At 51.3% G+C, this 55,789-nt stretch carries 65 protein-coding genes and 3 tRNA genes (2 of these 68 only partly in view); 35 read left to right on the top strand and 33 right to left on the bottom strand.

The window, feature by feature from the left end:
* Positions 1-356, bottom strand: partial view of a bis(5'-nucleosyl)-tetraphosphatase gene (locus ACYOR7_RS03955; protein ID WP_294804127.1) — the 5' portion only. The gene continues 82 nt to the left of window position 1, outside the view; only the first 356 of its 438 coding nucleotides appear in the window; its start codon is at positions 354-356; its stop codon lies beyond the left edge, outside the window.
* 77 nt (positions 357-433) lie between these two features.
* Here ACYOR7_RS03955 and ACYOR7_RS03960 point away from each other — a divergent pair.
* Positions 434-510, top strand: a tRNA-Ala gene (locus tag ACYOR7_RS03960).
* A gap of 134 nt (positions 511-644) precedes the next feature.
* Positions 645-1,115, top strand: a complete 471-nt coding sequence (locus ACYOR7_RS03965; protein WP_479913169.1) for a hypothetical protein — start codon at positions 645-647, stop codon at positions 1,113-1,115.
* 57 nt (positions 1,116-1,172) lie between these two features.
* Here the strand turns inward: ACYOR7_RS03965 and ACYOR7_RS03970 are convergent, their stop codons facing one another.
* Genes ACYOR7_RS03970 through ACYOR7_RS03980 form a run of 3 tightly spaced genes read right to left on the bottom strand, consistent with a single transcriptional unit; the run spans position 1,173 to position 3,039 of the window.
* Positions 1,173-1,649 (bottom strand): hypothetical protein, encoded by a 477-nt coding sequence (locus ACYOR7_RS03970; protein WP_479913170.1) that lies wholly within the window; start codon positions 1,647-1,649, stop codon positions 1,173-1,175.
* 5 nt (positions 1,650-1,654) lie between these two features.
* Complete coding sequence (locus ACYOR7_RS03975; protein ID WP_479913171.1) at positions 1,655-2,362, bottom strand: hypothetical protein; 708 nt, start codon at positions 2,360-2,362, stop codon at positions 1,655-1,657.
* Positions 2,359-3,039, bottom strand: a complete 681-nt coding sequence (locus ACYOR7_RS03980) for a methyltransferase domain-containing protein (RefSeq protein ID WP_294804123.1) — start codon at positions 3,037-3,039, stop codon at positions 2,359-2,361. Before ACYOR7_RS03980 ends, ACYOR7_RS03975 begins: the two co-directional genes overlap by 4 nt.
* A gap of 80 nt (positions 3,040-3,119) precedes the next feature.
* Here ACYOR7_RS03980 and ACYOR7_RS03985 point away from each other — a divergent pair, with 80 nt between their 5' ends.
* Entirely contained in the window at positions 3,120-3,818 is a 699-nt protein-coding gene (locus ACYOR7_RS03985) for a hypothetical protein (protein ID WP_479913172.1), read from the top strand.
* Here the strand turns inward: ACYOR7_RS03985 and ACYOR7_RS03990 are convergent.
* On the bottom strand, positions 3,815-4,210 hold the full coding sequence (locus tag ACYOR7_RS03990) for a hypothetical protein (protein WP_294804121.1): 396 nt from the start codon (positions 4,208-4,210) through the stop codon (positions 3,815-3,817). The genes ACYOR7_RS03985 and ACYOR7_RS03990 overlap by 4 nt on opposite strands.
* A 156-nt stretch (positions 4,211-4,366) precedes the next feature.
* Here ACYOR7_RS03990 and ACYOR7_RS03995 point away from each other — a divergent pair, with 156 nt between their 5' ends.
* Genes ACYOR7_RS03995 through ACYOR7_RS04015 form a run of 5 tightly spaced genes read left to right on the top strand, consistent with a single transcriptional unit; the run spans position 4,367 to position 7,295 of the window.
* Positions 4,367-5,311: a coiled-coil protein gene (locus tag ACYOR7_RS03995; protein ID WP_294804120.1), complete on the top strand. Its 945-nt coding sequence runs from the start codon at positions 4,367-4,369 to the stop codon at positions 5,309-5,311.
* Between the two features lie 50 nt (positions 5,312-5,361).
* The gene (locus ACYOR7_RS04000; RefSeq protein ID WP_294804119.1) at positions 5,362-5,625 is read left to right on the top strand and encodes a hypothetical protein; all 264 of its coding nucleotides are present in this window, start codon (positions 5,362-5,364) and stop codon (positions 5,623-5,625) included.
* A gap of 54 nt (positions 5,626-5,679) precedes the next feature.
* Positions 5,680-5,892 (top strand): hypothetical protein, encoded by a 213-nt coding sequence (locus ACYOR7_RS04005; protein WP_479913173.1) that lies wholly within the window; start codon positions 5,680-5,682, stop codon positions 5,890-5,892.
* A 27-nt stretch (positions 5,893-5,919) separates the two neighbouring features.
* Positions 5,920-7,089, top strand: a complete 1,170-nt coding sequence (locus ACYOR7_RS04010; RefSeq protein ID WP_294804117.1) for a DUF1512 domain-containing protein — start codon at positions 5,920-5,922, stop codon at positions 7,087-7,089.
* Positions 7,089-7,295, top strand: coding sequence for a hypothetical protein (locus tag ACYOR7_RS04015; RefSeq protein WP_294804116.1), 207 nt, complete (start codon positions 7,089-7,091; stop codon positions 7,293-7,295). Before ACYOR7_RS04010 ends, ACYOR7_RS04015 begins: the two co-directional genes overlap by 1 nt.
* Here the strand turns inward: ACYOR7_RS04015 and map are convergent.
* From map to ACYOR7_RS04030, 3 genes are all read right to left on the bottom strand, one after another.
* The gene (gene map, locus ACYOR7_RS04020; RefSeq protein ID WP_294804115.1) at positions 7,292-8,185 is read right to left on the bottom strand and encodes a type II methionyl aminopeptidase; all 894 of its coding nucleotides are present in this window, start codon (positions 8,183-8,185) and stop codon (positions 7,292-7,294) included. The genes ACYOR7_RS04015 and map overlap by 4 nt on opposite strands.
* Before the next feature lie 29 nt (positions 8,186-8,214).
* Positions 8,215-8,913 carry a matrixin family metalloprotease gene (locus ACYOR7_RS04025; protein ID WP_479913174.1) on the bottom strand — a complete coding sequence of 233 codons (699 nt, stop codon included), beginning with the start codon at positions 8,911-8,913 and terminating at the stop codon, positions 8,215-8,217.
* 63 nt (positions 8,914-8,976) lie between these two features.
* A complete protein-coding gene (locus ACYOR7_RS04030) occupies positions 8,977-9,318 on the bottom strand; it encodes a P-II family nitrogen regulator (protein ID WP_479913175.1) in 342 nt (113 codons plus the stop codon).
* A gap of 117 nt (positions 9,319-9,435) precedes the next feature.
* On the opposite strand from ACYOR7_RS04030, the gene ACYOR7_RS04035 reads away from it, so the two are divergent.
* Positions 9,436-11,256 carry an ATPase, T2SS/T4P/T4SS family gene (locus tag ACYOR7_RS04035; protein ID WP_479913176.1) on the top strand — a complete coding sequence of 607 codons (1,821 nt, stop codon included), beginning with the start codon at positions 9,436-9,438 and terminating at the stop codon, positions 11,254-11,256.
* Between the two features lie 4 nt (positions 11,257-11,260).
* On the opposite strand, the gene mntR is transcribed toward ACYOR7_RS04035, so the two are convergent.
* Positions 11,261-11,647: a transcriptional regulator MntR gene (gene mntR / locus ACYOR7_RS04040; protein WP_366137289.1), complete on the bottom strand. Its 387-nt coding sequence runs from the start codon at positions 11,645-11,647 to the stop codon at positions 11,261-11,263.
* Positions 11,648-11,791: 144 nt separating this feature from the next.
* Here mntR and ACYOR7_RS04045 point away from each other — a divergent pair, with 144 nt between their 5' ends.
* On the top strand, positions 11,792-12,583 hold the full coding sequence (locus tag ACYOR7_RS04045) for a sulfurtransferase (RefSeq protein ID WP_294804110.1): 792 nt from the start codon (positions 11,792-11,794) through the stop codon (positions 12,581-12,583).
* Here ACYOR7_RS04045 and ACYOR7_RS04050 read toward each other — a convergent pair.
* Genes ACYOR7_RS04050 through ACYOR7_RS04070 form a run of 5 tightly spaced genes read right to left on the bottom strand, consistent with a single transcriptional unit; the run spans position 12,577 to position 15,902 of the window.
* The gene (locus ACYOR7_RS04050; protein WP_294804109.1) at positions 12,577-13,479 is read right to left on the bottom strand and encodes an SIS domain-containing protein; all 903 of its coding nucleotides are present in this window, start codon (positions 13,477-13,479) and stop codon (positions 12,577-12,579) included. The two genes, ACYOR7_RS04045 and ACYOR7_RS04050, sit on opposite strands and share 7 nt — an antisense overlap.
* Before the next feature lie 43 nt (positions 13,480-13,522).
* The gene (locus ACYOR7_RS04055; protein ID WP_148700934.1) at positions 13,523-13,774 is read right to left on the bottom strand and encodes an Lrp/AsnC family transcriptional regulator; all 252 of its coding nucleotides are present in this window, start codon (positions 13,772-13,774) and stop codon (positions 13,523-13,525) included.
* Positions 13,775-13,818: 44 nt separating this feature from the next.
* Positions 13,819-14,799, bottom strand: a complete 981-nt coding sequence (locus tag ACYOR7_RS04060; RefSeq protein ID WP_479913177.1) for a class I SAM-dependent methyltransferase — start codon at positions 14,797-14,799, stop codon at positions 13,819-13,821.
* Positions 14,800-14,838: 39 nt separating this feature from the next.
* Positions 14,839-15,321: a hypothetical protein gene (locus ACYOR7_RS04065; protein WP_294804107.1), complete on the bottom strand. Its 483-nt coding sequence runs from the start codon at positions 15,319-15,321 to the stop codon at positions 14,839-14,841.
* Between the two features lie 41 nt (positions 15,322-15,362).
* Positions 15,363-15,902 (bottom strand): hypothetical protein, encoded by a 540-nt coding sequence (locus tag ACYOR7_RS04070; protein WP_479913178.1) that lies wholly within the window; start codon positions 15,900-15,902, stop codon positions 15,363-15,365.
* Between the two features lie 249 nt (positions 15,903-16,151).
* Between ACYOR7_RS04070 and ACYOR7_RS04075 the strand changes: the two genes are divergently transcribed.
* The 8 genes from ACYOR7_RS04075 (at position 16,152) to ACYOR7_RS04110 (ending at position 21,027) form a co-directional block, all read left to right on the top strand.
* Positions 16,152-16,601, top strand: coding sequence for an Lrp/AsnC family transcriptional regulator (locus ACYOR7_RS04075; protein WP_294804105.1), 450 nt, complete (start codon positions 16,152-16,154; stop codon positions 16,599-16,601).
* A 137-nt stretch (positions 16,602-16,738) separates the two neighbouring features.
* On the top strand, positions 16,739-17,236 hold the full coding sequence (locus tag ACYOR7_RS04080) for an Lrp/AsnC family transcriptional regulator (protein WP_294804104.1): 498 nt from the start codon (positions 16,739-16,741) through the stop codon (positions 17,234-17,236).
* A 66-nt stretch (positions 17,237-17,302) separates the two neighbouring features.
* Complete coding sequence (locus ACYOR7_RS04085; protein WP_294804103.1) at positions 17,303-17,635, top strand: AlbA family DNA/RNA-binding protein; 333 nt, start codon at positions 17,303-17,305, stop codon at positions 17,633-17,635.
* 86 nt (positions 17,636-17,721) lie between these two features.
* Entirely contained in the window at positions 17,722-18,333 is a 612-nt protein-coding gene (locus ACYOR7_RS04090; RefSeq protein ID WP_294804102.1) for a hypothetical protein, read from the top strand.
* 36 nt (positions 18,334-18,369) lie between these two features.
* Positions 18,370-19,290 carry a branched-chain amino acid transaminase gene (locus ACYOR7_RS04095; RefSeq protein WP_479913179.1) on the top strand — a complete coding sequence of 307 codons (921 nt, stop codon included), beginning with the start codon at positions 18,370-18,372 and terminating at the stop codon, positions 19,288-19,290.
* Positions 19,284-20,243: a Gfo/Idh/MocA family protein gene (locus tag ACYOR7_RS04100; protein WP_294804098.1), complete on the top strand. Its 960-nt coding sequence runs from the start codon at positions 19,284-19,286 to the stop codon at positions 20,241-20,243. Before ACYOR7_RS04095 ends, ACYOR7_RS04100 begins: the two co-directional genes overlap by 7 nt.
* A 4-nt stretch (positions 20,244-20,247) precedes the next feature.
* Positions 20,248-20,517: a Trm112 family protein gene (locus ACYOR7_RS04105; protein ID WP_479913180.1), complete on the top strand. Its 270-nt coding sequence runs from the start codon at positions 20,248-20,250 to the stop codon at positions 20,515-20,517.
* Positions 20,518-21,027, top strand: coding sequence for an acyltransferase (locus ACYOR7_RS04110; RefSeq protein WP_479913181.1), 510 nt, complete (start codon positions 20,518-20,520; stop codon positions 21,025-21,027).
* A 2-nt stretch (positions 21,028-21,029) separates the two neighbouring features.
* Here ACYOR7_RS04110 and ACYOR7_RS04115 read toward each other — a convergent pair whose 3' ends face one another.
* The 3 genes from ACYOR7_RS04115 to ACYOR7_RS04125 form a co-directional block, all read right to left on the bottom strand.
* Positions 21,030-22,016 (bottom strand): 2-hydroxyacid dehydrogenase, encoded by a 987-nt coding sequence (locus ACYOR7_RS04115; RefSeq protein WP_479913182.1) that lies wholly within the window; start codon positions 22,014-22,016, stop codon positions 21,030-21,032.
* A gap of 50 nt (positions 22,017-22,066) precedes the next feature.
* Positions 22,067-22,165 (bottom strand) — tRNA-Gln (locus tag ACYOR7_RS04120).
* Between the two features lie 31 nt (positions 22,166-22,196).
* Positions 22,197-23,261, bottom strand: a complete 1,065-nt coding sequence (locus ACYOR7_RS04125; RefSeq protein WP_294804086.1) for a DUF354 domain-containing protein — start codon at positions 23,259-23,261, stop codon at positions 22,197-22,199.
* Between the two features lie 94 nt (positions 23,262-23,355).
* Here ACYOR7_RS04125 and ACYOR7_RS04130 point away from each other — a divergent pair, with 94 nt between their 5' ends.
* Positions 23,356-24,528: a hypothetical protein gene (locus tag ACYOR7_RS04130; RefSeq protein WP_479913183.1), complete on the top strand. Its 1,173-nt coding sequence runs from the start codon at positions 23,356-23,358 to the stop codon at positions 24,526-24,528.
* Between the two features lie 41 nt (positions 24,529-24,569).
* Positions 24,570-24,932, top strand: a complete 363-nt coding sequence (cutA, locus tag ACYOR7_RS04135) for a divalent-cation tolerance protein CutA (protein WP_294804080.1) — start codon at positions 24,570-24,572, stop codon at positions 24,930-24,932.
* On the opposite strand, the gene ACYOR7_RS04140 is transcribed toward cutA, so the two are convergent.
* The 4 genes from ACYOR7_RS04140 to ACYOR7_RS04155 all read right to left on the bottom strand — a co-directional run bounded on the left by ACYOR7_RS04140 (position 24,885) and on the right by ACYOR7_RS04155 (position 27,869).
* Entirely contained in the window at positions 24,885-25,955 is a 1,071-nt protein-coding gene (locus tag ACYOR7_RS04140) for an mRNA surveillance protein pelota (protein ID WP_479913184.1), read from the bottom strand. The genes cutA and ACYOR7_RS04140 overlap by 48 nt on opposite strands.
* A complete protein-coding gene (locus ACYOR7_RS04145; protein WP_294804076.1) occupies positions 25,952-26,401 on the bottom strand; it encodes a hypothetical protein in 450 nt (149 codons plus the stop codon). The genes ACYOR7_RS04140 and ACYOR7_RS04145 overlap by 4 nt, the downstream gene beginning before the upstream one ends.
* 175 nt (positions 26,402-26,576) lie before the next feature.
* Positions 26,577-27,041 (bottom strand): metal-dependent transcriptional regulator, encoded by a 465-nt coding sequence (locus ACYOR7_RS04150; RefSeq protein WP_294804074.1) that lies wholly within the window; start codon positions 27,039-27,041, stop codon positions 26,577-26,579.
* Between the two features lie 36 nt (positions 27,042-27,077).
* Positions 27,078-27,869: a TrmB family transcriptional regulator gene (locus ACYOR7_RS04155; protein WP_294804070.1), complete on the bottom strand. Its 792-nt coding sequence runs from the start codon at positions 27,867-27,869 to the stop codon at positions 27,078-27,080.
* 167 nt (positions 27,870-28,036) lie between these two features.
* On the opposite strand from ACYOR7_RS04155, the gene tes reads away from it, so the two are divergent.
* A complete protein-coding gene (gene tes / locus ACYOR7_RS04160) occupies positions 28,037-29,740 on the top strand; it encodes a tetraether lipid synthase Tes (RefSeq protein ID WP_366137267.1) in 1,704 nt (567 codons plus the stop codon).
* 29 nt (positions 29,741-29,769) lie between these two features.
* On the opposite strand, the gene ACYOR7_RS04165 is transcribed toward tes, so the two are convergent.
* Both ACYOR7_RS04165 and ACYOR7_RS04170 read right to left on the bottom strand, forming a co-directional pair.
* On the bottom strand, positions 29,770-30,279 hold the full coding sequence (locus tag ACYOR7_RS04165; RefSeq protein ID WP_479913185.1) for an ArsR family transcriptional regulator: 510 nt from the start codon (positions 30,277-30,279) through the stop codon (positions 29,770-29,772).
* Positions 30,280-30,430: 151 nt separating this feature from the next.
* On the bottom strand, positions 30,431-30,784 hold the full coding sequence (locus ACYOR7_RS04170; RefSeq protein WP_294804062.1) for a PH domain-containing protein: 354 nt from the start codon (positions 30,782-30,784) through the stop codon (positions 30,431-30,433).
* A gap of 73 nt (positions 30,785-30,857) precedes the next feature.
* On the opposite strand from ACYOR7_RS04170, the gene ACYOR7_RS04175 reads away from it, so the two are divergent.
* A complete protein-coding gene (locus tag ACYOR7_RS04175) occupies positions 30,858-32,312 on the top strand; it encodes a gluzincin family metallopeptidase (RefSeq protein ID WP_479913186.1) in 1,455 nt (484 codons plus the stop codon).
* Positions 32,313-32,335: 23 nt separating this feature from the next.
* Here the strand turns inward: ACYOR7_RS04175 and ACYOR7_RS04180 are convergent, their stop codons facing one another.
* Positions 32,336-32,995, bottom strand: coding sequence for a proteasome subunit beta (locus ACYOR7_RS04180; RefSeq protein WP_294804055.1), 660 nt, complete (start codon positions 32,993-32,995; stop codon positions 32,336-32,338).
* 88 nt (positions 32,996-33,083) lie between these two features.
* Here ACYOR7_RS04180 and leuC point away from each other — a divergent pair, with 88 nt between their 5' ends.
* From leuC to ACYOR7_RS04205, 5 genes are all read left to right on the top strand, one after another.
* The gene (gene leuC / locus ACYOR7_RS04185; protein ID WP_294804053.1) at positions 33,084-34,508 is read left to right on the top strand and encodes a 3-isopropylmalate dehydratase large subunit; all 1,425 of its coding nucleotides are present in this window, start codon (positions 33,084-33,086) and stop codon (positions 34,506-34,508) included.
* 2 nt (positions 34,509-34,510) lie between these two features.
* The gene (gene leuD / locus ACYOR7_RS04190) at positions 34,511-35,101 is read left to right on the top strand and encodes a 3-isopropylmalate dehydratase small subunit (RefSeq protein ID WP_479913187.1); all 591 of its coding nucleotides are present in this window, start codon (positions 34,511-34,513) and stop codon (positions 35,099-35,101) included.
* 112 nt (positions 35,102-35,213) lie between these two features.
* Positions 35,214-36,764 (top strand): HNH endonuclease family protein, encoded by a 1,551-nt coding sequence (locus ACYOR7_RS04195; RefSeq protein WP_479913188.1) that lies wholly within the window; start codon positions 35,214-35,216, stop codon positions 36,762-36,764.
* A 127-nt stretch (positions 36,765-36,891) separates the two neighbouring features.
* Entirely contained in the window at positions 36,892-38,268 is a 1,377-nt protein-coding gene (locus ACYOR7_RS04200; RefSeq protein ID WP_479913189.1) for an amidophosphoribosyltransferase, read from the top strand.
* Positions 38,265-38,594 (top strand): hypothetical protein, encoded by a 330-nt coding sequence (locus ACYOR7_RS04205; RefSeq protein WP_479913190.1) that lies wholly within the window; start codon positions 38,265-38,267, stop codon positions 38,592-38,594. Before ACYOR7_RS04200 ends, ACYOR7_RS04205 begins: the two co-directional genes overlap by 4 nt.
* Here ACYOR7_RS04205 and ACYOR7_RS04210 read toward each other — a convergent pair.
* The gene (locus ACYOR7_RS04210; RefSeq protein ID WP_479913191.1) at positions 38,586-39,140 is read right to left on the bottom strand and encodes a 5' nucleotidase, NT5C type; all 555 of its coding nucleotides are present in this window, start codon (positions 39,138-39,140) and stop codon (positions 38,586-38,588) included. The genes ACYOR7_RS04205 and ACYOR7_RS04210 overlap by 9 nt on opposite strands.
* A 97-nt stretch (positions 39,141-39,237) precedes the next feature.
* Between ACYOR7_RS04210 and ACYOR7_RS04215 the strand changes: the two genes are divergently transcribed.
* Both ACYOR7_RS04215 and ACYOR7_RS04220 read left to right on the top strand, forming a co-directional pair.
* Positions 39,238-39,546: a hypothetical protein gene (locus ACYOR7_RS04215; protein ID WP_479913192.1), complete on the top strand. Its 309-nt coding sequence runs from the start codon at positions 39,238-39,240 to the stop codon at positions 39,544-39,546.
* Positions 39,547-40,371: a hypothetical protein gene (locus tag ACYOR7_RS04220; protein ID WP_479913193.1), complete on the top strand. Its 825-nt coding sequence runs from the start codon at positions 39,547-39,549 to the stop codon at positions 40,369-40,371.
* A 22-nt stretch (positions 40,372-40,393) separates the two neighbouring features.
* Here ACYOR7_RS04220 and ACYOR7_RS04225 read toward each other — a convergent pair whose 3' ends face one another.
* From ACYOR7_RS04225 to ACYOR7_RS04235, 3 genes are all read right to left on the bottom strand, one after another.
* A complete protein-coding gene (locus tag ACYOR7_RS04225; protein ID WP_479913194.1) occupies positions 40,394-40,753 on the bottom strand; it encodes a response regulator in 360 nt (119 codons plus the stop codon).
* Between the two features lie 114 nt (positions 40,754-40,867).
* Entirely contained in the window at positions 40,868-42,592 is a 1,725-nt protein-coding gene (locus ACYOR7_RS04230; RefSeq protein ID WP_479913195.1) for a sensor histidine kinase, read from the bottom strand.
* Between the two features lie 349 nt (positions 42,593-42,941).
* On the bottom strand, positions 42,942-43,997 hold the full coding sequence (locus tag ACYOR7_RS04235) for a BMP family protein (RefSeq protein ID WP_479913196.1): 1,056 nt from the start codon (positions 43,995-43,997) through the stop codon (positions 42,942-42,944).
* A 287-nt stretch (positions 43,998-44,284) separates the two neighbouring features.
* Between ACYOR7_RS04235 and ACYOR7_RS04240 the strand changes: the two genes are divergently transcribed.
* From ACYOR7_RS04240 to ACYOR7_RS04250, 3 genes are all read left to right on the top strand, one after another.
* Positions 44,285-45,628 carry a hypothetical protein gene (locus tag ACYOR7_RS04240; protein WP_479913197.1) on the top strand — a complete coding sequence of 448 codons (1,344 nt, stop codon included), beginning with the start codon at positions 44,285-44,287 and terminating at the stop codon, positions 45,626-45,628.
* 189 nt (positions 45,629-45,817) lie between these two features.
* Positions 45,818-46,768, top strand: a complete 951-nt coding sequence (locus tag ACYOR7_RS04245) for a hypothetical protein (RefSeq protein WP_479913198.1) — start codon at positions 45,818-45,820, stop codon at positions 46,766-46,768.
* Positions 46,769-46,792: 24 nt separating this feature from the next.
* The gene (locus ACYOR7_RS04250) at positions 46,793-47,488 is read left to right on the top strand and encodes a hypothetical protein (protein ID WP_479913199.1); all 696 of its coding nucleotides are present in this window, start codon (positions 46,793-46,795) and stop codon (positions 47,486-47,488) included.
* A 2-nt stretch (positions 47,489-47,490) separates the two neighbouring features.
* Here the strand turns inward: ACYOR7_RS04250 and ACYOR7_RS04255 are convergent, their stop codons facing one another.
* From ACYOR7_RS04255 to ACYOR7_RS04265, 3 genes are read right to left on the bottom strand one after another with little or no spacing between them, the layout of a single operon-like run.
* Entirely contained in the window at positions 47,491-50,301 is a 2,811-nt protein-coding gene (locus ACYOR7_RS04255; protein ID WP_479913200.1) for a DNA polymerase domain-containing protein, read from the bottom strand.
* Between the two features lie 6 nt (positions 50,302-50,307).
* The gene (locus ACYOR7_RS04260; RefSeq protein WP_479913201.1) at positions 50,308-50,691 is read right to left on the bottom strand and encodes a hypothetical protein; all 384 of its coding nucleotides are present in this window, start codon (positions 50,689-50,691) and stop codon (positions 50,308-50,310) included.
* 30 nt (positions 50,692-50,721) lie between these two features.
* Positions 50,722-51,252: a helix-turn-helix transcriptional regulator gene (locus ACYOR7_RS04265; protein WP_479913202.1), complete on the bottom strand. Its 531-nt coding sequence runs from the start codon at positions 51,250-51,252 to the stop codon at positions 50,722-50,724.
* Positions 51,253-51,498: 246 nt separating this feature from the next.
* On the opposite strand from ACYOR7_RS04265, the gene ACYOR7_RS04270 reads away from it, so the two are divergent.
* The 3 genes from ACYOR7_RS04270 (at position 51,499) to ACYOR7_RS04280 (ending at position 55,500) form a co-directional block, all read left to right on the top strand.
* Complete coding sequence (locus tag ACYOR7_RS04270; protein ID WP_479913203.1) at positions 51,499-52,308, top strand: hypothetical protein; 810 nt, start codon at positions 51,499-51,501, stop codon at positions 52,306-52,308.
* Between the two features lie 365 nt (positions 52,309-52,673).
* Positions 52,674-53,891, top strand: coding sequence for a CRISPR-associated endonuclease Cas1 (gene cas1 / locus ACYOR7_RS04275; RefSeq protein ID WP_479913204.1), 1,218 nt, complete (start codon positions 52,674-52,676; stop codon positions 53,889-53,891).
* 313 nt (positions 53,892-54,204) lie between these two features.
* Positions 54,205-55,500 carry a hypothetical protein gene (locus tag ACYOR7_RS04280; RefSeq protein WP_479913205.1) on the top strand — a complete coding sequence of 432 codons (1,296 nt, stop codon included), beginning with the start codon at positions 54,205-54,207 and terminating at the stop codon, positions 55,498-55,500.
* An 83-nt stretch (positions 55,501-55,583) separates the two neighbouring features.
* Here ACYOR7_RS04280 and ACYOR7_RS04285 read toward each other — a convergent pair.
* Together ACYOR7_RS04285 and ACYOR7_RS04290 are read right to left on the bottom strand one after the other, a co-directional pair.
* Positions 55,584-55,660: transfer RNA gene (locus tag ACYOR7_RS04285), tRNA-Pro, on the bottom strand.
* A 55-nt stretch (positions 55,661-55,715) separates the two neighbouring features.
* Positions 55,716-55,789: the 3' portion of a C2H2-type zinc finger protein gene (locus ACYOR7_RS04290; protein WP_479913206.1), read on the bottom strand. Its footprint extends 124 nt past the window's final position; 74 of the gene's 198 nt are visible here — the last part of the coding sequence; its start codon lies beyond the right edge, outside the window; the stop codon is at positions 55,716-55,718.

Genomic DNA, 55,789 nt, shown 5'->3' on the forward strand with positions numbered 1-55,789 from the left:
GTCGCCCACCGCGAGTCCGCGTGCTCTTCAGAGATCTTTATCTCTCTCGTGGGCGTGGTGGCGAAATAGAAACTCACCTGCTTTTCAGAGCGCATACCGTCGCCTTTGAAGTACGAGTAGGTTATCTTGCCTATGTACGTATGGACCTTGATCTCGCTTATCCCTGTCTCCTCCTTTACTTCGCGGACAAGCGTCTGGATATCAGTCTCTCCTTTTTCCTTGTGGCCCTGCGGAAAGCCCCAGAACCCGCGCCTGTTTCTAAGCAGCAGAAACTCTGCGGCAGTATCTTCCGGCATGAATTTTACCACAGCGCCAACTGACTGCTCAAGTGCCACTTTGCGTACGTCTGTTTTCAAGGCTGCTGCCAATAATAATAGTTTGTTTTTATTGTTTAAACATATTAATATCGACTGACGGACTGAACAACAAGGTTGGGCCGGTCGTCTAGTCCGGTAGGATACGGCATTGGCATTGCTGAGGTCGTGGGTTCAAATCCCACCCGGTCCACCATGTTTCTAATCCTGTAGTATGTGCAGTTGGCTTGAGCGCGTATGTACGTATATGCATCTTTATCAAATTTCGCGAAAGAATAGTAGCTGCGGAGACATCGACAATCCTATAAGAACGATCAAAGATACTTTCTCATGAAAGGTACAAAACAAGGCATTGTTGTTCTGTCTTTTGCCATCCTTGTAACGGGACTTGCCGCAATAGGCTCCGGATTCTCTCCTGCACTGGCTGCAACAACAACGACTCCTTCCGCTCCACCCGTAAATTTAAAGACCGACAACGGATCGGTAGGCATCGTCGTAGACTGGTCGCCAAAAGAGATACAGCAGGGCAAGGACACTGAATTTAGCATCAACTTTCAGGACCCTTCTTCGGGTGCTTTGTTGGAGCATGTGAACTATAATCTCGAAGTAAAGGATGCTAGCGGCAACACGGTCACATCGCTAACGGATCAACACGTGCACATGGGAAAAGCCGTCCAAAAGGTAACGTTTGACAACTCCGGCGATTTTCAGCTAGTGATAACGGTCCTTGGAACCGGCCTGACCAAGCCGTTTGATACAGCCAAGAGCGGCACTGCCGAGACATCCATAACCGTAGCATGATCCCTATGTAATGCTGCGGGACATGTGGTCCAAAGTGAAAGAGCCCGCAAGCCCTGCCTAGATCAAGATGTCCTCCCTTATCTCAAACGCCGTTTTTCCACGGTGCACTATACTGTACACGCGGTAGGGATGCCCGTCACGGCCAAGGCCGAACCGGACCAGCCTGCGGCATGTTTCAAGCCCTGCGTTGTGTATGATTGTGCCAATCCCTCCCTTTCCCTGCATTAACTTGCGCACGATTTGCGCCGGCAGGAACTTGCAGTAGATTTTGGACCTAGCGCGCACGAGTGTCCTGCCGTTTGCAGAAGAAATTACGACTTCGCGCCTAATGACGCCGTCATAAATGGCCTGCCTGACTACCTTTACCTCCACCGCCGATCCCGTGAGTATGCTGAGCACCTGCTCCACCGTGCCCGTCTCGGCAAGCAGGATCTTTTGCTCCGTGCTCAGGGTTGCACCCCTGCGCTCTAGCGCGGCCATCATTTTCAGGACCCTGCTCCCAAAGTTGCCCATCTCTTCTTTTTTCATCATCATCGTCGTCATCCTGCGACCGCCCTTGCGGCAACAAGTGCCAGAGAAAACGCGATTGTGGCAAGGCTCAAAAACTTTAGTCTACCTTCAAGCCTCTTTGCAATGGCGGGGTTGCCGCCTTCTTTCTTTAGCTGTTTGTAGGGCCGTGACATCCTTATCTCCGCCATGCTTGCGAGGCCCGCGCCTGTGGCGGCTGCAACCGGCGCCAAAGAAACGATGTTGTCGCCAGTCTGGATGACATAGCCTGCCATGACTGGAAGGGCGCCCCAGGACACTGCGAACCAAAAGTTGGTGTGGAACCTCCCTCCCAAGATCTCAAAGTTGTACGCAAAGAGCAGGAATCCTTCAAGGATTGCTATTACTGCAAGCGCAGGCACATACAAGATGATGTAATAGATGCCGATGGTGTATGCGCCGGCAAGCGAAAGGACCAGCAGCACAATCATCTGCCTGCGCGTAAAGTACGCGCCCCATGGCTTTTCCTTTTTCGACCCGATGGCATCGGCTGTGTGCGCACCTACTCCGAGCGCCAGCGCGTAGATGAGGGCGATTGCGCCTGCCCTGTCCCACTGCACGTCGGGGGCAAGCATGGCGCCGACCAGCGTAAAGGCGACGCACATGCCGGTGTAAGGAAGGAAAAGCAGGCCCACGAACGCTCGGAACCTCGGCGGACCGAATCTCGGCACGAACCACTCGTTCATGCGGCTCTCTGTCACGGCTTTTTCGCCACCACTATGCCTGCCGTGCCAAGCGTGTAGCGCCTGCACCTGATGCCTTCAAAGCCGCGCCCCTCTAGCGCCTGCACAAGCGCATCGGTCCAGCGCGACTCGCATATCACCCTGTCAAGGTCGCAGAACACGCTCTTCCACGAAAGCGCAAACACACCTGCGGCCCTCAATACCGTAAAATACAGTTCCCATAGCCCGTACATGGCAGAGTTTTCTGGACAGGTGAAATCGTGAAAGACTGCAATCCCGCCCGGCGCAAGCACGCGCCAGCACTCGCCTGCCAGCGCCTGCAAGTCGACATACTTGGCAAGGTACGACGACACTACCGCGTCAAACGCCCCATTTTTGTAGGGGATGGCCTCTGCAGTCGCCTGCACGGAGGCAAGCGGAATCTTCTTGCGCGCCATCTGGAGGTATTCAAACGTGAGGTCCAGGCCGACAACAGACCTGTCTCTGTCCTCCGCGCCTGCCATGGAGGAGAGAATGCCCGTCCCGCAGGCAAGGTCCAGGATCTTCTTGCTTGTGCTTATCTCTGACAGGATGTGGCGCTTCCATGCTTTATCGCGGCCAAAAGTCGTCGTCCTGACCACAAGGTCGTAGCTTGGCGCGGTGTACGAATTAAAGAATTTCCTTGCGATTGCGTGGCCTTTGTGTTGGACCAGCACTGTGCTATATATCTCGCATACCTTGCTATTTTGAATAGCGGCTGCGACAAGTAATTATGCAGTGCGCACAAACGTGAAGTGTGTATTTTGTCAACTGGCAGCGCGACATATCGGTGCAAGAGCGCGACGGCCGCAGGGTGGTGGTCAAGCGCAACAAGCCCACAAAGGGCTTCCACGAATACATCCTGCTCTGCACCTACACGTTCATCTCGATTTTCCTTGCCCATCCGTCGGCACCCCCTGCCGCCGGCGACATTTCAAGAAACGAAGGCCAAGGGATGCGCAGCGCGCTTGAAAGAGCCGGCATACCTACCCCCCGCCTCGTTTCAACGAACAAAGACGAGCTGGTCGAAGAGTACGTGGACGGGGGCGACCTGTACAGGGCAATTGCGACGGGTGCCCGCCCCGGCCTTGCGCAGGAGGCAGGCCGGCTCACCGCCCTTGCCCACGCGGCCGGCCTTGCGTTTACCGATAACAAGGCACAGAACTTTCTCGTGCGGGGCGAGTCCCTCCTGCGCACTGACCTTGCGTTCATACAAAAGAGCCGTTCTGCGTTTGCAAGGAGCATGGACGCCGGCTCGTTCCTTGCAAGCGTCATAGACCTCCCAAATTACTGCGAAATAGAGCAGGCATTCTACAGGGGCTATCGCCTGCAGTCAGGAAAGAGCCTCCCCTACCTGTCGCTTGTCATAAGGAACATACTCACCTTCGGCTTTTCCGCCGACGGCAGGACCGCCCTGCGGAACATGATACTCGACTCGTCGGGTGTTATCGGCTAGATGGGCGGAAGCTCTGTCTTTTTGTCAAAGCCGCCAGAACCGAACTTGCAGTAAAAGCACTGGTCCGACTGCATATAGGTCAGCTTTTGTATCGTAATTGCGCCCAGTTTCAGCGCGACTTTGGTCATGAAGCGGTACTTGAAAGGCATCGCCGGTATGACCTCGTTGAAATAGACGTCATAGTGGTCGGGGCAGAACTTGAGCGTGATTTTGCCCTGCTGGCGCTGCTCCGGAGGCACGTCCTTATTGCTCTCGCTCACCGTCTGGGCGACTCTCATCTGCTCCCTTATGTACTCGTGCTTGGGGCAGGGGCAGTCCTTGCCGCCTGGGTGCTTGTACGCCGGCGTGTTTTTCCAGTCAAAGCCGGGGTACTCCTTCTCAAAATCATCCATCGCTAAGGTTTTTTACGGCCTCATGCAATATAAAGATGTGGTGCGTACCCTCTGGCGTGCAGAGAAATAACAAAAAATATATTTTTGGTGTTAATACAACCCCTTACTTGACGTGGGTAACTCCCTCATGATAATAATGATGGTGCAATCTCTACATTGAGCACAGCAACAACAGCAAACAACAATCCCGAATCGGATCCGAACATGAAGACACTGCTAGAGTTCAAGAAGACGGTGGTCGACGAGCAAAAGCAGGGCGACAAGAAGATAGAGGAAATAAATACGCGGCTTGAAGCCGTCAAGAAGCAGATAGACGAGGAGAGGATGCAGCTTGACGAGCTGCGTACCAAGCTCAAGGGCGTCAACGAGGAGAAGGATGCCGATTATCCCAAGTTTGTCGAAATGCGCAACAGCCTGATCGAGGCCAAGAACCAGATGAAGTCGCTGGACGACAAGGTCGGACAGGCCAAGTCTCGTAAGGACAGAAACGAAATCCACGGCCTCACAAAGGCGCTTGAGCAGATAGAGCGCGACATACAAACCAAAAAGCTCTCGAAGGACGAGGAGCGCAAGCTGGTCGCACGTTCAAAAGAGATCGCAACGAAACTTCACACTCTAAAGATGATGCACAAAAAGGAGGACCAGTACCGCGAGATGTCTACCCACTACGACGAGCTGAAGGGCCGGATAAACAAGATCTTCCGCCAGAAGGAGGAGTTCGGCAACAAGATAGGCAAGCTCAAGGAGAGCATCGAGGGCCTGGTGAACACGCGCGAGGCGCTCTATGAGGAGCGCAGGCAGGTCATCCACGGCGTGCGCGAGGCGGCGGCAAAACTCGAAATGATAGAGACGCAACTTAACGCCATTGCGTTCAAGAAGAACCGTATGGCGCAGAGCGAAACCCGCCAAAAGAAGACAAAGGAAATGGAAGAGCGCAGGGTCGCACGCCAAGAGGCCATGCAGGAACGCGTAAGGCGCGACAAGGAATACCAGGAACGCTGGAACGCGCTAAAGGAGGCGGCGATGAAAAAGATGTCTTCGGGTGAGAAACTGACGTTTGACGAAATGAAGCTGATATTCGGCGATTCCGCGCAGGAATAGGCAAAAACAAACAAACATTTTTGTGCCAGCCTCATCAAACAAACACACGAATGTCAGAAGACAAACTGGAATACACGGGCAAGGTCTACCTGTATAGCTCGGGTATGCCCGACGACCTCATTGCGATTTCAAAGGAAAAGCTGGTCGAGCGGGGCGTGAGCGAGGGCGACATCGTGGTGCTCCTTGACCCAGTCGGCGTGCCTGAAGGAAGCATCATGGCGACCATCTGGCCGCACTACTTGTCAGTTGCGAGGGTAAAGCGCGTGCGGAAAGGCTCGATATACGCTCCGCAGCTGTTCAACATTCAGTTCTGAGCCAAGCAAAAACATTAAATCGGCTTTTGGGCAACAGCACGTGGACACAACATAATGCTGACGTTTTTTTGCAAGCGCGACAGGCACGTAGACTGCCCAGGCGAGTGGCCGGTAGGCGAATCGTGCGGCCCAGACCACGACTGCTCCTTTGACATGCGTATGATGAAGTGCGCGTGCGAGTGCCATGTCGCCAAGAAAGAAAAAGAAAGAGCGGTTCCGGCGCAGCCGTCTGTAAAGCGCGCTCCTGCCTCCAAGAGTCGCAAGTAACCTTTAATTGCTCTTTGCAGCCCTCCCGTGGTTGCCGACGATAATATGCTTGACTTTTCCGCACTGTTCCGGCAGCTTGGAGGGCTGACAGACCCCAAAGACTTTGACCCCACAAACCCGCTTGTCTGGGTGTACATCATCTCGCTTGCGATAATCCCGGTTTTCATGATGTACGGCCAAAAGATGCAGTCAAAGGTGATACTGGGCGAGGTGTCCAAGTCGCTGGTAAAGCTGAAGAACATGAAGGATGGGGCCCGGCTTGATGCAATTGACTATGTCAAAAGCGTGGTTCAGGACAAGGCTGCCGACCCGTCGGCAAGGATAGACAAGTTCCTCGAATATTTCACGATAATGCCAGTCGACATGGACCCAAGCGGAGTCGTGCGCAAGGTGGAGCATGTGCTTCGGACAAAGGACGAGCGTATGCGCGCAGAGGTCCGCAAGATATGCCCCGGAGTCGACGATTACGAGCTGTCCAAGATAGAGAACATACTTGAAGCCGCCACAGCGCTCAACATGATATACAAGGTGGTCCGGCACTATTTCCTGATGGGCAAGCGCACGACCAGCATGTTCGTGCTCGTGCAGCTGCAGATGGTGATGCCCCTCCTTATCGAAGAGGCCACCGCGATGAAAAAGGCGGTGGGCGCCTTCCAGAAGGGCCAGCCCATAGGTGACGGCATCGGGCCGATGGTGGTCGGAAGGATGATGCTCGGCAAGGAAAAGATGCCCGCCGCCAAGGAGACCGTCTACGCGCAAAGCGAGCACGCAGGCAGGAAACTGTGCCTGCTAAAGGCGGAGGGACCGTCGGGAACGGTCGGAAGGCCGGGCGAGGCCATAAGGCGCCTCGTCGGCGACCTTGGGATAAAGATAGATGCCATAGTCATGATAGACGCCGCGCTCAAACTGGAAGGGGAAAAGACAGGCGACGTGGCGGAAGGGATTGGAGCTGCAATAGGTGGCATCGGCGTGGAAAAGTACCAGATAGAGGAAGTCGCCACACAGTTTGGGATACCACTGTACGCCGTAATAGTGAAGCAGTCGGTGCAGGACGCCATAACCGTCATGCGGAAAGAGATAGCCGATTCTTTTGAAAAAGTGACAGACACCGTGTACGGGATAATCGAGGACAAGACCGAGGAGGGCCAGTCCGTGCTCGTGATAGGCGTAGGCAACACTATGGGGGTCGCGCAATAATGATATTGTTTGGCAAGAAAAAAGAAGTCCCTCCCGTGATATACACGGAGGAGACCTGCGGCTCGTGCAGAGAAAAGGTGCGCCGGCCCTTTGAGGACGGCGACTATGTATTCCACTCTGGTTCTCCGTGCAAGAAATGCGGCTCGCAGTCGACTATGGCAAGCGCCATCTATGGCGAGTACCCGCCTGACAAAAATAATTCCTAGATTGTTATCACTGTCGAGCCGGTTTCGTTTGGTATGAGCGTGTGCTCTGCCTGCGTGACCATCCTGCCATGACCTTCGACAAGTATCGGGTATGCGTGGACGTTCTTTTTCTTTACCAGCACATCCATCGCCTTGCGAAGTTTTGCTTCCTCGTAAGCGTCTGTCAGCCACCGGAGAGCAAAGGGGAGCGTCTTGTAGCGGTTCCATATGGTTTCCAGCAGTTCATCAGCGTCTTTGTCCTTGCTTGGCTTTCTTGAGGTTATCCCAAAGATGTTTCGGACCTTTCCTTCTCGGACCACTCCCATGCCGTCCTTCGTGGTCGCAAACGGCTCTATGGCATACGCCTCAGTCGGTTGGAGCGCAAACGACGAGCCTATCGTCCAGACGTTTGGGATGGACTTGCCTGCGTGTATCGTGTACTGTTGAAGCGAGTGTCCAGACAGGTTCTGGATGGGCCTAAACCCCATCCTGCTTATCATTGTCTCGATGGTCCGGCCAATGTCGCTTGCCTTGGTGTTAGCCCTTGCCATGCGCACCGCCTCTGCTAGGGCAGTCTCGGCCGCCTTGACAAGCGAGTCGAATTTCGGGTCGTAACACACCGTGACGGCCGTATCAGCAATGTAGCCGTCAATATGCACACCGATGTCTATCTTTAGCACGTCGCCTTCCTTTACCATGGTCTGGTCGCCAGGCTCCGCCGTGTAATGCGCGGCAATTTCGTTGAGGCTAGCGTTTACGGGAAACGCCGGTTGGGCTCCCATCGCACGTATCTGCGCCTCGACCTTTTCGCAGACCTCAAAAAGGGTCGAGCCGACATGGTACTTGCGTCTTGCCTCCTCCCTTACCTGCGACGCTATCTTGCCTGCCTTTAGATAGCTCTCGGCGTTCATATTTCTCTCTCGACTCTTAAACCGGCTTGTCATAATATAGAGATTGTGCGATCAAACCCGTCGGTTCCGTACAGCCCTACCAGCGTAGACAGCTCTAGAGTAGTTATCGGAAGCTGATCCTTGTTGTCGAAATAGTCAAACACGGGCGACATCAGGTAGCCTTTTTCCTTTCCCATGTGCCCGAGGCCGAGCACGTGGCCCATCTCATGCACCGCAGAGTTGCGGAACGCATAGTTTGGCAGCTTTATCTCTGTCTTGCCGTCACCGTGGAGCACCACTGGCGCGAGATAGACGTCTGCACCCTCGGCGTCGCCTCCCGTATACTGCACTGCCGTGTAAGCGCCCGTCTGATTTGGGTATTCTGGAAAGTCCTTGTAGGTATCATAGATGTGAACCTTGACGTTGCAGCCTTTCATCTGCGACTCGCTTGGCGAATAGCGTGCAGTCATGGTCCACCCCTGCTCGTTGCCTGTGTACTCGCGCAATGCCTGCCTCCATTCCTGCACAGCAAGCTTGGCCCAGACATAGTACGAGTTTGGGACGCCGGCTTGCTTGAATATGCAGACCTGCAAGCCGTCGCTCCAGGTAAAGCCAGAGGCTGGAACCTTGGTTTCGGTAAAGTCTGTCTGCTCTTCGTAATAGCGGGCGGCAAAGGCGGCAAAAGGGATAAACGAAAACAAGACCGCCGCTGCCACGATAAAGGCGGCCGCGGCAAGGGCACATAGCAATACGCCGGTTCCTTGCCTGCTATTGCTTTTAGCCTTTTTCTCTGTCTCTTTTTTCTATCTCTCTCAGGAAATGCTCTTGTCGCCCTTGTCAAGGGTGGCGATGTTTATCGCCTGCTCAACTGAGGACACGAATATCACGCCGTCGCCGGACTCGCCTGTGCGCGAGGACTCGATTATTGCCTGCACCACCTGGTCCAGCTGCACGTCGGGCACAAGTATCTCGAACTTTATCTTGGGCAAAAGGTCGTAGGCCACCGGCTGTCCCCTCCACTGCAGGTGGAGCTCGCGCTGTTTGCTCCATCCCGACACGTTGTAGATGGTCATGCCGCCTATTCCAAGCTGCCTCAGCTTCTCCTTGACTACTGGCATCTTTTCCGAGCGTATGATTGCCTCGAGCTTTTTCATTCTAGAGGGCTATGCTTGAACATTCTTAAATTCTTTGTTATTATCCCTATGTACAATTTTTATGATACAAAATCCCTGTCGGCAGTCTTTTTAAACCCTAGCTGAGAGAGAACCACGTTGGCAAAATTTGTACTTGACACGAGCATAATAATCGACGGCGAGATAACCAAGATGCTGGAAGCCGGCGACATTGAAGCCGGCAGCGAGATAATAATCCCGCTTGCGGTCCTCGACGAGCTGCAGGCACAGGCGTCCACCAACAAGGAGCACGGCTTTGTGGGCCTTGCCGAGATAAAGAAGATGCGCGAGCTTGCTTCTGCGCGCAGCATAACCGTGAGGTTCTCCGGCGCAAGGCCGGACATCAACGACATCCGGCTTGCCAAGCACGGCAGGATAGACGCGATTATCAAGGATGTGGCAATGAACGAGTCTGCGACGCTTCTCACTGCAGACTATGTGCAGGCCTTGGTAGCAGAGGCGCAGGGCATAAAGTCGCGCCACATACGGGCACCTACAAAAACAGCAGACCTTGCGTTTGAAAAGTTCTTTGACGAAACGACCATGAGCGTGCACCTGAAAGAAAATGTCTTGCCGATGGCAAAGAGAGGCAAGCCGGGTAACTTTCAGTTGGTGCAGGTGGGCCCGGACAAGAGCACGTACGGGCAGCTGAATGAGATGGTGAAAGAGATTTCCGAGGCAAGCAGGGTGAGCGGCGCCGGCACCGTCGAGATAAGCAGGAGCGGCGCAACGGTCATACAGTTTGGCCTCTACAGGATAGCGATAACCAGACCGCCGTTCTCCGACGGCCTTGAGGTTACAATAGTAAGGCCGACCGTCCGGCTCGCCCTTGCCGACTATAATGCAAGCGAGAAACTGATGGAGAGGCTATCCGGCAAGGCCGAGGGAATAATCATCGCCGGCCCGCCCGGCTCTGGCAAGAGCACGCTTGCAAGCAGCCTGGCGGAATTTTACGTGCAAAAGGGCAAGATAGTCAAGACGTTCGAGTCGCCCCGAGACCTGCAAGTACCTGAGGAAGTCACGCAGTACGGACCTCTTGAAGGCAGCTTTGAAAAGGCAGTCGACATACTGCTCCTCGTACGGCCCGACTATACAATCTATGACGAGGTGCGCAGGGCGCAGGACTTTCACGTGTTTGCTGACATGCGTCTTGCCGGCGTGGGGATGGTGGGGGTAGTCCACGCCTCAAGCCCGCTTGACGCCGTCCAGCGCTTCATGGGCAAGGTGGAACTTGGCATGATCCCTCACATACTTGACACCATCATCTTTGTCAAGGAAGGGCGGATAGACAAGGTCTATGAATTGAGCCTGACTGTCAAGGTGCCAAGCGGCATGACCGAGGCCGATCTTGCAAGGCCGCTTGTAGAGGTGCGCGATTTCGAGTCTGGCGCAGTCGAGTACGAGATCTACACGTACGGAGAGGAAAACGTGGTTGTGCCGGTGTCAAAGACAAAGAGCGGCTCTGACGAGTCTGGCATAAAGAAACTTGCGCAGTCAAAGATAATGGATGCGGTGCGCCGGTTCGACCCGCGCGCCGAGGTGAACATCCTTTCTGAAAACAGGGTGCAGGTCAAGGTCAGCAAGGAGGCCGCGCCCAAGATAATCGGCAGGGGTGGTTCCACGATAAACGAGCTTGAAGAGGCACTTGGCGTCCACATCGACGTCGAGGTCAAGACACCGACCCTTGGCAGGGAGGTCCAGTTCGAGGTGAGTGAGTCCGGCTCTGCGATAACGCTCCTAGTAGACGAGGAGGTGATAGGGCGCGCCGTCGACCTCTACATCGACGACGAGTATGTAATTAGCAGCCAGGTGGGCAAAAAGGCGCGGGTAAAGATAGACAAGCGGTCGGACGCCGGCAAGCAGGTGTTCAACGCGGTCGTCTCGGGGCAAGAGATGCGATTGTTTTTGAGCAAGCGCTAGAGTGCTAGCGGGCAAGCCCCTGGCTCTTGGCCAGCTTGACAAACTCTTCCAGTTTCTTGAGGGTCTCGGGGTGCAGGTGGTGCTCGATTCCTTCCGCGTCGCGGTTTGCAGTGTCCTCGTCGACTCCTATCATCATGAGAAACTCTGCAAGCACGCCATGTCTGTCGTGCATACTCTTGGCCACTGAAACGCCGGCTTCAGTCAGCGTTATCCCGCGGTATTTCTCGTAGTTGACGTGGCCGCTTTCGCTCAGGCGCTGGAGCATCTTTGTCACGCTTGGGGAACTGACGTTGAGGTAATTGGAAATGTCGACCGTGGTCGCATAGCCCTTGTGCTGGATGAGCTCGTATATCACTTCGAGGTAGTCCTCCATGCGGGTGGTCCTTGCCATCTTTTCCACGTTATGCGCATCGCGGATGGACTCTAGGCGGTCGCCCTTTTGCACCGTCTTTTTCCTAACCAACGTTATAGAGGCTCCACATGAGGGTCATGCCTACGGAAATAAATATTAACTTTGTAAAAAAACTTTCCAGCGATGCTCGTAATATCTCCAGAGGGACTGGATGCTCGCATTGCAAAAAAGGACGGGAGCCTGCTTGTCGTGGACGCAAGGCCATTTTCCGACTATGCACAGGGCCACGTGCCGGGTGCAGTCAACATTGACCTCATGCAGTTTCACTGGATAGACACGTCCAAGGACGGCATCAGGCAATTCAACAAGCAGACAAGACTGTTGCTGTCAAACATTGGCGTTTCAAAGAGCAAGTTCGTGGTTTTCTATGACGGCGTCTCGGGGCCATCTGCGGCAAGGGGTGTGTGGCTATTGCTCTATTTCTCGCACGCAAAAGTGGCGATGCTTGACGGCGGGCTTGAAGGGTGGAAGACAAAGGGATTGCCCGTAGAGGAAAAGACAAACCCGTTTGTGCACTCTAGATTCGCAGGCAGGCCGGACCCAAAGATCCTCGCCGGCTATGATATGATCAAGTCGGCGATAAAAAAGAACAAGACTATAGTCCTAGATACGCGCTCAAAGCAAGAGTTTGACGGGTCAGCAATCAGGGCGGCGCGCGCTGGCCACATACCCAAGGCGGTCAACATCGACTGGAACGACAACGTCAAGGACGCGGCCTTCAAGGACAAGGCAGAGCTTGCCAAGATGTATGCGAAAATCCCAAAAGACGCGGAAGTGATAACCTACTGCCAGGGAGGCTACAGGGCTGCAAACAGCTTTGTGGTGCTAAAGATGCTCGGCTACAGAAATGTCAGGATGTACCTTGGCTCGTGGGGCGAATGGGGCAACAGGCCAGACCTTCCGGTCGGTCAGTAAATGACTTTCGAGCTTGTCTTTAACAGTCTTTTGTTGCGCATGAAATAGCACTCTTGGAGCCTTTTTTTCTTTGCAACCGCAAGCACAAGGTGTTGGATGAAAAATACCGCATAAAACAGCAATTCGACGGGCACAGATGCGCTGCAGTCGACAGGCAATCCATTGACGCGCCTTGCAAGTGCCACATAGTCGCCTTTTGTACCAAGGACAATGACTTGGTCATTGCATTTGAGCCCGAAAAGTGGCGCATGAAAGAATTCTTCAAGTGGATACGCCTGCGCCCTTGAGCCAAATACTTCGTTGAACTTTAGCGCGCCGTACATAGCCACAGAAAAGAGAAGCGAGTCGCCCAGCATGATTATAGAACCGGTGCGGACCCTGCCTGCAAGCCTTCCAGCCGCTTTTGACGCTCTGGCATAGATTTCGTTCAGGTCTGCTGGGCAGCCCGTCTTGCCCTGCGTAGCAAGGTGCGTGCAGGCAAGCATGCTTGCTGCAAAACTGATCGTACCAGATGTCTTTCCGGCGCTCTTGAAGTCGAGTGCAAAAACGCTGTCGCAGGCACTTGCAAGCGGGCTTTTTCCGTCGGCCGTTATTGCAACAGTCGGCACGCCTGCCTTTCTTGCGGCGCTTGCAGCCTGGATGTTGGAGCGAGTCCTGCCGGATATCGAAACAAAACACGCACTGCGGCCCACAAGCAGCGAGGGGTCTGAAATGACATCTGCCGGGCGCCAGCACGTAGCGCGGCCTGATGAAAGGTAGCATGCCGCAAGAGCTGCAGCGTACGAGTCGCCGGACCCTACAAATGCAACATTTCCGGCAGGTGCAGGCAATACAAGCCGCGGAAGGTCGTCAAGCTGACGCCCGATGTCCTGCGCCATCGCCTCTATAGAGTTCAACAAAACAGAAAAGAAATGGAGAGATAATAAACCTGGCTTGCAGCTACTTTTTCTTCTCTCCCTGGCCCTCTATCACTATCATGGTCAGAGTCGAGCGCACCTTGTCTATCTTGCGTACATGCCAGGTGATGGTTTCCCGCAGCTTTTCCATGCTGTCTGAACTGACCTTGGCAATGATGTCGTATACGCCGTAGACTCCGCTTACCTCTATCGTCCCGGGCATCTTTTTCAGTTCCCTTATTATCTCCTCCTCGGAACCCAGATCGCAGTTGATGAGCACATATGCAGTTGGCATAGTCGCCGTTAAAGAGTGCGTGCTATTAAACAGATCGGGTCAAGTTAGAACTTTTCCTTTGACCTCTTTTGCGCCTTCAAATAATCAACAAAGTAGTAGAGGTACGCCCGCTCGTTCACCTTGAGCACCCATGGTATGTACGACTCGTTCTTGCTGCTCTTCTCGAATGTCTCAAAACCCGAGTCCTCGACCAGCCTGCGGAACGACTGCCCGTCGTACGATTTTTTCGGCGGCGGGTCACGGTTATAGTCGTACGGGTCGGCTATGATGGTGCTTGCGTGCGGCTTTAGCATCTTGTGGATAGACGCAAGCAGTTTTTCCGCGTCGACAAGCTCCAGCAGGTTTATCGCAAGCACGAGGTCGAACTTGTTTGGGTGGAATGGCGGGGCAAGTGAGTCAGCGACGCAAAACTCGACGTTTCCAAGCTTTTTCTCCTGCATCTTTTTGCGTGCTTCTCTGATGAATGAAAATGACAGGTCGATTCCTATTGCAAAGGCGTATTTCTGCGCAAGGAGCAGCGTACTGTAGCCCATGGAGCACGCCATGTCAAGTACTGTGCCGTCCATGTCGTTGTTTATGCCGTGCACCACGCGGTTGTACACCTCGTTTGGACGCAGGTGCCACCTCATGTGCTGTATAAAGCGGTCCTCCTCAGTGTGCTCGTACTGGGTCCACCTGTACGGGACAAACCAGCTTCCTCCCTCCTCGTACCTGTCGTTTGCAGTTTCGGGCGAAAGTTTGCTCCCCTTTTCCCTCAGGAACTCTTTCATCTCCTTGGTGCTGGCGCCAAGGAGCCACCTGCCGTACGTCTGCGACCTTGCGGCAGCGTATAAAGAAAAATCCTTGACTGCGATTGCCACGCCCTGGATGACGGGATAGAGGGCGCCGCACTCGGGGCACTTTAAAAAACCCTCAGTGCACTCGTTCTCGTTCTTGTCGTCGACGGCAAGAGGCTCCAGCACTAGCCTTATCTGCTTGTCGTTGTGCTGCAGGCAAACGAGATGGTGCGCAAACTGGGCCTTCATTAGTATGCACTCTTTCTCTGCCTGTAGACCCTATATAACCTAGAGCAGGCCGTCCTCGTGCAGCCTGTCAAGGAGCGGTGTCAGAAATTCCTTGACCTCCTTTTCGCCAAGCGTGATGTTGCCAGATGCACCGATTGCGACAGACAGCATATTGCGGTCTTCTCTTGCGGTGTAAACCCTTGCGCCGTAGAGCGACAGCTCTTTTGCGTTTTTGACAAGCCAGTCCTTCCAGAATCTCGTCCGGATGAGGTTTGCGTCAAGCGACGCTATGGCATAGTCGATGTCGATTCCCTCCTCGTGGTCCAGGAGGTCGAGTTTGGCCATCGGGACAAGGAGCGTGCCTTGCGCCACCTGCTCGTGGTTCTTGTTCATTTTCTCTATTCGATCGTCGTTTTCTTCCTCCTCCGAATCCTTGCCCCCGTAATGGGGGAAGAAATAGCCGGCAAGGGCTCCCTTGTTGTCGTAGACCTTGTAATACGTATAGTCGTACTCTATCTTCCACTTGATCTTTTCCTTGCCCACGAGCCTGCCGCTTGTTTAAGCTCGGGCGTATTTGTAGTAAGCTATGATCTCTTTGACGCTATCTTTTTGTAGATGATGATGGACACGACTCCTCCTGCAGCCATCACCACGTACAATACTGTAAGAATAGAGTCAGAGTCTTGCGGCCTTTCCGCCGTCACGACCACGACTAGGACATGCGAGTCTGCCTGCACACTCGTCTGGCCGGACGTGGCGGTGACTGTAAAGGGATATTCGGCGTCCTTCTGTATTTGTGCCGGTAGCGTGACTATCAGCGGCACTTCGGCCTTTAGCTTGCCTGTTACAGGGTCCAACGTCGCCTGCACTGGAAGCGCGTTTCCTAGCCGGAAATATCCCTCGCCATTTCCAAAGGTGATGCCTGTTATCTGCATGTTGTCGGCGCCCGTGCCGTATACAACTATGTTCTTGACGGCGCTCTCGCCGGGCTTGACCTTGATTATGGGTGCGTTTGCCTCGATGCTCATCGCGGTCTGGGCAGATGCGGCCAAGGTTGCCGGGACCATGAGCGCGGCTACAAGGATAAGAGCTGCGCACAAAAGCACGACCCTTTCCTGCGCCATGTATATGGTGATGCTTGCACGGCGGGATATTTTAACTGAAAACTTGTCCGGAGCCTGAAATGCGTCGAGCTTGGCGTATGGGCTGTCTGCAAGCGATGCAAAAGGCGTCGGCAGCGGCCGCCTATGACGTTAAAACTCACTTTCTAGTGCATACTTGGGCAAATAAGTATATGTGGATGGGGCAATATACCCTAGGGGTTGAGGAAAAACACCAAAACTATCCTTGCCCGTGACCTAAATAGCAAATCTGTGGTAAGAATAGACGAGCTGGATCTCAAGATAGTCAGCCTGCTTGTTGCCGGACGCGACAACAAGCAAATATCGAAGGACCTCAAGGTGCCGTTGAGCACGGTCCAGCGCAGGACGAGGATGATACTTGCAAAAGACATCGTCAAAAGCAAGATGGAGCCGAACTACAAAAAACTCGGCTACAACAAGGGCATGATCCACGTGACGGTAAAAGGCAGCGACGTGTCTGTGGCCGCGCAAAAACTTGCAGAAATCGACGGAATAGTCTCCGTCGCGGTCCACTTGGGCACCTCTGACATCGTGGCAGAGTTCGTCTATGGCGACAGCACTGACGTCCTAGAGACAATCTCCAAGATATGGAACATCACCGGCACAGACCGTGTCACGTGGTCGCAAGAAGTGTATGCCGTCCCAATCCGCAACAAGAACGTGATTTCCCCGCTGTCCTAGAGTCGTTGCATCCGCTGACCAGTTGCGACTGGCCGGTTGACATATGGTATCAGATACAACAAAGATTTAATACTAAAACATTTAAATGAATTGCTATCTGACATAAAATGTCAAACTTGGGGAAGAATCGCAATTTTGTGTCACAACAATCGGATCAGGTAAACAAACTTGTGCTAGATGACCTCGATATTGGCATAATCAAGGAAATGATAAAGGATGCCGAAGTCAAGAGCACATTTCTTGCGAGCAAGTACGACAGCCCGCTTTCGACCATCCAGCGGAGGAGGGCGAAACTTGAGCACACCATTCTAAAAAAGAAATACTACATAAACATAAGCATGTTCCACTGGCGCAGGGCCGACCTGATGATCTCCGTTGACGGGGATTGCGGAGAGGCAGTAGCCGAACTTTTGCGTAGCTTTGGCAAGAACATCATAAGCACGTCGCTTCGGATTGGCGACCCTCAGGCAAACATCGTGGCCACCGTTTTCTACAAAGACTCCCGGGAGCTGCTCAACCTGATGGACGGCATAAGGGCCATCCAGTCTGTAAAGTGCGTGAAATGGTCCGAAGTCGTAAGGGACTTTGGACCGACCGACGCCGGCATCGAAACCATCCTGTCGCCTCAGGGCTAATGCATTCTGCTCAAAAAATCTGCAAGCGGTCATAGCTTAAATTAGCCCTGCGACCACTCACGTTTCATGTCTGAAGCACAACCGAGCACACCACAGAATTCAAGCGCTCCACAGGGTTCAAGGGATGGACCACATGACACAATCTACATCGGCAAAAAACCGCTCATGGCATACGTCACCTCGACGCTCATCCAGCTGGCAAACCAGCCCAAGGTCACCATAAAGGCAAGGGGGCTGAGCATTGGCAGGGCCGTTGACGTATCGCAGATCACTATCAAGAGGATGGAAAGCGCTGGCTACAAGATAGGCGACGTCAGGATTGGCTCCGAGACTGTCAAGTCGGAGGACGGAAGGACGCGCAACGTCTCGACGATTGAAATCGAGATCAAAAAGGACTGAGCCGCAGGCCGCACACACATACGCATATACGCACGAGTTTTCTTTTTCCACTTTTTATATGGGCATCGGTCTAACGGTAGCGGAGCATGGGAAGAACCGCCGCCCTGTACCTCGCACACCTAAACCCTGTGACAAAAGCGCACGAATCGATAATATCGACCTTAAAGCGCGACTACTCTGTCTATGTTTTTCCTGTGCGCTTTATGAAGGACAACTTGGAGGTGAACACGAGGAGCTTTCCCTTCTCGTTTGAGCAGCGCAAGGAGATGGTCGAGTCGATATTTGGCGACTCTGTCTCTGTCTTGTCAGACTATACATTTTACGCTCCGTTTGCAAAATACATGCCGCCGCTCCTTTCTTCAAAATCGTGGGAGCTTCGAAACCAGATAGTGTCGCACGTAAAGGAGGGCAAGTTCGTGTCGTACACTGGAGACAAGGCCGAGCGCGTTATGCTCAAGATTTACCGCCTGAACCCGCTCAAGGCCGACAGGCTAGAAATATCTGCCACGTCGGTCAAGGACATGCTCTACCGGGAGGCCCTTGACAAAGGCGACCGGGGAACGTGGCGCGAAATGGTGCCGGCGTCGGTGGTAAAAGTCATCGAGCGCAACTGGTCCGCGGTCGAGAGGTTTGCAAGAGAGGAGGACGCGACTGCGCGCGTCATGGGCATGAAGTTTCCCCGGGAAGGATACAAGTAAGTAGGATTTTTATAAGCCACCACAAAGCTTGCCAATATGAAGGAAAAGGGCGCCGAGTACATCTGGTTTGACGGCAAGTTTGTCAAGTGGGAAGACGCCAAGGTCCCGGTCTTTACCCATGCTCTGCACTACGGCACTGCCGTCTTTGAGGGCATACGCGGCTACGGCTCCAAGGACAACAATGTGTTTATCTTTCGCCTGAAGGAGCACATGGAGCGCCTGCACCGCTCGGCAAACGTTTACTCTCTTACACTCACGCATTCAGTAAAGGAACTGGGCGACGCGACCGTGGAACTCTTGAAAAAGAACAAGATGAAAGAATCCGTCTACATACGCCCGCTCACGTTCGTGGGCCTGCACGGAATAGACCTCAACGTCACCAAAGACTCTCCAACTCACACCATCATAGTCGCTTTTCCGTTTGCAAAATACTTCAAGGGCGACGGTCTGAAGGCCCGCGTCTCGTCGTGGAGGCGCATAAGCGACCAGACGACGCCTCCGCTTGCCAAGGCCGCAGGAAACTACCTGAACTCGGTGCTTGCCACGCAGGAATGTAGGCGGGACGGCTACGACGAGTCGATACTGCTTGATGTCGCCGGTAACGTGAGCGAGGCTTCCGGCGAGAACATATTCCTCGTACGAAACGGCAGGATATTCACGCCGTACTCTGCCGATTCCGCTCTTGAAGGCATCACACGCGAGTCTGCCATCACCATAGCCCGAGGGATGGGGTACGCAGTCACCGAGCGCCCGATACCTAGGGCGGAACTGTACATGGCCGACGAGATATTTCTCACGGGGACCGCCGCAGAAATAGTCCCAGTCACGAGCATCGACGGCCACGCGATAGGTACCGGCAAGGAAGGGCCCGTGTCAAAGAGCATAAGACAAACATACGAGAAGGTTGTAACCGGTGGCGTCAAGGAGTACACGGGCTGGTTAACACCTGTATGGTAGTAGATAATAATAGCAATACAAGAATAGCGGTTATAGGGGTAGGGGGCTGGGGCAAGAACCACGCCCGCGTCCTTGGAGAACTCGGAGTCCTCGGCGCGGTGTGCGACTTCGACCCTGCACGGGCCAAAGAGATCGCGACCAAGCACGGCGCGACGCCGTATTCGTCGGTGGACGGGATGCTTGACAAGGAGCGCCTCGACGCCTGCCTGGTCTGTACGCCGACCCGCACACACTCGGCAGTAGCAAAGAAGGTAATGGAAAAGGGCCTACACGCGTTCGTAGAAAAGCCGCTCTCGTTTTCGTCCCAAGAGTGCGACGAGATGGCAGAGCTGGCCCGGAAAAAGCGCGTCATGCTCACCTGTGGCTATATCGAGCGCTTTAATCCCGCGGTGAGCGAGACGAAAAAGATGATAGCCGACAAAAAGTGCGGCGACTTGCTCATGCTAGAGTTCCACCGCGAAAACCGCATGCCGCCAAAGATAAAGGACGTAGGCATAATATTCGACACCGCCGTCCACGACATCGACACGGCGATGTTCCTGTTTGACGCAAGGCCAAACGTGGTGTTTGCGAGGGCCGGCAGACACGTGCACGAATTTGAGGACTTTGCGACCCTCATGCTGGGCTTTGCGAACCAGCGGGTCGCAATCATCTCTGTCAACTGGCTCACGCCAAAGAAGGTGCGCACGTTCAGCGCGGTCTGCACGGATGGGATAATCTCCGGCAACTTTATCTCGCAGGAGGTAAAGATAGACAACGCCGGCGAAACGGTCACGCCCAGGATGCCCTTTGAGGAGCCACTGACGCTGGAACTAAAGAGCTTTATCGCCGCCGTGCAGGGCAAGGAAAACTCGGCCGTGTCTGCGCGGGACGCCACGAACGTCACCAAGGTGGCAGAGGCAGCACTTTTATCAAGCGATACTGGCTCTCCGATATACCTGGACCTGAAATAAGAAAATGAAGCGCTCCATGCTTGACATACTGGCGTGCCCGATAGACAAGCACTATCCTCTGGAGCTTGTCGAGATAGAGGCCGCCGGCGACGAGGTGAAGGAAGGCGTGCTTGCCTGCCCGAAATGCGGGCGGTACTATCCAATAATGGAAGAGATACCCGTCATGCTGCCTGACGAATTGCGCAACAAAGAGCGCGACACGGGCTTTTTGCGCAGGTGGCGGGCCAGGATCCCTGAGAAAATTTTAAGGCAAGGAAACCCGTGGCATCTGTAGATGGCCAAGGGCAAAATCTATAGAAACGCCGCCGGAGTCAGGAACCACGTCGACAAGACAGCAAAGATAGGCAAAAACACTCGGATATGGCACTTTGCCTATGTCGGCTCCAAGACCGTCGTGGGCGACAACGTCAAGATAGGCTCACTCGCTCACGTTGACTATGGGGTAAAGATTGGAAACAACGTCAAGATTGAAGGCATGGTATACATCCCGCCCCTCACCGTTATTGGAAATGATGTCTTTATTGGACCCGGCGCCACTTTCACAAACGACCCCTACCCCATGAGCCCCAAGATGATAGGAGTGGTTGTGGAAGACGGGGCGATAATCGGGGCTCGCGCCGTGGTGAGGCCGGGCGTGCGAATAGGCAAGAACAGCGTGGTGGCGATGGGCTCTGTGGTGACTAGGGACGTGCCTGCCGAAACGGTGGTCATGGGCGTCCCGGCAAGGATAGCGTACACGCGCCAGGATTACGACCGGAAGAAAAAAGAGTGGGACGAGTCGTAGCCCTAGCGCCGGGCCTGCGGGTTCACCAGGAACTTTGGGTCAGGCTCTTTTCCGTCAACAAGGACATCAAGGATGCTCTTTGCGGCAACCTCCGCCATCCTTGATCTCGTCATCCTGTCGGCGCTACCTATGTGCGGGAGGAGCACGACGTTCTTCATGGCTACAAGCGGGCTTTTTCTTTCCAGCGGCTCTTTTTCAAACACGTCTAGGCCGGCGCCGGCTATGGTGCCCTTTTTCAACGCGCTTGCAAGGTCGCGCTCGTTTACCACCGCTCCCCTTGCCGTGTTTATCAGAAACGCCGTCCTCTTCATCCTTTGCAGGCGCTCCTTGTTGATGAGGTGCCTGCTTGCGTCGTTCAGCGTAGTGTGTATCGTGACAAAGTCGCTCTGCGCAAGCAGGTCGTCAAGGCTTGAGTACCTGGCGCCAAGCTCTTGCTCCGCCGCCGAGTTGCCGTTGCGGCTGTGGTACAGTATCTCCATGCCAAAGCCCCTTGCGCGCCTTGCGACAGCAGTGCCTATCTTGCCAAGGCCAATGATGCCGATGGTGGCGCCGTGCACGTTCTGGCCGAGGAGCAGGTCGGGCATCCAGCCAACCTTCCACTTTTTCTGCCTGACTATCCTATCGCCTGCAAGGACGTTGCGGGCGCACGCAAGAATGAGTGCAAAGGTAATGTCGGCAGTGGCTTCTGCAAGTATGTCGGACGTGTACGTGACATAGATGCCCCGCCGCGTCGCCTCTGCGATGTCGATGTGCTCAAAGCCTGTGCTGTACGAGCTGATTATCTTTAGCTGCGATCCTGCCGCGTCCATGACCTCTCTGTCTATCCTATCGGAGAGCATACAGAGGATGGCATCCTTGCCGGCGACGTTTTTCAGGATCTCTTTTTTCGTGGGCGGCTCCTGTCCCTTGTGCAGAGTAATGTCAAACCCATTTAGCATTTGAAGAGCGGGTCCCGGGAGCCTCCTTGTGACGTATACCTTTTTTCCCACGTGGTGCCATCGCGTGCAAGATGTTATGAATTTTTAGGAAAAAGTAAGAGTAGCCCGGCCCAGATTCGAACTGGGGTCAAGGGCTCCAAAGGCCCCTATGCTTGGCCACTACATTCGGCGGGGAGGATGCGCCTCCCCTCCACCGGGCTTCCGGGCGTAGTTCCACTTTATTCTGGGTCCTTATAATTTATGACGATCATCCTGCTGCAGTATAGCCGCAAGCATTCTTTTTGTCGGGTTTTCCATTGACGCAAGAGCGCGCTCTGCCTTTTTCTTTTGCACTTTGCGGAATTTCTCGTCTTTGAGCATCTTGCCTGCAAGCCGTACGAGCGCGCCGGGGTTGCGGGTCCTTGCCACAAGGTCCGACCTGACTAGGTAGTCCTCCACGTAGTACCTGACCGGCGCTATCGATATGGTCGGGACGCCGAGGAGCGCGGCCTCGGCGCTCATGGTCCCTCCTGCTCCTATGAACAGGCCGGCCGACTTTATCAGGGGCACGCCATCGACCACGCTTTCGATTATCCTTGCTTTGCTTCCGTACCTTTTCTTTGCCTCCTCTATCTGGTCGCTGTACCTGCACAGAATGGCGATGTCGGCGCGCTGTGCAAGCTCGTTCACGACGGCATCCACAAGGGCCGTGCTTGCCAGCTTTTTGTCAGCAATGTATGACGCCTTGCTCTCTTCAAGCCTGATGAGCACAGTTTTCTTGTCGCGTCCTGCCTCCTCTTCCTTGTCTGCTTGCGAAGAATCGTGCTTGAGCCAAGCTACAGGGTCTAGGGCGCGATAGCGCGAAATGTTTTTTCTTGAAATGCCATAGCCGGTCCACGAGGAGTACGGTATCACCCAGGGACACAAGAGCCTGCTCATGAGAGGCACGGTGAGCCTCGCCACCGCCTCTGCGTGCGGCGAGTCGTTAAAGCCGATGTGCCTGACGCCAAGGCCGTACGCTACCCTTGCTCCCTCTGGCGACGAAAACGTGACTGCGGCATCCGGCGAAAACCCGCTGACTGCGTCTGCAAGGGCGCCAATCCTCTCCGCGCTTGCTGCCAGCTTGCCGTACCTTTCGGGGCCTCCGTGCCTGCCAACCAGTTTCAGGTCCAGCCCCTTTATCCTCGCAAGCTCGACTGCTTCGCGGTAGTCCCGCGATGTGCAAAGGACCTCGTGCCCCTTTTCCCGCAGGGATGCAACGGCATCCTTGAAGAACATTACCTGTTTTGGAGTCAGGATGTCGAACCAGATCCTCAAGCGCTGCAAGTTGGCCTATGCCGGTGAAAAACCTTTTCTTTAACTGATGACAACGCGTATATGGCACGTTGCTCGGGGGAGCTCAGTCCATAGTTTGAGCGGGGGATCATCATTGCCGCAGGTGGCCGTGTACGGCCTTAGCACAGAGGGCTACAGGATAGCCTCTGCCATGGCGGTAAAAGGCGCCAAGGTCTCGCTCATTGACGAGTCGCTGCGAAACGCCATATCGCTCAAGGCCGACATTGCCCGCACGTACCCAAACGTCAGTTCCCTAGTCGAGGACGAGCCGCTCCTCGGCCTAGAGCCGATGGACGTGGCGATAGGAAACGCATCGTACCTGTTCTTTGCGCCCCGGATACGCAAGATAGGAACGGACGTCAAGGCCGACGTGGCGGCAAAATTCAAGGACGCGGTCAAGGCTCTCAAAAAGGGCTCGTCCGTCGTCTACATGCTGCCTGCAGGGATAGGCGGCAACAACGAAAACATTGCCCTCATCGAGCACGTGACTGGGATGGCCGCAGATCAGGACGTCTCGTACTACTACATGCCTTCTAGTCCTATAGCATCGGGCACTGAAATGCTGGTAGGCTCTGTGAAGTCAAAGCAGGACAACAACCTTGCCAAGATGCTGTATGACACGGACGGCAAAAAGAAGGTGAGTTTTGTAGACATTTACTCTGCCGAGCTTTCACACGTCATCCGCTCGCTTTCGCACTATTCCGGCATGGCAAGCATCCTCGAAGTGTGCAAAAAGGCCACTGACGGCAACCTGCCTGCCAACGAGCTTATGCACGGCACGTTTTCCGATCTGTACATCGACGACGTGACCTCAGGCTTGTACGACCTGCGCATAATCGGCTCGTCGCTAGACGGCGCCGGCCCGCTCATGTACCTGGTCAACGGGAGCATCCGGGGTATAGAGGGCTACACAAAGCACCTGATAGACCAGGTGCGCGGGACTCTGAAAAAGCGCGACCTGAAGGCAAGCAGGACCAAGGTGGCGATAGCCTGGACGCTTGACCCGCATGAAATGAGGGGCGACAAGTTAGACCTGCTGTCGTCGCTAGAGACCAAGGTGCGCGACTACATCGGCGACGTAGAGCGCCACCAGGGGCCTACGTTTGACCTATACCACACCGACAAGACTACCGTCGTCATTACTTGTTCCAAGGCCGACTATGACAAGGTCGTGTCAAAGAACCGGCAGAGCGACGACTTTATCGTGATAAAGGCAAACCCTCTCTGCGAGACTCTACTACAGGAATAAATACTTCAACTCCTATTTCGGAAAAGGATACAGAGAGAGGGATGAGCAAGGCCAAGGCGGTAATAATAGTTTCGACGTTTTCAACGGAAGAGTCGGCTGCCGAGATCGGGAAAAAGCTTGTTGAAAAGGGCCTGTGCGCGTGCGTCAATTTTGCCAAGGTACGTTCCATCTACTCATGGAAAGGCAAGGTGGAGGACCAGCCCGAGTACATCGCCTTTTTCAAGGTGGTCAAGGGTTCTGCAAAGGCGCTCAAGGAGGAGCTTGCCCGTGTGCACCCGTACGACGTGCCGGAGATAGTGGAGATAAAGATGAGCGACGTGTCCAAGCCGTACCTTTCGTGGCTTGTTGACGCCAAGTCATCGCATCGCGTAGCGAAGAAGCGCAACCATCCCGCCAAGAGATGAAACCCGCAGGCCGATGTCGGTCGACGAATCGACCGCGTACGTCTTTGCGCCATAGCTTTCTACAGAGTTGAGCAGTTTCACTACCACATCCTCGTCAGCGGCCTTGAAGACCGAGTCTGAAAATATTATCGCCTCTATCGCTTTGATGCTTGCGGCATCGGTTATGTCCTTGAGGCCGACTGCGTACTTGTTTTCGCCCCTGTTGACCATGAGCATCACCTGGTCCAGCATGGCCGACACCGTGGCAAGCTTGCTTGCGCTCATGGCGTCCTTCATCGCCGGCGACCGGAGGAACACGAAAACGCCATCCTCGCCGGCGACATCAACCCCGTCCACCACCTGCGCCCGCTCTTTTGGCAAGCCATTTCTGTCAAGCGCGTTGTAAAAGCGCCTGCGGGTCTCGCCGGGCCCAAAGATGATTATCCTGTCGCCTTCCGACAAGACAGATGCCACAGTCTTGGCAGTGTCTGCAAAAAACGAGTCGAGGCTTGCGTTCTTTATCGCGTAGCGCTTGCCCTGCTGGCCGGAATATATGTTTGGTATTATCTTGACGTGCGTCCCCGTTACCCTTGCGACTGCAGCCTCTTGCGTGTCGATTGCCACCAGTATGAACGACGACAAAGAGGAGGAGCCGCCGCCCGACCCCCTCAACAGCTTTAGCTCCACGTCCTGCCACTTGCGGCCCTTGTCTATTGTCAAAATGTCGCCGGCCTGAACCGAAAGCGCGTGGTGCACCCCCTTTGACACAAGCTCGTTGCTAGCGTGCGTAATTGTGCCAGAGACGCGCAGCCGGTCCACCGACGAGTCAAGTTCAATCCTATCTACTCTGATTGTTAACCGGACCTTGACGCGCTCGCCCCTGTCCGGCCTGCCATAGTCGCTTTCCTGCTTGACAACCCGCGTCGTGTCTGCTATCGCATAGTCGCCGGGCGCAACCACGCGCCTGAGGGTAAACAGGTCGTCGGCGTCTTCCGGGATTACCAAAAGCGCGTTTGCAGAAGCGTCGCTCTGCTTTACTATCATGCTGGCGGCGCGGTGGTGTTTTCCTGGCCTTCCGCCGGCTTGGCCGCGTCATCGCCGCCGGGCGCCTGGGCGTGGATGTACTGGTCTACCCATTCCTGCGTAAGGACGCCGGCTTCGACCAGGTTGACGAGCGCGTTTGGCGACGCGTTGCCCTGCACCTTGCCCGAGCGCCTGCGCGTCTGCCTCCACTTTAGCTGCGTGTTGCCGGATTTTGAAGAGTATATGATGCCGAGGATCTCTTTGGCATTGACAAAGGTCATCTCGCGGATCTTTTTCAGCGTGACCTTGTCCGCTGCCTCGATGTAGATGGCGCCGGGTCCTTCCTCGCGCTCTGGAAATACTTCAAAGTCGCGCATGTAGCTTTCCGGTATGAACGAACGGCAGGTACTTATTATGATGAATTTCCGGAAACTCTCTAGAGAACACGTAGTTTCTATCTGGACCAATGCAAATATGAAATCTATCTAGTCATTTATCAAGCTTGTGAGAAATTTTAGGTAGGTGGATGGGCATCAGGCTCCTTACTCAAGATCCTCCTCACCAAGTAGTCAGTAGGGCTAGTCCTGTCACCGCCCGCATGTCCATCCGCATAGACGTTGTGGCGGAGGGCATAAAAACGATCTAGGCGGTGGAACAGCAGCGGCCCTTTGGTATGTCGTGGCCGTGGGGGCACTTTCTGGGGTGCTTTAAAAGCGTGCACAGGGCGTCGGTAAAGATGTTCTTCATGTGGTGCTCTATCCCGCAGACCATCTCCTCGTCTATCTCTATCCTCAGCGCGTCCTTCATGAGGACCTCTAAAAGGCGTGTGTTGCGTATCATCTGCTTGCCAATCCTGTCGCCCTCGCTTGTCAATTCGACGCTGCCCTTGGTGTAGTGGACCAAGTCTAGGTCGTTGAGCTTGCGTAGCATCTGGACCACGGAAGGCTGCGTCACGTTGAGCAGTTTTGCGATGGAGCTTACCTTGACTTCTTCGCCCTTTTCCCTGATGTACCATATCGCCTTTAGGTACATCTCGACGTGCTCGCTCTCGGCTGTTCCGATAAAGAGCTCTTCGTCGTCGGATTTGCGGGACTTTAGGGACTCCACGGGTGGAGCTAGCTTGTCTAAAGATAACTATTAACCTTATCTATTATTGCCGGATTTTTTCTGCTGCGCCTTGGCGTCGGCCCAGAGGTAGTGGAAGTAGTCCTTGGCAAAGCCTGCAAGGGCCGCGTGGTCAGCCCATATCGCTATCGGGTCCATCATGCCGTTTTCGCCGACGCCCTCTCCTAAAAGTATCATGACGTGCTTGCTGTCGCCGATGACTCCTCCGCCGAACATGCCGTCCTTCAGCTTTACCTCGGCGACCCTCGAAAGCGCCTTTATTATGTCAGCGCTGGTGTCTTCGGACGCAAGGACACTTATCTTTACCCCGCGCTCGTACAGCGTGCGGAGCACCGGCTGCATCGGCTTGGCGACGTCCTGCGCGACGCTTGGAAGCGCCACGAGCAGTTCGTGCTGGCAGGCTTCGACTATCTCGCTGACCTTGGCGGCGATGTTGTAGATGCCCCTTACCACCCAGATCTCCGGCTTCTCCTTGATGCCGCTTTTCGTGTACATGGGCATGAGCTCGCTTACGATTGCAGCCTGGCTTTCGCGAAAGTTGTTCTCGCTTCTCATCCTCATGGCCTCAAGGGCGGTGGAAGGCGACTTGGGGAAGAACTTTTGCGGGCGCGAGCTGTCAGATTCTAGCCAGCCCTTGTCTTCAAGGCTGTTCAATACCTCGTAAATCTTGGAATACGGCACACCCGACTTTTTGCTAATGTCAGCAGCCGTCATGGCGCCGGCTTCAAGCAATGAAGTATAGACGCGTATTTCATAGCCGGTCATGCCAAGGTCCTCCATCGCCTTGCGCGACCTGTCGGAAATGCTCAAACTCAGAACGCATTATTACGCCGTTATATATTTACGTTCCAGCAGCGGCAACAATCGTTGAGATTGGCACGCAAAAAAGGCAGTTTTGGCCTATACACCAATCACCGTAGTAATCGACACGTTATCTTTATATATTAAATCTGGAGTTTTTTCTCCAAGATAGTAGTATGGAGCTAATTCACATTAGCAATATGTCCAGCAAGAATGTTGCTGCGAAGAAAACGATAAGGTTCACGCAGAGCATCTGCCCGGACTGCAACATGATTCTAGACGCAGAAGTCTTTGAAAGAGAAGGCAAGGTCTTTATGAGCAAGACCTGTCCCACGCACGGCGAGACTGAGGAACTCTATTTCGGCTCTTATGAAATGTACAAGAAATTCAGCACCTACTGGATGGACGGCAAGGGCGCACACGCCCCGAACGTCATGATTGACAAGTGCGCGTGCCCGAACAACTGCGGCCTCTGCACCAACCACCTTTCCCACTCTGGCCTTTCCAACATGATCATCACCAACAGGTGCGACCTCACGTGCTGGTACTGCTTCTTCTACGTGAAGAAGGGTCTCGAAGGCGCCTACCTGTACGAGCCAAACCACGAGCAGGTGAGGGCCATGATGAAGACACTCAAGGCAGAAAAGCCGATTGCTGGCAACTCTATCCAGATTACCGGCGGCGAGCCGATGCTCCGCGACGACATCACTGAACTCATCAAGATAATGAAGGAGGAGGGCGTCGACCACGTGCAGCTAAACACCAACGGCATCAAGCTGGCCATGTCGCCAGAGACGATGCGCCAGGTGAGAAACTCTGGCGTGAGCAACCTCTACCTTTCATTCGACGGAGTGACTCCTAGAACGAACCCCAAGAACCACTGGGAGATCCCATACACACTAGAGTCTGCACGCAAGTGCGGCATGACAGTAGTATTCGTACCGACTGTGATAAAGTCAATCAACGACCACGAACTGGGCGGGATCATCCGCTACGCGCAAAAGCACATGGACGTCGTACACGCGGTGAACTTCCAGCCGGTGTCGCTGACGGGCAGGATGGGCAAAAAAGAGCGCGAGAAATACCGCATCACAATCCCCGACTGCATCGAGAGAATCGAGGAACAGACAAACGGCGAGATAAGCAAGGACGCGTGGTTCCCTGTCCCATCGTGTATGCCCATGACAAACATCATCGAGGCGTTCAGCAAGAAGCCAAAGTATGAGCTCTCGATACACTTTGCGTGCGGAGCAGGCACCTATGTCTTTGAAGACACCCAGACAAGAAAGCTCACACCGCTGACAGCATTCGTCGACATCAAGGGCGTGCTTGAATACTTTGAGGAGAAGGCCGACGAGATAAGGTCAGGCGCAAACCGCTACTGGACAATGCTCGAAGTCGTCCGCAAGCTCAAGACATTCGTCGACAAGGACAAGCAGCCACACGGCCTCGACTTGGCAAAGATGTTCTCCAGCATACTGCTAAAGCGCAACTTTGACTCGGTCGGCAACTGGCACGTAAGGTCGCTCTTCCTTGGCATGATGCACTTCCAGGACAAATACAACGAGGACTTGGAACGCCTCCAGAGGTGCGACATACACTACCTGACGCCAGACCTGAGAATCATCCCGTTCTGCGCCTTCAACGTCATCCCAGAATGGTACAGGGACAGGATACAAAAGAAATACTCCATCCCTGTAGAGGAATGGGAACAGGCACACGGCCAGACGCTCGAAGCGGGTCTTTACCGCGGCCTGATGAGGCGTGGCAAGCCAGAGGCACAGATGGGCTGCGCCCTCTCTGAAATGCACAGGGAAGCCGCGATGGCAAACGACGACCACAAGGGCGTCGAGCTACGCAACAACATGGCCGGCGCCTGAGCGCACCCCTTTTCTCTTTTTCTTTTCTTTTACTCTGTCTGTTCTTTACAACAATCTACGCTAAGTGCGAGCGCGCGGACACCTTTTTCTGTAATCGCGTATATCGTGCATGTGCCTGCGGTGGCGACGACCTGCACAAGGCCGAATTCAAGCATCCGCTCGACGTGCCTGTCAACCGCCTTCCAGTCGATGCCAGACTCGTTTGCAAGCTGGAGCTTGTTCTTTGGCATTTCTGCAAGAAGCGCAAGCAGCTTGGCCCTGGTCGGCCCGCCCTTCATCCTGACGAGCAATTCGTATACGCCGCAGCACAGGCCGCACTCTGTCCACTTTTGCCGCACCTGTCCGCGCCACGAATCCCGCTCAAACGAAAGCAACGACGTCTCGACTCCGAACTTGCGGTTTTGGAGGTACGGCATCTGGGAAAGGGACTTGTCGTTTCCTCCCGTAGAGCGATAGTCCACAAACGCGGCATGGGTGAGGGTGAGGGCGGTGAAAAGAACTATGGTGACGCTTGCGGCCCTTGTGATGTTTGTGGACATCTCTGTGCTAGCGCCTGATGATCTACGTATGGCGTCAGAAGGATAAAAGGATTCACGGGCCCTCGTGGTGGCTCCCCGCATGGCACTGTGGGGCTTGGAAATCGATTTAACGCTTGGTCCAAACGTTCGGACAAAACCTTAAATACAAATATCATCCTGCGACTGCCTTTCTCACCATTTCCGCGACTCTTTCCTTGTCGTCTACCTGTACAATTATCTCGCTGTATTTGGCGCCTTCCAGCCTGAATGTAACGCATTTGTCTCTGTCTGAAAGCGCGTAGAAGATCCTGCCTATTTTAAAGTCGTAAAAGTTGCCGGCGTAGTGTGGCGGTAGCGCTGTGCCGGCCGTCTTCCAGCCCTTTATCTCTGCTCTTTCAACGCTTACCTCTTTAACACAGGCAAGCGGTACCTCGACCTTTCTTGCAAGAGATGCAAATTTTGACAGCCTGCCCGCCGGCTCTATAACCAGCATGCCGCCTTCCACCCTGACGGTTGCAGAAACCAAGTAAATGCGCGCTTTTTCTTGGCTGGACCAAGTTATAACATTTTTAAAATGAAAAGCCGGAATGTCTGGCAGCATGAACCTTGAGCAATGGTGCCAGCTTGACGAGCGCATATACGTAGCCGAATCAGACGAGCGCTACAGGCAGTACGCCGGCCTGAAGCACAGCATACAGGCGATAGAGGGGCTAGCAGAGATGAAGTCGCTTGCCGCAAGGCTGTTCCTGGAGAATTTTCAAGAGCCCCGAGAGCTCTACCTGTCGTCGATTGAAAGCATGGCCGACTCGTCCACCAAAAAGCTCGAGCTGAAACTGTACGACCTGCGCAACGCCAAGGTCGTCTCAAAGAAGCAAAAGTTCAACGGGAGGCCGGTGAACTGGAGCTCGTGGCGCCAGTACAACAGCGCCGAAAAGGACCCAAAAAAGCGCAAGGCAGTCTTTGACGAGTTTGTGAAAAATACAAGATTCGTCGCGCCAGTGGTAAAGGTGCGCTTTGATACGATCGCCGGCGTGTACGAAAAGCAGTCTGGCAAAAAGCTGGACCCACTTGCAGGCTATCTTGAAAACGAGAAATTCACACGCCAGCAGCTGACCGAGTTTGTCAAGTCAATGGGCGCTCAGGCCAAAAAGCCGTTCCGTGAAGCCCTTGCTGATGTTTCAAAAAAGGTGCTCGGCAGGCCGGCGGAATACTATGACGACTTTTACTTTTTCAGAAACCGCGTCTATTCCGACCTTGAGAAGCACTTTGCCGGAATCGACCCGACCGCGCAGGCGAAAAAGACGCTTGAGGGTCTCGGGTTTGACCTGTCGCGGATACAGATTGACGCAGAAAACCGCAAGGACAAGTACCCGTCGCCCATCTGTTTTTTCGTCCAGGTGCCAAACGACGTGCGCGTCCTGTACAAGAGCGAAAGCCCCTACTTTGACCTGCAGGGCTGCTACCACGAAATGGGCCACGCGGCACACGCTACTTCCATCGACCCATCGGCAGACTATTGGGACCGCTACGGCTTTTCCATGGGAATAGCAGAGATATTCTCGATATTTCTGGAGCGCCTGACAAAGAACCGGCTCTATTTAAAGTCGCTTGGCGTGGCCGACGAGCGCGTTCTTGACGAGCTGGGACAGAGGAACAACTTCATGGAGCTCTTTTTCGTCACGTTCTACACCGCAAACTCGCTCATGAAGGCCGAGTTCTGGCACAAAAAACTCTCTACAAGGCAGGCAAGCGACCTCTACGGGAAACTGCTGAGGGAATACACGGGGCTTGACGTGCCCGGCGAGTACTGGCTCTTGCACCACATACTTCCTGACGCAATAATGTACGTGCCAAGTTACATAATAGCAGCCGTACGCGCGGCAGAGCTTGAACGACACCTTCAGAACCGGTTCGGCGAGGACTGGTGGTCAGTGAGGGGCGCCGGCGAAGAGATACGCCGGTTCATGAGGCCGGGCGCAAAAATCGAGCTGTCCGCGTTTTCAAAGATGGATGCGAGCCTGTTTGTGAATGAAATAACGGGAAAAAGCGTGTAAGAAAAGAAGGAAAATGCCGTGGGCTAGAATACTACGCCCACTGCGGTTTTTTGTTCCTTTGACAGCTCGCGGTAGCCATCTTTGTCGATGATGGCCACGTTGATGCTATCGCCGGTCCCTGCGTTTCTGCGGATTGCCGCGGCGATTGCTTGCATCGCCACTTTATACGCGTCGTTTACGCCCATGCCGTCCTTGAACTCGGATTCTAGGTAGCCGTACGCGACGGGCGAGCCAGAGCCGGTGGAAATGAATTTCTCTGTAGTGAGTGAGCCAAACAGGTCGATGTTGTATATCTTGCCTCCCTCATTGTCGGTGTAGCCTGCCATGATTATCTGGACGTAGTATGGGAAGTAGCGGTTGTTGAACAGAATATTCGAGCAAAGCCTAGCAGCCGACTTGACCGGGATGATCTCCTTGTTTGCAAGCCGAAATATGTTGGCGTTGTAGCGCATCGTGTCTACCAGGTTCTGCGCGTCTGCAACTCCGCCGGCAATCGTCATTGCAAGGTGGTTGTCGACCTTTTGTATCTTCATGACGTGCCTGTCGGCGATAAAGAGGCCGGCGCTTGCCCTGGTGTCTGCCGCCAGCACCACGCCGTCCTTGCATGTCAGGGCGCACGTGGTCGTACCCTTCTTTATTTGCTCAGCGATATACTCCGGGTAACGGTTATCCTGGGGGTGCATATTATGGCTGCAAGAGTAGCCTAACCTGATTTAAAACTTGCTACTACTCACTTGTTTTATATTTCCCTGCCGCCAATTCCTCTCTCGCTTGGCCGACCAACCAAGGACGATATTTGAAAAGATCTGGGACAGCCACATAGTGCACCAGGAGAAGGGAGGAGGGCCGTCCTTGCTCTACATCGACCGCCATCTTGTACACGAAGTTACGTCGCCGCAGGCTTTTGACGGCCTCCGGATGAACCGCCGCAGGTTGCGCCGGCCGGACTTGACGTACGCTACAATGGACCACAACGTGCCTACCACGGCGCGGTCACTTCCAATAGTCGACCAGATATCTGCGACGCAGATACGCACGCTTGCAGACAACTGCCGGGAATTTGGTATTACATTATTTGACATGCACAGCCCCGACCAGGGCATCGTCCACGTCATCGGGCCGGAGCTCGGGTTGACGATACCGGGCACGACAATCGTGTGCGGCGACAGCCACACGTCGACGCACGGCGCGTTCGGCGCGCTTGCGCTCGGCATAGGCACAAGCGAGGTCGAGCACGTGCTTGCCACTCAGACGATGTGGATGGACAAGCCCAAGACCTTTGCCGTCAACTTTGAAGGCCGGCGCAAAAACAAGCACGCCGTGACTGCAAAGGACATGGTACTCTACCTTATACGGACAATTGGCACCGCAGGAGGCACCGGCTCTGTGCTTGAATACCGGGGCAATGCCATATCGGAACTTTCTATGGAAAACAGGATGACGATATGCAACATGTCAATCGAAGGAGGCGCGCGGGCCGGCCTTGTCGCACCCGACGAGACGACCTTTGACTATATCCGTGGCAGGCGCTATGCGCCCAAGGGCGAGCAGTACGAGCGCGCGGTAGAATACTGGGAAGGATTGCGCACCGACGAAAACGCGAAATTCGACCGGTCTATAACGATAGACACGGCGTCGCTTGCGCCGCAGGTCAGCTGGGGAACAAACCCTGGGATGGTATTGAGCGTGAACGAAAGCGTGCCGGCCCCCGACGAGTTTGCCAAGGGAAACGAAAATGAGCGCAAGGCCGCTGTCCGCGCGTTAGAGTATATGGCTCTGGAATCCGGAACGCCTGTGACTGACATCAAGCTTGACCGCGTCTTTATCGGCTCGTGCACCAACTCGCGCATTGAGGACCTAGTCGAGGCGGCAGTCGTGGTCAAGGGCCGCAGGGTGTCGCCAAGTGTGAGGGCGATGGTTGTGCCCGGCTCGCAGCAGGTAAAGGCAGCGGCGGAAAAGCTCGGTCTGGACAAGATATTCAAGGACGCTGGCTTTGAGTGGCGCGAGTCTGGATGCAGCATGTGCCTTGGCATGAACCCTGACATCCTTGCACCCGGCGAGCGTTGCGCAAGCACCTCAAACCGCAACTTTGAGGGCAGGCAGGGCGCAGGTGGCAGGACGCACCTTGTCAGCCCTGTGATGGCAGCGGCAGCAGCAATCGAAGGCCATTTCGTGGACGTGCGGGAGTGGCTCTAGCAATGGAGCCGTTTACCGTATTGAAAAGCAAAGCGACGCCCCTTGACAGAGTGAACGTCGACACCGACCAGATAGTGCCAAAGCAGTTTTTGAAACTTGTAAGCCGCACGGGATTTGGCCAGTACCTCTTTTACGACTGGCGCTTTGACAAAGATGGCAAGCCCCGGCCGGATTTTGTGCTCAACGACCCTCAGTACAAGGGAAGGCAGATACTTCTTGCCCGCGACAATTTCGGCAGCGGCAGTTCGCGCGAGCACGCGGCATGGGCGATACTCGAGTATGGCTTTCGCGCAGTAATAGCGCCATCGTTTGCAGACATTTTCTACAACAACTGCTTCAAAAACGGCGTGCTGCCTGTCAGGCTTGCGGCGCAACAAGTCGACTATCTCTTTCAGAACGGCGATGTAGAGATAGAGATAGACCTTGCAAAGCAAGTAGTGAAGGCAGGCCAGAAAGAGATGCACTTTGAGATAGACGAGTTCCGAAAAAAACTCTTGCTGGAGGGCCTTGACAGCATCGGCCTCACGCTCAAGCTCGAAGACGAGATATCGGCATACGAGCGGGAAAGGCAGGCTTTTGCCCCTTCGCTCTGATAAGATTTTTTGTTTATGATTTTCATTAGCGAGCACCAGCAAATCCTCTACAAATAGAATCTCGAATTAGATCAAGAAAAGATAAATGGACCTGACTTCCAATCCCCTAGAAATGGGAAAGGTCAATCTGGATGCACTCATTCCTCGTGAAGATTTTGAGGTAAAAGATGTTCCAGATAATACCGGAGGTCGCAATATCCCTGCAATATCTATAAACGAGCTCAAGGAAGGGTCATTTTTCTTTTCTTATATTCGCAAACCTGATTTTCAACGAGAAACATCTGAATGGGATGCAGAAAAGATCTGTGGTTTGATAGATAGTTTTGTTGCAGGAGATCTGATTCCCGCGATTATTCTTTGGAAGAACTCTGGAACGTACACCTTTGTAATCGATGGTGCGCACAGGCTTAGCGCATTAGCTGCCTGGGTAAACGATGATTATGGTGACGGCAAGATCTCGCGCAACTTCTTTGGCAGCACTCCTGAAGAACAGATAGCGATTGCAGGGAAAACTCGCACACTCGTGAATAAAACCGTGGGTTCTTACGCAGATTTTCAATTGGCAACTACCCGGCCGGATAAAGTTAGAGTAGATATTGTCACTCGTGCCAGAAACTTAGGTGTCCTAGCTGTACAGTTGCAATGGGTATATGGCGACGCACAGAAAGCGGAAAACTCCTTTTTTAAGATCAATCAAGAAGCATCTCCAATTGATGACACGGAGTTTTCTTTGTTAAAAGCTCGAAAACAACCTAATGGACTTTATGCAAGAGCAATTATTCGGAGTGGCAAAGGTCATAAGTACTGGTCCAAGTTTGAAACGGCGAAACAATCAATGATAGAGTCGCTAGCTCAATCTGTTAATGATGTGTTATTCGCACCACCCTACAAGACGCCGCTCAAAACACTTGATCTTCCAATTGCAGGAAAAAAGAATTCGTCAAGAGCATCTGCGCTAATACTTGATTTTGTGAACATGGTTAACAAAGTTGGTAAAGACACTCAATTGCCGCCGGATCAAGACGGCGAGAAAACTATTGAATTTCTCAAAAACTGCAAGAGGGTAGCTGAAAGAATTAATAGCAATCAGCCATCATCGCTTGGTCTTCATCCTGCAGTATATTTTTACTCGCGTCAAGGGCAACACAAAACTGCATCGCTCTATGCGATTACGGCATTAATGTTTGAGTTTGAAAATAAAAAAGCAGTAGATCAATTCATCTCTGTCCGAAAGGACTTTGAACACTTTCTAATTGATAATGATTATATCGTTCAACAGATTGTTAGACGATATCGAGGGGCTCCCTTGGCATACCCTCACATCAAGAATTTTTATATAAAAATAATTGAGAAACTTTCATCCGGAAAGAACTCTGGCGTTATAATTGATGAGCTAATCCAAGAACCCGATTATGGTTATATCACTACTCAGCCCGAGAAGTCGGAAGGTATTCCCGGAAAAGCATTTTCAAACGAGACTAAATCTCAAGTTTTCATGAAAGAAGCACTTTCGACAGCACTTGTATGTAAGATTTGTGGTGGATATATACATCGCAATTCTATTTCTGTCGATCATATTGAACGCAAAAGCGAAGGTGGAACCGATTCTCCTGATAACGGTCAACTGTCTCATCCTTATTGCAATACTGGGTTTAAGCACTAACAACAGACAATCTTGCAACAGCAAAAATTCTTAACGCTAAGGTTTTCTAAAATCTTGATTTAGTCTCTCTTCAACAAGTAATTTAATCGTAAACGCTTTTATCTAAACTCCCACAGAACTGTGGTACATGGCCGGCATAGTCGCCATCTATAACCACGGCTCAGAGTCGAAACAGGCCGTGGTCTATTACCTTGCGCACGCCATGCGCATGTTGCAGCACCGCGGCAAGGCGTACTGGAGGATGATGGTCGGAAGCGGGTCCGCCGGCGCCGAAGGCTCGCTTCCCGCGGACGACGCGATATTGAAGGTGGCGCACAAGGAAAAGCTGGCCGGCATGTGCGGCATCGGCTACCTGTTAAAGAGGTCGCCACCGTTTGCCAGTATGCAGTCTGCGCAGATGGCGTTTGACGGGTTTTTCGTCGACACTGAAAAACTGCACCTGCACCCGTACGTGGGGCCTGCGAAACATTCCGACTCGCTTTTCAAGATATACCACATCTTTGTCACTCTCTTGCAAAAGGACCCCGACAGGGCAGTCGAGTTCCTTGACCGGCACCTGCGCGGAAACCTCTTGGTAAAACTAGGAGACGAGGTGTATGCGTACCGGGACAGCACCGGCTTCAAGCCGCTTGTCGTTGCGTCGCGGAAGGACAGGACGCTGAACATAATCGCCTCTGAAAACTCGCTCCGTGCGTCTCTAGTCGACATGGAGTTTTCCGAGATAAAACCCGGCCAGCTGTTGAAATTGAGCAGGCGCGCCGGCCTTGAGGTCATTTCGACAAGCCACGACGCAAAACTGATGATGGACCCATTTGAGTTCATACGAGAGTCAAACGTGGTGGCCACGCTTGGAGGCAAGAGTATCTATGAAATCCGAAAGAGCATCGGAAAAGAGCAGGCCAATTTCCTCTCGCTCGACCTGAAGGTGCAGGACCTCGATTCCGCGTACGCGGAGCCGGACTATACGCGCCCTATGGCGCTTGGCTTTGGGCTTGCGTACAGAAAGCACTATGCGCCCTTTGACCTTGCAGAGGGCGTGATAAAGGACAGGTACGACGACTCGGACAACATGATTGATTTTTCCGAGCAGGACAGCAAGAACAAGTTGCTCACGACGGGCAGGTCGCTCAAGTTCGTGATGCAGCCTCTGGTCAAGGGCAAGAACATTGCCACCGTGCAGGGCACAATACAGACGAGCGCAACTGCCCGGGAAACGATCTATTATCTGCGCAATGCCTGCGCAAGGAGGATAGACGTGGTCGTCAGCTACGTGCCGACCGTAGACGGCAGGCAGGTCGGCCTGTACACGCACAACCGTGACCTTGTAGCCAACAAGTACGTGGGCGAGGTGTCTTCGATAAACGAATTGAACCAGAACATCGCAAAGGAGCTTGGAGCCGACACCGTCTATTACAATTCGCCGGCGATACTTGCAAAGGGCATAGGCGTGCCGGAGCACAGCCTCTGGTTCCCCGAATGGGTCAGGTTCCTCGACTACAAATGACGACAATAAAAAGCGATGTCGAGCCGGGCAGGATAAAAGGCCCACCTGCAAAGTCGCAGGTCCTGATGTCAGGCATGATGATGCAGAATCAAGGCTTTGTAATCAAAAGGATAGAGATGCGCCAGTACGTCGAGCGCACAGACGCAAAGCTGGGCGACTATTCGCTCCTGACTGCTGTTGTCGACACTGACAGGGGCTCTGTAGAGATGAAGTATGACGAGGGCTTTAGGGGCCCTGACGCGTTCGACTCTGCCGTCAAGATGCTCTTGCAGTATGTCGGCCTGTCAGCCCTCATCAACCGCGCGCTCATCGCGCTTTCAGAGTAGCTTTTCAGCCTCTGACAGACTGCTGACGCGAACAGGCCAGTCAAAATCGCGGTTCCACGGCTGGTTGAACAATATCGCCGACTTGGGTTCCGAGACATCAATCAGGTTCTTTGGCGCGTCGTCGATGAGCACGTCAAAGGGATAGTCCGCCTTTGGTACGGCGTCGTAGATGAATATGAGGTCGTCCGCAAACACCTCGTGTATGTCGAGCCACATTGCGACGTAGGCCACCGTCGGTCTCTCCCTCTTTGTGATTATCGATATCCTGTAGCCCTTGCGGTGGATGCGCTCGGTGACTGCGCCAATGTCCGGCTCCGTAGGCGGGATCTCGCGCCAGCGGCTCCTCCAGACGTGGCTGAAATACTCGTAGACGTCCCCGGGCGTTATCGGCAGGACAGCCGGTATATCCCATTTTACAATGTCCTGCTTGGCTATGCTGGCATTTCTGCGCCTGTTGTACTCGTCTGCCCAGACTAGCATCACGTCGGCAAGCACCGAGTCGACATCGATTGCGACCGTCTTGACTGCGCGCAAAGTGCTGGACATGGAAAGAACGCAACCAGTTACCGTATTATTGCTTATTTATAGAAATGCCACCGAACATGCACTGCTTTTTATAACTCTCTCTATATCATTTCACTGTATGAATCCTCAGGAGGCACTGTCAAAGTGCGCCAGGGATGCGCTTTTGACGCTCGGCGAGCCGACCATGCAGTCGCTCGTGTGGCATCTCAGCAATGCCGGCGTGCAGATGACTCCTGATGCCTTTGACGTACGCAAGTTCTATGCGGGCCTTCAAGACATGATGGGTGGCGGGGCAGACATTGTCATGGACATTGCAGCCCGCTCGATGGCTCTTGAGCTCAAGCTGAACGTCGATTTCGACTCGCACGCTTCTGCGCTTGACAATGTGCTAAAGGTGCTTGAAGTCGCGCAAAAGGTGGCGCACTAGTTGCAAGAGCGAAGCGCCTTTAACCCTGCATTGGTGCGCGAGAAGCTTTTGGTGACTATTGCAGTAGCGGTGATCGTCACGATGCTATTCATAGTGTTTTCAGGCGACGACTTGCGCCCACTTTTCTCCAACTGGACGATAAACATCAGCGCTGGCACAGCCCTTACCATGGCGCTCGTCGCGTCACTCCGGCAGGGCACCGGCGGCCTGTACGGCAGGACCACCGTCGCGTTTACGGCCGGGCTTGCGCTGTGGTTTGCCGCAGAGCTCTTGTGGACGTACTATGAGCTTGGTACAGGGATAGAAGTGCCCTACCCGTCGCCTGCCGATGCGCTATGGATGGCCGGCTACGGACCAATGGCTTACCACCTGCTCAAGACCTACCGGTTCTTTGCAGCAAGTAGAAAAGCGCTTGCCGCAACAGTGGCCGTCACGTCTGCATTTGTCGTATACACTTGCATGGTGATAATCGGCGCATCATCGCCGGGCGTTGAGGGGCCGATTGCGCTTGTACTGAGCCTTGCGTACGTGGTACTTGACGGGATACTTCTTGCACCTTCCATCCTGCTTCTTGCAAACTTTCGCAAAGGCAAGCTCACCTTGACCCCCTGGGCTCTGCTCTCAGCGTCGCTTGCGATGGCTGCAGTTGCCGATGCAGGCTTTGCGTATTATACCGCCGCCGGCCTTGACGGCCTGATATGGCATTGGGACCCCCTGTACAATGCAAGCTACATCATCATGGCCGCGACATTTTTCTGGCACAACCGGTTTTTCATATTTGACAAGAGCCGGGCGAAAAAAATCTGGCAGCAGGATAACCGGTAAAATAATATTAGTAGCTTTTCAATTATGGGCCCAAATTCCTTCTAACAAAGTTTAGGAATTGGGCAGAATTAAACGGCTTTGTTATTATTTCGCTGACTCTTAATTCACTTCGAGCAGAATTTATCTCTCCCTTGGTAGGCTCAAATGCCGACATTACAACAATATTCACCATCGGGTTAATCTGCCTGATATTGTAGATAAAATCAAGACCGGACATTTGCGGCATGCGAAAGTCCGAGATTATGAGATCATATTTCGTAGGATTAACCCGAAAGGACTCTAGTGCTTTTTTTGGATCGGTGAATGAATCTACGGTCATGTTTAATTCTTCAAGCATCTGTTCGATTACTGTCAAGATGTCATTTTCGTCATCAACTATCAATATGCTCTTGGTGTCTAATTGCTCCATGTCCAAAAAACAACCTTGTTATTGCGTGTATTCATATATGCTTCCGTCCATAAAGAATTTTCTTTTCATATGCACATATCTCTCTGCCTATGGTTTATCTATCGGCAAAGTGAAGGCGAAGGTTGCTCCCCTTGCTCTCTCTGCGCCCTTATTAATGGTGTTATTATTCTCCGCCCATATCCTGCCGCCGTGAGCTTCGACAATGTTTTTGGCGATAAAGAGGCCAAGGCCTGTGCCTCCCTTTTCCTTGTCGGTTGAAAACTTTGTGAACAACTTGGCAAGCATTTCAGCGCTTATTCCCGTTCCTTGGTCTTTGACCGATACCATTACCTGACCATCTTTCTTTTCGGTTGCAATCGTAATGGTTCCTCCGTCTTGGGCTGAAAACTTGATCGCGTTTCTGACAAGATTTGAAATGACTTCAAATATCCTTAGTTTGTCGGCCACGACGAGCAACGGAATGGGATTGCCTGATTCGTCCGTGGCAGGCTTGAACTGTATGTCTATGCTCTGGCCTTTGGGAATCAGGCTCTTGGCGTCCTCAATCACATCTTTTACTTTTTCATTTATGTCGATTGCTTCCCGGTCCAGCCGGAGCGTGCCGCTTTCAATTCTTGTTGCATCCAGAATCTCGGCAGACAGTTTCTGAAGCCGCCTGGCGTTTCTATCCATCAATGCAAGTTGTTCTCCTGTCACTTCGACTTTGCCCTTGTCCTTGCCATTGCTTTTGCTGCTGTTATTATCGCCGTCGCTGTCGAGCCTGTATTTCAGCACGTCAATCATACCAATGATGGGCTGGATGGGCGTCCTCAGTTCGTGCGCGGCGATATTGACAAATTCCGATTGCATTTTGTCGTGGGCCTTTATCTGTTCGTTTGCTGCCTTTAATTCAACAGTCCTTGCGCTTACGGTTTCTTCCAGCCTCCTATTCCATAAAAGAATAGCAAATATTATTCCCAATGCAGACGCTCCAATGACTCCGATTATGACTATGGAGAGATTCTTTTGCAGATTGACCAGCGCCGCGGCGTCAGACACCGGTGCGTGAGAAGCTATGAGGTAAATAGCTCCAAACTGCCTTCCATCCAAAATGATGGGCTTGTACACGAATGTCGCTGCATCGCCGCCATTCATCGTAATATCACTTGCGCCCGAGTTTCCGCCAAGGGCCGCCTTGAACCCTTCGTTCATTGCCCTCGCCGTTTCCGCATCAAGTCCGCCAAGATACGATTGAAACTTGAAACCAAAGATATTCTTGCCCATGTATTCTGTATGGTTGGAATACAGGATGATCCCTCTGTTATCCAGCAATCCGACTTGACTTTGGAGGTTTGGCGAGATCTGTTTTTCTAAAAGCCTGCCAAAAACGTCTGTCCTGATTCCAGCAACGACTATTCCTTCAAATTCTTGTCCCTGTGCAATATTATTTCCGCTGCTGCCTTTGGCAGCAGGGCTTGACGCAACAGAGGAGGAGACAGGCGTTGTTTCTTTTTCTCCTCCTTCTACTCCTTCGTTCAGTATGGGGTATGATATGTACAGTCTGTGAATGCGATCATTGGAATCAATCACGCTGCTGTAATATACCTCGTGCGCGTCCCTGGGATAAATGAAGTATAACCTGTAACTGAGATCAAAGTCCTTGTATTGTTCATAGGCAGTCTGGTTCATTTTGCTTATCCATACTATCTTGCCGTCCTTGTCAAGCCACATGTAAAAGTCAACAATTCCTGCTGTTGAATCCTCTGCTTGGTTTAGTGCTTTTTTTGCACCCTCAAAATCGCCATTCTGTATCATGGGAGACTTTGAAAGCATTTGCAGTACATTTTGCACATCGTCTATTTCATCTGAAACCAGATTTGCCAAGTCGTGCGTTTGGATATCCGCGTTTGATCTAATGTCGCGGACAGACATCTGTTCTATTTGCTGCGAAATATGTGATGATTGTTGGTACGACAAAGCAGAAAGAGAAAATGCAACAATAACAATCAAAATAACCAAAGCCAAGTTTTTCCTTGAAAATATTTTATTCAAGGGCACGTTCGTTAGGTTGCCTCACATAGATAAGGTTCTCTATCTCAAAGTGTCTGACGGGCTCTGAAAAGCTGCTGCTGTACAATGACTAGTTTTCTGTCTATCTGTGGCCCGCCGCAAAATATCTGCATCAGTTGTCTCTGAGTTTTTCTGGGACCGTCGATCTTTTTTCAAGCACATCTGTGAGCAATCCTTGCAACCTTGCATTCACGTTTTCAGGCACTTCATCTTTTAACGCATGAAACGGTGCCAGATAGACTATGCCGTCTCCAAAAGCCCCCTTGCCGGCCTCGATTCCCGGCTTGTATATTTCGCCCTTAAAGGTGCCCTTTATTACGGAATCGACAGCCTGATCGTATGCCTTGTCTACATCAAGTATGAAGGACGACAGGACGGTATTTGGTGCTAGCGAATTTTGGTCTTGCACGGCGCCAAGAGCATACACGTTATTTTCCTTTGCGGCCTGTATCACTCCTTGGCCCGAGGTGTCTGCGACGTGAAATACGACATCTGCCTTCTGCCTAATTATAGAGGTCGCAGCCTCTTTGCCTTTGGCTGGATTATCCCAGTCGTTGAGGTATGTTCCGACAACCTGAATGGTGGGATTTGTTGTTTTTGCGCCTTGCTTGTATCCTTCAAAGACATTGACTACGTTTGGGTACTCTTCTCCGCCTACGTAACCTATGACGTTGGTTTTTGTCATCATGCCTGCGAGCGCTCCTAGCAAAAAGGAGCCCTCCTGCTGCATGGGAAAAATTGAAGCCACATTTTCCGATTTAACAAGTCCCGTAAAAACTACAATCTTGACGTTTGGGTACTGCTTGCCGGCGCTCAAGGCCGGATCTCCCCACTGGACTCCGTGCGCAATGATCAAATCGTAACCTGCGCCAGCGTATTTTTTCAGTGTAGATTCTATGTCCGGTATGTCGACATTATCCTGCGTTGCAACTTCAAAGCCGTATTTGCGTTCTATTTGCTTGGCCGCATTTAGAGAGGACTCTCCCCAGCCAGAGTCGTTAAACAAAGCGTCAGTTACCACGGCTACCTTCAGCGACGGTTTTTGTTGCCCCGGGGGATTCTGATGCGATAAAACAGGAACGATTAGTAGCGTGAAGAAAATGACTGCGGCAACGGCCGCTGCTGCTATTCCAATTATTGCTGAATGGGTTTTGGCCGATGCTGGCATTACCTGCCTACCTGCCCGCGTAACTCTTTGCGGCGGATATATTTAAGAATCCTGCGACAAGCCGTTTGCATTCTCTGTTGAATCAGTGCTTGTTTACGCTTGCTGAATAGGCCCTATACGAAGCAGGGCAAGCTCATATACAAAGCGCGCATAGACCGTACGTAGAACAGTGGGGTACAGATAACATCCCCAAATTTCTGATTTTACGTTGATTGACGTAATCAGAATTACTTAAATTCATTTGGACAAAACTTCAATAGAACATTTACCAAGTAATAGTATTAGAGATGCTGACTGGCCAGCGCTCATCCATTCTTGTCTTTGCATTGGCCATTGCTTCCATGTTTGCACTGCTGTTCTCTGCCTCGGTGTATGCCAGCCTGTCTCCTAAGGAGAAACTAATCCAAGAATTGCAAGCGGCAAGAACAAACGTAAACCTTGCTCGGATGATAAACCCCGAGAACATTTGCTTTACTTTAGATAATGGGACGCTCGGCAAATATCCTGCTCTGGCTCAAGCAATCAAAGAAGCAGACAATTGGGCGGACAGTGACATTAGAAGCAATACTCAATATGGCAACTACCACACCGGTACTACGGTAAACCTTGACAGGTCGCAGACACTTTCGCTTTTAAAAACATACAACTTTAACCAGACGGTATCCCATGAACCTGCTATCGACAGATTCTTTACATATCAGAATAGGAATCTCAATTGTGGTTTCAACTATTCTGACAAATACTATCTTCTTACTTTGTTTTTTACGACACTTGAACAGGTTAACACCGACCGCGGGTATGTTCCAATACATATAACGCAGAGGCTAGTGGACCGAGTAGAGTCTCCTGTAACTAATGTAACCACCTATGCCCCATTCAATACCACGGCAATATTCTTTAATGAATTGTCCTCTTCTCCTGTAACGATTGACATCACTAGCAAAAACGGAGGAATTTCTGATACCATAACGTTGCTTCCCGAAAAAATGCAGAATATAGGACTTAGGCCAAACTGGACTCGACTAGAAAACACAGACTATCACTACAAGGTCAAAGAGTATCCGTGGATAGAGGGGGACATTTCCGTATCACTAAGATACTATACAGGATGCATGAGCAAAGAAGTGGCCAAGTCCCTGTATGCACAAAGCGATTTTCAGTTAATGTTTCCTTCTTACCTTCCCACAGGATTCAAGCTAGGCTGCGTTGCAGAAAACACCGGCAATTATGTTATCGAGATGTATGTCAATCAGACCGCAGAAGAGCATTACAAGAACAAAGAAATGATGCACTCCAAAAATTTCCCATATCCCTTTTACCTTTACGGCTCAATGCCAGGAGAAGATATCAAAGGAATTGTACAGATTCATGCGCAGAAGTACTATACGGGCTCTGAAAATCCGCGTGAAATTGGATACAATGCTTACCAGTCAATGCTTAACAATACTGCTTACGGATATAGAACCAATCCGCATTTCTTTAATGACGACGCGAACAATACCTCGTACTTTACCTTCAACGAGGGAAAATACCTGTCTGTTGCCGATGTTCTTACCTCTGATGAAAGTTATCATATAGTGGGCTCACTTCCCATGGGGGAGATTATGAAGATAGCAAAGAGCTTGTCCTGAGAGGTAAAGTCCTGAGTAATCAAGAGTACAACGACAGCACATTGTTGTGATGTGGAAGTGGTGGGGGGTATAGATAACGGTCTTGAAATTTGTGATTTTACGTTGATTGACGAATGATGAAATCGACCTAAAATTCATTTGGATAAAAGTTCAATACAACAATAGAACTAAGGATGATGTAACTTCGCTTTGACAGAAGATAATGATGGCAAGGATGGGGGCATTATCATGCCAGTCATCGCCGGGCTTGCCATCGGGATTGTATTCATAGTATTCTTTGCATTTTTGTACGTTATTGATCAGCAATCCAAAATCAAGGCGCTGGATGAGTCTCCGGGTAAACCACAAAGTGAGCAGGAATACTTTCTGTCAAACCTAAAGCCAGGTCATTCGCTATATATTGAAACATCATTTCAGACAGGAGACGGAAACGTCTCCGTTTCGGTAGCCAACCCTACCAGCAGCCATGCTTTTCAAGATTGTAAAGTGATACAGGAGATAATACGTCCAATCTCATATGAGCAGTTCCGTCAACAACAGCAAGAGGCGAAGAATATAGACAGCAAAATTGCGAATACTGGCTATCGCTCAGATGATGATGTTCTCCCTCCCCAAGTTCTGAATGTAACGCTCAAAGAATATGACCACATACCACCGCATTTTGTAGACCATTTCGAAAAGCCAATTGTTCCACCATCACTGCTGCCAAGCAGCAGCCCGACGCAAGAAAATACAACTGCGGCTACCGCTGTTATTGCAACAAAGAACAGCGGCGCTACGGATGCTTCCACCACCACACAGTACGCTGACGTTATCGGTCAAAGCAGCTGGTACATCTTTGAGTGCAAGAAGCCGTATGAGGCTGTAGCATTTCCTTGGATAACTATTGGTGGTAACAGAGTGTACAATCCCGGGGATATAGTACATGTTAAAGGGGTTGTCGGGTTTTCGGAAGTTACCATCCATGTTAGGAACGGGAATAATCTCTTCTTGGAAAAAAGAATACAGACAACAAGAGAAGGTGGAGGAATATTTGACTATCCATTTAGTATTCCGTCCGATGCGAAGAAGGGAAGTTGGAACGTTGAGGTCGAGACACCAGATGGCGCAACGTTAGGAATTCCATTTGGCGTAAGATAACTGGCCGAAATTTGTGATTTTACGTTGATTGACGCAGAGGAATTTTCCTGCATAATGTTAAGATGTAGCATAGCACACTATACAACAACAGTATTGGCCGCCGCATCACTCAAAGATAAATCTCAAACGTCATCTATGGCGACTCCGGTGATAGTGGGATTGGTTGTTGGAATTTTGCTTGTCGCATTATTCTCCACTGCCTTTGCGGCCAAGGGCATTCAAACTAATACAGAACCCAAGGTATTGAATGACCGGGCTCCAAAAACAATATTACGAATTGTTGTATGTGCAGATTCTGAAAAGCCAAAGCTCTCTACCAATTCTCCTGATAACCCTGCGGTTCTGAGAAGGATGGGAACTGGTGGCAATGATGACAGTGGCGGTATTACAATTCCACTGTGCATCATAAGTTCGTCTTCAAGTCAAACAATGTGGCAACTTTATGCTGTCAGCACAGGAGATAGAAAGCCACTGCAAGAGGGCTTGCATTCATCGTTTGATTATGGGGTCATCACAACTCCAGCCTATCATGGAGAGGGAGAGGACAAATCCATTCCCATGACAAATAACTCTAGTGATTACCAAGGAAGCGTGATAAGAAATAGCTTGCACCTAAATGCCGATGAAAGCGCCGATCCTTCGATCAGATTCATCGGAGTTGAAGCCCTTGACAGTATGGGAAATTACTATATCTATCAAATCTTTGTTGACATAAAATGACTTCAAAATCTATGCACCGTTTTGCCTGTTCCTGATTTATTTACGTAGATATATGCGAGGAGTCGTTGAATTGTCTTTGCACTTATGCTATTCCAATTACTATTGAGGATCGCCCGCTTGACATTGTAAAGCGTTTGCTGTGATATTCCATATCTCTTTACGTCCTTTGGCTCGGCCTGCGATATTTTCTCCTTGTGCGCTAGAAGTTGTTCAACGACGCTGCCGTAAAAGACATAGTCATCCTTTTGCACGCCAAGAATTTCCGCCTCCTCCAAGTTGTTGCTCTCCTTGCCGATGTGCGTGACCGAGTTGACAGTGACATGCTTTCTGGATAACACGCCAACGTCGCCGTCAAACTTGGCTTCCGGATGGTTGACGTATTGCCATAACACATCGTTGAACGGCTTCCAGTACTGCGAGCCTTGCAACTCCTTGGTACTTTCATAATCAATAAAGGAGTCATACGGGCATTGCTGTGAGTTTCGCCTGTATGGCGAAAGCGGCTTGACGACCTTTCCGGTCTCCTCATCAACAAAGTTGCCGATGCCCACGACGCAAAAGTTGAAGGGTTTTATCTGTCGGTCGTACGGCTTGCCGACGTTCAGCCGGTCAAAGCGTTTTAGGATATGCGGCTTGGTGATGGCTAGTTTTGACAGCGCAAAGGCATTTTCGTATTTTGCTGTAAGTTCGCCCGGTGTAATCAGGCCGTAGTACAGGTGTAGCATGTCGAGCCAGACTTGTTTCCTCCATTTTTCATCAACTTTGTCGCCGCCGTCGCTATCGTTGCCCTTGCCAAAAGGGCTCAACAGGTGTCCAAGGCCGTGAGATGATGCCTTTACAATCTCGATTTTGCCGGTTGTCTCGTCCATCTTGTAAAGGACATACCTCTTGGCACTGATGCCGTAAAACCAGACGCTCTCTAGCGGTCGCTTTTTCCCGTGTTCGTCCTCGTACTCATCCACCTTGAACAACGGCGCGTCGAAACTGTACGGGTTTAGTGCGCCAAAGAACTCCTGGATTTCCCTTGCATGTTGCGGCGGGACAGCCATGCTGTCAGTATCGCAAAATGCGTGGACGGCTCCATGTTTGGCAAGGAGGGCTTCAACTATTCCAAGGACAAGCCGCGCTCCTGAAGTGATGAACGTCGCAACAAATGGGTTGAATTGCTTGCCAAAAGTCTCCACCTTGTTGACTTGGCATTTTATTGTCTCAAGACCATAAGCGGTAACTTCTTTTTCTTCCTCCTCTGTGTTTATCTCTAGGAAAATTCCGTAACTCGCTGAGTTTGCTATGAGCTTGAGTGCCTTTTGCTTCTTGTCGAGAAACTCTTTTTCTTGCTCGACTTGGCAGACATTTTGTTGCTGCTGGACCTCCTTTCTTTGCTCTATCACTGCTTTGAACAGGTTGTCTTTGTAAGGATTAATTTTATTTCCAAAAAGTATTATTGGCTTTAGCCCTCGTTGTTTGCCAACAGGAATAAACCGAATTGCATGTATAATCCTCGGCGTCTTTCCGGTCCGTATCTTGCTATTTACCACATCAGCTAGTGCATACCATAACTTCTTGCTTTGCGCGCTGCTTACATAGCAATCTCCGATATTGTATGTCTCTTTGTTGTCAAACTTAGCTCTGACAGGAAGGATGTCGCCACCGTCCGGCTCAACCTGCACAATTGCGTTTAACCTGCTCCATGTGTCTTTGTGTTGAAAGTCATCGACAGTGATGCTGTGGACAAAATTCTTTGCCCCCTCCGTGTATTCCTGCTGATCAATGTGGTGGCATGTGATAAAATCCCACAAATTCAAAAGGATACACACGCTCGGATACATGCTCAGAAAATCAAGCAAGGTAACAAGAGTTGGTTGTTTTCTTACCTTGACCTCACTTCTACCACCAAAATAGGTGTTCGTGACATAGCCAAGCATTTCATTGCTGATGTATCCAGAGTTTTTGGCATGAAATGGCTTGATATTCATCTTCTTGAAGTACGCTTTGCCGATGGAAGCCGGAGAATATACCTGCGTTACTGATAATGTATCATTCAAGCCGTACATGTTAAACTCGTCCTTTGCTTTCAGGTAAAGCGAGTAAGTCGCGTCGACGTCTCGCCTATTGTAGTCGATGTATTTTGCAGTTATCTTGCCGTGTTCCTTGGTCTTTCCTTTTCTGACTGGTGCACCAAAGAGTTGGCAAGCAGACTCTAGCGAATGGCTCTCTCCCGTCAGTGCATGGACAAGTGTGTGCAAGTCCAAAAAATGCCCTCTTGTCACACGCCTGCGCTTGTGCTTATCAATTGAACTTGTGAATCGTATGAAAGCCTTTGAACCATCAATGCGCTTTATAGTCAAGCGTGGGTACCGATTGCTCTCAGTCAGATTGAACGAAAAGCCGCCCTTCATCCTTCCGCGCGAATATCCAAATTCAATCGCAATCCGCGATAAGTCAAACGGCAGGTTAAAGCCGATGCATAACGTCTGAAGGTCGCAGACTTCCGGGAGGAATACTCTGCGTACAAAGGCCTGGACGTTCATCAAGTTTATTCCGTGTTGTTTGCAATACGCTGCAAGTTCTTCATGCTCACTTTTGCTGATACTTTCAGGCTTGTAAAAGACACCTTCGTGAACCATTTTTTTGTATCGGTAGAGCTTGAAGGAGCCGAACTTTAGATTCTGGAACCTATCTATCGTTGTCTCCGTGTCAAACACCAACACGCGGCCAAATTCGGGCAGCATAAATTGTTCAGAGAGGTGAAACGTCGTTGTCTCATCATCTGTGGGAACGTATGCACGAACTGCAATATCGACAGGCTGCATTACTCCTTACTTCCCCCCTCCTCCATCTTTGTCGCTGCCGGCATCATTATCGTCCAGTCCTAACAGTTCATCCGATATGACGCGAAAAATGTCTGATATCCCCCTTGCCATAAAGGCCATGCGTTTGTTGGCAGGAAGGTCTTGCTGTAACCACTCTCTTGGCCACCTGCCTTGCATCCTGCTAAGTATTGCATGGTGGTTCGCGCAAATTGTGACAACAAGGCTATTGTGCTTTCTTCCGCCCAGATGGTGTTCTTCTAGGACAAACGGGTCACTGATGAAGCAGATGAGGCAGCATCCACTTCCTGTAAGGAACTTGTCCATTGCCTTTTGCTCACGAATTAGCCGCGCTTGTTCTAGGCGGTAGTAGTCATCGTTGTTATCAGTCATAGCATAATTATTGCGATTTGGATGCAAGGTTTAGGAACTCCCTCCAGTTTTGTAAATCTCAAAGAACTCGCGATCTTCCTTTGATGACTCTATCTCTACAACTTTCTTCGGGCGAGTTTCCAGCGGATACTTCTTACCCCTATCATCAATGATTGTTGTATTTTTGAACTTCCTAAGCGGACCGGGGTCGCGTGTGTTAAGATATTGCCTCACAGCGTTAAAGTACTGGCCGATAGTCGATGCGGTTCTCGAATCCGGTACTGTGACTTGAACCTGTTTGCCCCTAGTGTATATGACTAATCCACGCGAAATCTTGTCAGCCGGCTTGGCGCGATATCTGCCATCAACGCGTTTGACAAGTACTTTACCCGCATGCTTTTCTACTGTACTAGGTCCTATACCTACTTCCTTTGCCGCGGCAGATAGCGTCAAACCTTGCCGCATTTTTGCTACGGCTGTCAATGCCCTTATTCTGGTTTCCTGCAGAGCAGGTGAAAGTGCATCCCATGAGCGTCTTGGTAGAGGTAGTCTTCGGTGGTGGCGGCTTTTTTTATCTCTCATTTGTTTTATTCACCGTTTCTTGTTTGCGAAAAAAAGAGGGGGAAGGGGAAGTGGAATGCTGCTGTTCCTCCAGTGCAAAGGCTTTTTCGATGAGCCGTTGCAGGTAACGACTCCTCGAAATGTCCCCCCGTGATGTATCAATTTTGTCAAGCATCTTTTTCGGCAGCGAGACGCCGACAACTTTAGTCGCAGTTGACATGATTATCAGTATAATGAACTATTTTATACTAGAACATTTTATAAGGAATGACAGGAGTAAAAGAACCAAAAATGTTAGGAAAACCACTAAGAAAGAAACTCAAAGAACATAAATCATGGGACAGCGCGACTGCTAAAGACAGCAATCCTTCCCAGACATGGCGAAGAAACAGAGACAAAGCAACACGGGCAATAGACGACTTGGGTCTTATGGCATCAAAGCTGGACGATGAAAAACAAAATGAAATTTTCACAGCCGATAGGTTAGCCACCTTCATCGAATCACTACTCAAAGTCGCTCAGGAAAAAGCATTCATGCGCCAGTCAGGTGCGTACAAACGCCTTGATGAGTTTCGCAGATCGCAGAAGATGATGCAAATTGAAGGGGATATTACTAGATTAGTTAACCTGGAAGCAGCCAACCGAAGAGATGCAGGCAAAACTATCGAATCCGATGACTTTGAAGAAATCAGAGATGACATATTGAAAGCACAGATCACAGAGGCAGGCAAGAACCTTTTGAAACTCAGAGATGATCTGCAAGAACAGTATACCATCGCCTTGAAGAAGGACAAAGACATCTCAATTAAGAGAGCAGCAGATGTGGATATGCGAAGAGTAGCGCTTGCCTCTGCCATAGGGCTGGTATGTCTAGAATATTGTAACGAACAGATGCCAAAGATGTTCGATCCAGTATTGTCGCGATTGTCTGCAAGAACATCCTTTGAACCATCTATCGAGGTTCTGCAGCACATGTACGACAAGGCTGAGCCGTCCGACGAAGACGCCACCCTGAAACACCGTCGAAGATACCGCCGCGAATCAGACTGCGAATCGGTGACGACTGTAAAATACTGACCGTGAATTTAGCGGCGCCGTAAGGGTAAGTTGTTTGTAGCTGCGAGCCGCAAATTTGACATCGCCCGTGAAACTTTGTAATGTTACGTACACTCGGTATATACTACAATATATACACGTCATATGAGGAATCAATTAGTAATACACTTTGTAATACACACTGCATATACTGCGAACATTCCTACAGGAAGTATGTAATACGAATGTAATACTCAAAGGAAATACTTGAGTTTTTGTCAAAGCACTTGTCCATTTTAGTTAAAGCAATTATGGCTGAAGAAGAATTGAATTTCAAAATTTTATAGCCATAAAAATGTCGATATTGTTGAGAAAGATCTAAAGCTTAGCAGTACTGTTAACAATCATTGAATCTCCTCCTGATTTCAGGCTTTGGCAGCTTCATTAGCGTTGACAAGCGCAAACTGGTTATACAAAACAGACTGGAAAACACAAGGCTAGAGTTCTATCCTCACCAGATAAGCCACGACTCTATCATAATTGACAGTCATACTGGCTACATCACCTTTGAGGCAATTCGCTGGCTGATGAAACACGACATTTCTATCACTCTGCTAAACTGGAACGGCAACCTGCTTGGAGTCACGTTACCGCAAGGCCCAAAGTCCGGAAGGCTGCGAGTATTGCAATACGGCAAGTACCTTGACCAAAAAGCGAGATATGCTATCGCTGCCAAGACTGTGGAACAAAAGATTGCCAACAGTTACAATCTGCTAAAAGAATTGGCGCGGTTCTATGGTGTCCTTGATGCCAAGTTGATTGAAAGGACTTTTGCGTCAGAAGAGGTCAACTATAAGCAAAATCACGCTGGCAAGAATGTAAACAACCTGCTAATGATGTACGAAGGACGGATTGCCACGTTCTACTGGGACTGTCTAGCCACGGTCTTCAACAAACTCTATCCCAATTTCCATTTCCAAAGCCGAAAGAACAAGTCATATTCATGGAACATGAATGCTTCTGATGAAATCAATGCACTGCTAAATTATGGCTATGCAATTTTGGAATCAGAAGTCAGAAAGGACATCAATGCTGTCGGCCTTAACCCGGCAGTGGGCTTTTTGCACGATCTGGATGAGAGCAAAGAGCCGCTGGTATATGATTTGCAAGAGTTATTCCGATGGCTCGTTGATTTGTCAGTGATACAACTATTGGAAGAAAAGAAGTTAAAGAAATCCGATTTCATCGTGACAGAGAATTATCACGTCCGGCTCAAAGAGCAAACGGCGAAGGCTTTGATTGAGAAAATAAGGTCGAACATGAATACCAAGGTCGTGTTCAAGAACAACAGGAATGCAACTTATCAGACTATTCTTTATGGAAACGTGCAGGCACTTGCCAACTCGCTGATTGACAAAAGCAAAAGATTGGATTTTGATGTTCCTGCATTAGCTGTTAAGAGAAACGACAACCTTGACATTCAACAGCGCATACTTTCAATGACACCAGATGAAAGGAAAAGGCTTGGCATAAGCAAGTCAGGATTATGGTATCAGAAGAACAAAATTTCAGAAGGCAAAACAATCAAGCTATACGATAGCGTGTTGTCGAAGTTAAATCCTTGAGACCTGACCGGCGTTTATTCAGAGAATCACTATTGCAAAAAATTATGCATCGCAAATGGTGAATGCAATATGGGTACGCGATGTAGCCATGCGTCAAGCATAATCTGTTGTCTTTTAGGTTGATTGAAACGCCGTATCCTTTCAGCCAATCATGATGAGCATCATCTTTGAGCATTATAGACAGCTGAGAGCGCTAAGGAGGAGTTACGAATTTGCCGCGAAATATGCAAGATAATACTCGAAATCCGGCATCGTTATTCTAGAATATATCCCTTTAACTTTTTAAGGTACAAATCATACTGAAGACCTTGCGTTGTCACAGAATCCAAAGTTAGAAGAGGAATCGATCAATGCTAGAATCCAAGAAATACTCGAACTTGGGTTTCGGAGAGCGGTAGGCTATTCGAGGATTCCTCTCCCTGTGGAAAGAAACTTATCGCAATTTGACAGCAATACTAGGGCAATAGTCTCCGAATTTCTGAGGAGAATCCTCGAGGAAGGAGATACCCTAAACCTTCCCAAAGATATCAATTATCATGCTTTTCATAGCCTACAATTGGACCTACTCTCCCATATCATATATTGTGAAAAAACATTGCAAGTAATCCGAGGTCGCTACCGCAATTCAATACGTGTCAAGAAGTTGAGAGAAAGAAGACGCCTCCTCAAATCTCTTGGATCTAGCATCGCTTGGATACTTCTCGAGTTCGATGCTGCTTACGTTCGCAATTTCAGCAGAACCGACGATTCCGGCTATGTTATTGGCAAGCTGGGTTCCATAGCAGAAATCATGACTTTCCTAGCTGGGAATCAGTTCGATGATCGAACGATGCTGTTGCATTACGTCACAAGCTGCTTGAGGGTCGCGGATTTGACCGTTGTGGAAGGTAGTTTTCATTACCCCATAGAAATCAAGTTGGATTCTTCAAAGAAACGGCATCGGCTGGATAAAAGAGAGCGAAGGCAAAAAAGGAGAGGAGATAATTTATGGGAATTCTATGCAAGGAAAAAAAGCACCAAACTATGGCCGGGTGTTCCTGCCTTCAGAATCAATACCAAGTCACGAGACCGGCACCATTGGGATGTGTTATCGAAGGCATTCTTAGAAGCGGGAAAGACAGGATACTCTCTCAGGTTTGCGGAAGAGGGAATCGCGTACGGTGTCTGCCATCACTACAAGCAGCTCGATTCGCTTATTCTGGGTCTAACAAAATCTTGGTCGAAGCCGGTTCTTCTATTCGGAGAACTTTATGAGCATGTCATTGGATTGCCTGAAATAATGCCCTTTACTCTGTTTGAAATCCCCTTTGATTTGAAGAAAGAGATCCTGTTTCAAGATTGCTTCGTTTTTGGATTCGTCGAAATGAACGGTGTCTGTAACACTATGACCAAACTTGGCGTGGAGGCGAGTTTGGAAGACAAAGGAATCAGGTTCAAGGCTCATGGATTCGAAGTAGTCATGGGTGGCAATGTGCTGGACAGATTGAGGTATGAATGTCTATCAACCCAGACCCTTAGGAAGTATGCACTGCTTTCCATTCGAAAACTTGCTCAGAATGCTTTCCTGAATACTGAAAGGCCTTCGCTGACTCCGGCTCCGCACACATGACGGTTGATGTCATTTAAAATTCGTATTTCGTCAATCAACGTAAAATCACAAATTTGAAGAGCCTTATCTATACCCCGTGGAAGTGGTGGGGCCGGCCGGATTCGAACCAGCGACCTCCAGCGCCCGAGGCTGGCATCCTGCCAAGCTAGACAACGGCCCCCGAAATTCAGGTTCACTGGCCGGCTTCCGTATTATAAATTAATTTAGTCAGTTAGTTAGTATGCGTGGGACTTGTTCTTGTGCGACCGAAGCTCCTTGAAGCTAAAGAACGCTTCGTTGCACTTGTCGC

The sequence above is a fragment of the Candidatus Nitrososphaera sp. 86-2 genome (assembly GCF_056726185.1).

Bases quoted from the DNA above. Each gene is read 5' to 3' on its own strand.
- ACYOR7_RS03965 (WP_479913169.1), top strand. From the start codon at position 645: ATGAAAGGTACAAAACAAGGCATTGTTGTTCTGTCTTTTGCCATCCTT.
- ACYOR7_RS03970 (WP_479913170.1), bottom strand. From the start codon at position 1,649: ATGATGATGAAAAAAGAAGAGATGGGCAACTTTGGGAGCAGGGTCCTG.
- ACYOR7_RS03990 (WP_294804121.1), bottom strand. From the start codon at position 4,210: ATGGATGATTTTGAGAAGGAGTACCCCGGCTTTGACTGGAAAAACACG.
- ACYOR7_RS04000 (WP_294804119.1), top strand. From the start codon at position 5,362: ATGTCAGAAGACAAACTGGAATACACGGGCAAGGTCTACCTGTATAGC.
- ACYOR7_RS04005 (WP_479913173.1), top strand. From the start codon at position 5,680: ATGCTGACGTTTTTTTGCAAGCGCGACAGGCACGTAGACTGCCCAGGC.
- ACYOR7_RS04015 (WP_294804116.1), top strand. From the start codon at position 7,089: ATGATATTGTTTGGCAAGAAAAAAGAAGTCCCTCCCGTGATATACACG.
- map (WP_294804115.1), bottom strand. From the start codon at position 8,185: ATGAACGCCGAGAGCTATCTAAAGGCAGGCAAGATAGCGTCGCAGGTA.
- ACYOR7_RS04030 (WP_479913175.1), bottom strand. From the start codon at position 9,318: ATGAAAAAGCTCGAGGCAATCATACGCTCGGAAAAGATGCCAGTAGTC.
- mntR (WP_366137289.1), bottom strand. From the start codon at position 11,647: ATGGCAAGGACCACCCGCATGGAGGACTACCTCGAAGTGATATACGAG.
- ACYOR7_RS04045 (WP_294804110.1), top strand. From the start codon at position 11,792: ATGCTCGTAATATCTCCAGAGGGACTGGATGCTCGCATTGCAAAAAAG.
- ACYOR7_RS04055 (WP_148700934.1), bottom strand. From the start codon at position 13,774: ATGCCAACTGCATATGTGCTCATCAACTGCGATCTGGGTTCCGAGGAG.
- ACYOR7_RS04060 (WP_479913177.1), bottom strand. From the start codon at position 14,799: ATGAAGGCCCAGTTTGCGCACCATCTCGTTTGCCTGCAGCACAACGAC.
- ACYOR7_RS04070 (WP_479913178.1), bottom strand. From the start codon at position 15,902: ATGGCGCAGGAAAGGGTCGTGCTTTTGTGCGCAGCTCTTATCCTTGTA.
- ACYOR7_RS04085 (WP_294804103.1), top strand. From the start codon at position 17,303: ATGTCTGAAGCACAACCGAGCACACCACAGAATTCAAGCGCTCCACAG.
- ACYOR7_RS04090 (WP_294804102.1), top strand. From the start codon at position 17,722: ATGGGAAGAACCGCCGCCCTGTACCTCGCACACCTAAACCCTGTGACA.
- ACYOR7_RS04095 (WP_479913179.1), top strand. From the start codon at position 18,370: ATGAAGGAAAAGGGCGCCGAGTACATCTGGTTTGACGGCAAGTTTGTC.
- ACYOR7_RS04100 (WP_294804098.1), top strand. From the start codon at position 19,284: ATGGTAGTAGATAATAATAGCAATACAAGAATAGCGGTTATAGGGGTA.
- ACYOR7_RS04105 (WP_479913180.1), top strand. From the start codon at position 20,248: ATGAAGCGCTCCATGCTTGACATACTGGCGTGCCCGATAGACAAGCAC.
- ACYOR7_RS04110 (WP_479913181.1), top strand. From the start codon at position 20,518: ATGGCCAAGGGCAAAATCTATAGAAACGCCGCCGGAGTCAGGAACCAC.
- cutA (WP_294804080.1), top strand. From the start codon at position 24,570: ATGAGCAAGGCCAAGGCGGTAATAATAGTTTCGACGTTTTCAACGGAA.
- ACYOR7_RS04140 (WP_479913184.1), bottom strand. From the start codon at position 25,955: ATGATAGTAAAGCAGAGCGACGCTTCTGCAAACGCGCTTTTGGTAATC.
- tes (WP_366137267.1), top strand. From the start codon at position 28,037: ATGGAGCTAATTCACATTAGCAATATGTCCAGCAAGAATGTTGCTGCG.
- ACYOR7_RS04165 (WP_479913185.1), bottom strand. From the start codon at position 30,279: ATGTCCACAAACATCACAAGGGCCGCAAGCGTCACCATAGTTCTTTTC.
- ACYOR7_RS04175 (WP_479913186.1), top strand. From the start codon at position 30,858: ATGAACCTTGAGCAATGGTGCCAGCTTGACGAGCGCATATACGTAGCC.
- ACYOR7_RS04180 (WP_294804055.1), bottom strand. From the start codon at position 32,995: ATGCACCCCCAGGATAACCGTTACCCGGAGTATATCGCTGAGCAAATA.
- leuD (WP_479913187.1), top strand. From the start codon at position 34,511: ATGGAGCCGTTTACCGTATTGAAAAGCAAAGCGACGCCCCTTGACAGA.
- ACYOR7_RS04195 (WP_479913188.1), top strand. From the start codon at position 35,214: ATGGGAAAGGTCAATCTGGATGCACTCATTCCTCGTGAAGATTTTGAG.
- ACYOR7_RS04200 (WP_479913189.1), top strand. From the start codon at position 36,892: ATGGCCGGCATAGTCGCCATCTATAACCACGGCTCAGAGTCGAAACAG.
- ACYOR7_RS04205 (WP_479913190.1), top strand. From the start codon at position 38,265: ATGACGACAATAAAAAGCGATGTCGAGCCGGGCAGGATAAAAGGCCCA.
- ACYOR7_RS04210 (WP_479913191.1), bottom strand. From the start codon at position 39,140: ATGTCCAGCACTTTGCGCGCAGTCAAGACGGTCGCAATCGATGTCGAC.
- ACYOR7_RS04215 (WP_479913192.1), top strand. From the start codon at position 39,238: ATGAATCCTCAGGAGGCACTGTCAAAGTGCGCCAGGGATGCGCTTTTG.
- ACYOR7_RS04230 (WP_479913195.1), bottom strand. From the start codon at position 42,592: ATGCTTTCAAAGTCTCCCATGATACAGAATGGCGATTTTGAGGGTGCA.
- ACYOR7_RS04235 (WP_479913196.1), bottom strand. From the start codon at position 43,997: ATGCCAGCATCGGCCAAAACCCATTCAGCAATAATTGGAATAGCAGCA.
- ACYOR7_RS04240 (WP_479913197.1), top strand. From the start codon at position 44,285: ATGCTGACTGGCCAGCGCTCATCCATTCTTGTCTTTGCATTGGCCATT.
- ACYOR7_RS04255 (WP_479913200.1), bottom strand. From the start codon at position 50,301: ATGCAGCCTGTCGATATTGCAGTTCGTGCATACGTTCCCACAGATGAT.
- ACYOR7_RS04260 (WP_479913201.1), bottom strand. From the start codon at position 50,691: ATGACTGATAACAACGATGACTACTACCGCCTAGAACAAGCGCGGCTA.
- ACYOR7_RS04265 (WP_479913202.1), bottom strand. From the start codon at position 51,252: ATGAGAGATAAAAAAAGCCGCCACCACCGAAGACTACCTCTACCAAGA.
- ACYOR7_RS04270 (WP_479913203.1), top strand. From the start codon at position 51,499: ATGACAGGAGTAAAAGAACCAAAAATGTTAGGAAAACCACTAAGAAAG.